Raw genomic sequence first — 56,870 nt, 5'->3', positions numbered from 1 at the left:
GAAAAGACAGACTGCATCATACTCATCATAAACAGCTATGCAGTCCGTTCTGGCATTCAAGGTCTAACAGGCCCTAGGCCTATACTGCATTTTTACTATTTATAGCTTTTTATAACGTTACAAAGGCGCTCCTACCGTTGTGATTAAAGTAGATAGCGATTGTTCGTTTTCTCCGACATGTGTTGTCGTAAAATAGCATATTTATTATGAGACTTGGCAGTGCCACCGTATGCAGAGGAGGAGGCATGAGCACGTTGGCACTTTTTTGTGCTGTGACGGCCGCATCCCAGAGCAGGAACGTATAAAAGGAGTTTATTAACGCGTTATTAGAGCAGTAGGAGGCTTGCGTCATTGCAATGAAGCCAGTCTTATTTTTTTAGTCTCACCTAGTATAGTTCATAATTATTCCTGTATTAATTTATTTTTATTTTTAATTATTAAGGAGTGATTGTGGTTAATAAAAATCACACAGATGTTTTATATTATATTTCTTTGATAATCAGGAGAAAACCGCGACTGCAAAAAAGAATATAGGTTTTGCCGGAAACCCTGAACAGCACTGGTTGAGTGTGTTATGTCAACCGACCAGCGAAAGTTCGTATGATATATTTTAACCCGTTTTGATGGCAATATAATTCGCTGATATGGAAACCAAATTCGCTTTACTATTAAATACAGATTACCGACCCTTAAATAAAAATCTCGATAAACCTTGAGAAGACATAACTGACAGGGAGAAATCTGATCATGGCTCCACATCCCCTTACCTCACCGGATATTTTCCAGCATGTCCGCATGATTATGGGCATGGTGGTCGGCTTGAGCGTAACGCGACTTCTGACGGGTCTCGTCCGTATTATTCAACACCCAAGCCAGACGAGCATTTATCCTGTACATATTGGTTGGGTGCTCACGTTGCTTCTGATGCTGATGCATTTCTGGTGGTGGGAGTTGTGGCTGATTGAACTCCCTGTATGGAGATTCGAGACCTATTTGTTTCTAATTCTTTATGCGATCATCTTATTTTTCCTGAGCGCTTTTCTATTTCCTGACTCTATTAGTGATTATACAGGATATGAAGATTTTTTTATTTCAAGGCGAAAATGGTTTTTCTCGTTTTTTGCCCTGACTGTTGTTTTTGATTTAATTGACACTCTCATTAAAGGACCCGCGCATTATGCCTTGTTTTCTATAGAATACTGGTTCCGTGTCCCAGTTTATCTTGTTTTGTGTGGGATAGCGATTATGTCCACCAACCGACGCTTCCATATGGCATTTGTCAGTATGGGGCTTCTTTATGAAGTGTCGTGGATTATCCGGCATTTTGAGACATTATCTTGATATCAGAGCTATTTAAATAGTGTCATTTTTCCAATTTATTTTCATAAAACAGACGGGGCGAAAAAAGTGCTGCGTGCGGCTCTAAAGGGACGGAGAATCATCACGGACCGTATCAGCACAGAACTGGACACGGTTCGTGATTTCTATTTTGGATCAATGTATCAGTTCACAGTGTCCCGCTAGTCGAAAAAAAGCGCTTTGTGCTATTAGGGGATGTAACTTACTGTTAAACCCCCTTCGTGCGCGAAGAAACAGCTCTGGCTCTGGTCTGTGCCTATGTGCTTGCTGGTGAAATCAAGCGGAGCGCACATTACGCAGAGGCTTTTCACACCTATGAAGCTCGTGTTCATCCTTATGTCCCACGCTTCGCAAAAGGGATGAATTCCGTTTTCGCGCGTCTTATTCATGCCTGAATCCGGATAGTGATTTCACTGCCGAATATGATCGAGAAAGTCCTTGCAAGTAATTGTGTCCAGAAACACCTCGGACTGTGCTGGGTGAAACACGAGAAGAAAATCACAGAAGACTTTGTATTTCGGAATTATAAGTGAGGGAGGTCTCTTTAGAAAAATAGCTCTCCCGCACAGCAGTTGTGTATCTATCTCTATAGGCAATCTATTAAGATCAGGATGTCCAAGGGTTTTCTGACTTTCTTATATCAGTCAACAAACTTGATGATCCGATGCAACAAGTGGGAGAAAAATATTATCGACGATTTCGCTGATTGCTTCATCTGTAAGGGGTTTGAAGGTCATCATCAGGTCATGCCGCACAAGGTCTAGCGGGAGTGAGGCAATACGGGGTGTAAGCCTGCTTTCGTTAATTTCTCCGCGTTCGACGGCCCGTGCCAGAACAGCGCGATACTGGTTCCCTTCAACAATGCGGTTGCGTAATTCCGTAAAACTTGAGCGCTCCGCCACCAGATCTTTTTGCATATCAAAAAAGAGCTGAAGGTCTCCACTGTTTGCACGATCGGACATATGGCGAAGCAGAAGGCAGAGCTCATCGCGGACGTTCCCCATATCGGGAATGACGGGTGCCGCATGAGCAAACCTTTGCGCCAGTGCGGCTGTTGCCAGCGCTGTGCGGTTGGGCCAGCGTCTGTGGAGCACAGGGCGGCTGGTGCCGGCCCGGCGGGCTACATTTTCCATCGTGAGGCCGGCATATCCACTTTCAGACAGTTCAGCCCAGGCTGCTTCTAAAATAGCGTCCTCCAAGGCTGCTCCCCGCCGTCTTACTCTCCCTCGAACGCGCATAACACTCCCCATAAGATACACAAAGAATCTTATTGCCTTTGTTTTGCTGGTATATAAGATACGTGACGAATCTAATGTATGAGGCATAGCATGAGCAAAAGAGGCGTTCCAACCCGAAACCGTCGTGTCCTGATTTCGGGTGCCAGCATTGCCGGGCCAGCTCTTGCTTTCTGGCTGGATCGCTATGGTTTTGACGTGACGGTTATCGAGCGTGCTGCGACTATTCGCACTGGAGGGTATCCGATTGATGTTCGTGGCACGGCGATTGATGTGGTCGAACGGATGGGATTATTGCCACAAATCCGTGCGGCACACATCAACACACGTCTGATGACATTTGTTGATGGAGACGGACGTGAAATTGGCTCTGTGCCTGTCTATGATGCCGTTGGTAGCGATGAAAGAGACGTGGAGTTGCCTCGAGGAACTCTGGCAACATTGTTGTATGACGCGTCCCGGCAAGGAAACGTCCGGTATCGGTTCAATGACTCAATAGACACGCTGCACGACGACGGTGCGGGGGTGGATATTCGGTTCACCAGTGGCATTCGTGAACGCTACGACATTGTTGTTGGGGCAGATGGGCTCCACTCCCGCACGCGGCGTCTTGTCTTTGGGACTGAGGATCTTTTCCGTCATGATCTCGGCTTTGATTTCGCACTCTTCTCATTAGAAAATGATCAGGGTCTCTCACATGGCGGTATTTTCCATGCAGAACCCGGACGTGTGGCGGGATTGTTTGCAGTTCAGGATAGTCAAAGGATGTTCGGGTTTCTGACATTCATGACTGATCAGGGAGCCCCGCGCGCGATCAGGGAGCAACTGGATTTAATACAGGCAACTTATGTCGGTATGCGCTGGGAAGTGCCGCGTCTGTTGAAAGAGATGGAGGTGGCTGACGATCTTTATTTTGACAGTGTCAGTCAGATCCGTATGCCGCACTGGTCCAGAGGATCTGTCGTTTTGCTAGGCGATGCCGCTTTTGCACCGTCTTTCCGGTCCGGGCAGGGAACCAGCCTTGCTCTTGTCGGTGCTTATGTCCTTGCAGGAGAGCTTGCTTCGCATGAAGATACATTGGCTGGACTGGAAGCATATGAACGCGCCCTGAAACCCTTTGTCGAAGCAAATCAGGCGCTGGCAACTGATGGACGAGGGGCGTTTTTCCTGCCGCGCACTCAGGCAGATATCGACATGCGTGACAGGATGCTGGCTGAGATTGCACATAACGGCACTGGTGCGTTTTTTGACAACCGCCGTCCGGTGGCTCATTCCGCAATTAGTTTAGTGAACTATTAGAGGCTGTTACGAGCGTGAGACGCATTTTGCTCGGCCACCCTGAGAATATAATTCATGCAGGCCGAACACTATCGCAAACACATGCTGGAAATTCAGGGACGACCGGAAAAATCCTGCAAGATGGTCCTACCCAAACGGAAGCCTCTGAAAATAGTCCCGTGGATTGTGCCGAAAGGAGGCTTTTGTCTGTGGTGCCAACTGCCTAAAGGACAGAACTCGACAGACAGTGCACTGAAAAGCATGGCTGACGCTATTATCCATGCTCCGGGAAATGTTTTCAGTGTCAGCCAGTCGGCATCTTCTTTCCATGCGGTGCCATGTGACGCAGTGCGAGGACGAAAGAATTTTTTGCTCTCTGAAAAAAGTATTGGAAGGGAAAGTGCCAGACTATTCTTAATATTGTCTATAAAATCATAGTGACTGAGCCGTAAGGGGTGTTTCTCTGGTCTTACAAAACGGCCTGCTCAGTATCCCGCGCCCCTTGTGGTGCATTCTGTATTTAACTCCACGATGGAATAATTGCGCCATGATAGGCTTCAAGCAGTTTTTCCCGCACATTGGGTTGCTGGAAGGCTTTCACGAGCGGCTGTATCCATGGTGCATGGGCGTTGTTCTCATTCACCGCAATAAAATTGATGTAGGGGTTATTTTCCATACTCTCGCGCGCGAGGCGTTCTTTGTTGAGGTCAATCCCTGCTTTATAGGCCCATTCCGTAATCACCACCCCGGCATCCAGATCGGGCAGGGATCGTGCCAGAACAGGATCATCCAGCTCTTTAATTGTCAGAGACTTGGGGTTTTCCGCAATATCCAGCGCCGTGGGCATTCCATCCGGTACGGTTGCAATTTTCAAGAGACCTAAGGATTGCAGGAGCTTGAGGGCTCTGCCTTCATTTGTCGGGTCCGCTGGAACGCCGATTGTTGCGCCTTGCGGCAGGGCAGAAAGGCTTGTCCATTTTTTGGAATAAAACCCGACTGGCGCGAAATATGTATTACCGACCGGGACAATATGGGCACCCAGAGCCGTGTTTTGTGCTTGAAGATAGGGGCCATGCTGGAAAGCATTCGCGTCCAGATCTCCGGCCGCCAGCGCCGCATTGATCGGCGTTCCCTCAGAAAACGGAATAGCCTCAATGGCCAGTCCATCAGTCCGGGCATTTTCCTGAACAATATGCCAGATATCCTCATCCTCACCAGAGAGGATGCCAACCCGTATTGGGCGAGACTGTGCTCTGGCGGTGGATGACAGAATGACGGGTGTCGCAGCCAGAAGCGTCAGGACGGTACGACGGTTAAAACGACGCCCCCGTGCGGTGGAAAGGCGGGGAGAGAATACATTACGCATGGTCGAGAACTTTCGGTAATACCGGAGAAAGAAGATCACTGTGATGGCGGGCTGCGACGTCCGGATGCGATCTTAGGCGGCCCTTTAAGGTGTTTTGGCCAATCTGGGAGAAAAGCGGATTGTCCGGGTCCTGCGTCAGCCCGATGCTGGATTTTGTGAGGGATTCCGGCAAAGGCAGGATGGGGATTGTGGAATCCAGTTGTGCGCCAAGGAAAAATGCGGCCGAGAGCCTGTCATGCCCTGATCGGGGACTGACCACACGATGAATGGCTGCCCTGAAATACCCGCTGGTCGCGACTTCAAGCAGTTCACCGATGTTGACGATAAACGTATCCGGCTGTGGCGGAGCCTTGAGCCATTCCCCGGACGCCAGCTCAACTTCAAGGCCGCCTTCGTTATCCTGTAAGATAAGAGACAGCAGATCACTGTCTTTATGCGGACCGACGCCCTGACCTTCATCATTATTTTGAGAACCCGGATAATGGATCAGCTTTAAAAGGAGATAGGGTGAGTCATTCACAACCGGATGAAAGGCTGTTTTATCCTGTGCCAGAGACAGGGAGAGTGCTTCAAGAAGTTGGCGCAGCACATTGAGGGTTTGCTCCTGCCAGGCCAGAACCGTTTTTTTGAAATCAGGGAGGGCTTCAGGCCATTGATTAGGCCCCTGAAGACGCAGATAGGCGGGCTTATCCTCAAGATCTGTCAGGGCAGCTTTTTCTGAGCCGATATCAATCTGTTCACGCCAGTCCTGCCTGCCGCGCGTTAGCTCCAGTCCCGCACGATTATATCCCCTGAAATGCGGGGAATGAACCATGGCAATCTTCTCTTTCTGCTCCAAAGGCAGAGAAAAGAAGTGCTGCGCCTGCCGGAGCAGGTCAGCATTGAGGGACAAGGGAATTCCATGCCCTTTCAGGTAAAAAAAGCCGTACTCATGGGCAGCAAGCCTCAGTGAGTCCAGAAAAGCGGCGTCGGGCTTTCCTCTTTTGTCCCAGAGCGAAAGATCGATGGTCGGCAGAGAATAAGCAGTCCGCGTCATGCGTTGATCACTTCCAGCTACGGTATTTGCCAGATGTCAGACCGTGGCCGAAACCGGCGTCAGGCTCTGACAGGCTCTATTTAGTGCATGTTAAATCGCGTTATATAAAAAATCCATAAATTATTCGTTGTTTGACTCATAATTCCACATGGAATAATTGTGTTAAAGTTATTTATGGAAAACACTATAATGATACGTGGTTATATTCTGGCACCGATTGTTTTTGGTCTGTCTGCTTCGACCGCTCTGGCTGCGGAGAGCGGAAGCGGACAAAACCCTTCTGATAAAGGCGCGCGTTCTCAGAAGGTGGCTGTTGTCAGAAATACGCTCCGTACAACACAATCAGACCATGAGGCTTCTGATGAACCTGAACAGGTGATTGTTACAGGAACGCGGGATCCCTCTCAAACCGCAGCAAGAAGTGTCAGTCCAATCACCATTATTGGCGGGGATCAGCTCAGAGCAACAGGTATGACGGACATCCGGGAGGCTCTTGTCCAGCTTTCTCCGTCCATCAGCCGGGAAGTTAATGGGTCAGATCAGGGGTCAGTCGTGGATGCTCTGAGTCTGCGTGGTTTGAATGCTGATCAGACGCTGGTGCTGGTCAACGGAAAAAGACGCCATACAACAGCAGCCATTGCTGTCGATGCATCTTCCCAGCAGGGCACGACGCCTGTTGACTTAGACATGTTGCCAATTTCGGCCATTGACCACATTGAAATCCTGCAGGATGGCGCCGCAGCCCAGTATGGATCTGACGCCATTGCAGGCGTTATCAATGTGATCCTGAAATCAAACAGCCATGGTCTGCACATGCAAGCCACCAACGGCGGATATGCTGCCGGAGATGGCTTTACGACAGGGGAAAACCTGAACGCGGGGTTTGCTCTGGGCCAGCGTGGCTATGTGAATATCAGCGCAGAATTCAAGCATCAGGATCGCACCCAGAGGACAGGGATTGACCCCAGAACCGGCCGTAATAATGACCTTGCAACTGGCCAGCCGCAGGTCACACGGGAATCAATCGAGGCGAATTTCGGCTATCATCTGACAGATCAGGTTGAACTCTATGGGTTTGGCACCTTTACACATCGGGATGCTGAACGCTGGGCCTATTTACGCGCGCCAAGCACGGCGGCAGCCGACGGGCTTCAGGGCATGTATCCGAATGGTTTTGAGCCTGTGGAGACTATGCCTGAAAATGATTATGGCTTTACTTTAGGGTTCCGCGGGAAAAAATTATACGGCTTTGACTGGGATCTCAGTTCCACCATTGGCGGAGACCACGATACGCTGGCTGACTATAACTCAGCCAATGCGGATGCCTACAAAGAAACTGGCTATTCACCGTCCCGCTTTTATCTGGGCAATTACTCCAATCAGCAATGGACAAATAACCTCGATATCCGGCGTGGTGTTGATCTGCCGTTTCTTTACAGACCTCTGAATATTGCGTTTGGGGGAGAATATCGCAGAGACACCTATTCGATCGGGGCCGGGGAGCCGTTGTCATATTATCTGAGCGGGGCACAGGGCTACCAGGGAGAAACCCCAGAAAACGCGGTTAATTCCGCCAGACATGTGGCCGCAGCTTATATTGATTTGTCGACACAAATTATCTCGCGCTGGCGGGTGGATATTGCCGGTCGGTTTGAGCATTATAATGACGTCGGGAATGCACGGACCGGCAAAATTTCCAGCCGCTATGATATCAACAAATATATCGGGTTCCGTGGGACAGCCAGCACTGGCTTTCGGGCACCTACTCTTGCTGAGCAGAATTTTGCTGCTTTCATTTCCAGCCCGAACTACGCAACGGGGCAAATTGCCGCGAACTCCGCAGCGGCACGCGCCTTAGGTTCTCCGGGGCTGCGTCCTGAAACATCAACAAATTTCAGCGTCGGGATGATCCTGAACCCGTTGCCACGGCTCCATATCAATGTTGATGCTTACACGATCTCTATCAAACACCGGATTGTTGATGGAGGATATGCTTCAGGGGCACGCGCCATTGAGGCTTACGCGGCTGCCGGGGTGAATACATCCGGGTTTGCCGGAGATGAATCCGCAGTCAGTACAAATTATTTCACGAACGGTGCCAACACGCGCACGACGGGCCTTGATATTACAGCCCGTTACGCCACGGATTTTGGCAGGTTTGGAAAGGTGGACTGGGATGCCGCCGTTAATTTCAATCATACCAAAGTCAAGGATATTGCTCAGACAGGGGAGGGCAATCCTGTCCTGAATGCTCAGCAGATCAGCCTGATGTCGACGGAAAACCCCTCAAACAAGCTTATTTTTGGCGGCCGGTGGACATTGGGGAAATGGGATGTGGCTGTGCATGAAATTCGCTATGGCCACACAACATCGAACCTGACGTTTGTCTCTGGGCCAAATGCCTTTTCTACCACAGAGTTTTACCATCAGATCAACCGCCCGCGCTTTGTGACCAATCTTGAGGTGGGATATCAGGTATTGCCTCAGCTGCATCTGGCATTGGGGGGCAATAATATTGGAAATGCTTACCCGAGCCGGGTGCCGTCTTTCACGGCAGATTATAACAACAACCTCTATGATACGCTTAGTCAGCAGCTTTCAGAAGAAGGCGGATTTTACTATCTGCGTGCGGATTTAAAAATATGAACAGCGTCACGTTTTTAGAGAAATCGCATGGCTGAGAGTCTGACAGAGAGTCTAAGAGTTGACCGGCTGTATAAAGCTTTTGGCGGCAGCCCTGTGCTGGAGGATTTGAGTTTTTCCACACAGGCAGGCGATATTGTCGGGATCATCGGGCGGTCCGGGGCAGGGAAGACAACGCTGCTCCGCTGCCTGCACGGCGCGGAAACCCCGGATGCGGGAGACGTTTTTATTGAAGGTCAAGAAATTGGCAGGCTGAAAGAAAAGGAACTTCTGGCAGTCCGCCGACGTATTGGTATGGTTTTCCAGAATTTTAACCTGCTTAAATCCCGCACGGTGTGGGGCAATATTTCTCTGGCTCTCGAGATTGCTGGCGTTTCCAAATTAGCGCGCATCGCAAGAATTCAGGAACTGATAGGGCTGGTTGGACTGGAAGGGCATGAAAACAAACATCCTTCTCAGCTTTCGGGTGGACAAAAGCAAAGAGTAGGGATTGCGCGGGCACTTGCCACAAATCCGGCGGTCCTGCTGTGCGATGAAGCCACATCGGCTCTGGACCCGGAAACAACATCATCCATTCTGGCTTTGCTGAGCAAGATCAATCAGGAACTTGGCATCACGATTGTGCTGATCACCCATGAAATGGATGTGATCCATCGCCTTGCGCGCCGTGTCATGGTTTTAGAGCAGGGGCGCATTATAGAAGATGCACGCATAGAAGATTTCTCAGGCACAAAAGAGAAGCGTGCCTTAAACCAGTTTTGTGAAGGAGAAGAGCAGAGCGTTCTTTCAGGCCAGCGACTGTCTGTTCTGCAGAGCGAAAAACCGCATGGAGGATTACCGGCACTGCGTGTAACGGTTGCAGAAAGCGCCTTATTCACGTCTCTCATTCCGGCTCTTTATGAGCAGTTTTCTATTACATCACACGTGTTGAGAGTAGATTTGAACGAAAATTATTCTGATACAGGCGCAAGACATCTCATTATTCTCTCTCGGGACGATGAGAACGCCCTGAACTGGCTTGTGCAGAACGTCGAGAAAATGGAAGTGCTTGGCTATGTCCCATCAGGTATTTGATCTGTTCCTGAAGGCGACGCTGGCAACGCTGGAAATGGTTTTTGCTTCTGCTGCCATTGCCGTCATTTTTGGATTACCACTCGCGCTTCTTCTGACTGTAACAGCACCCAACGGTCTATGGCCTTCGCCTGTTATTCGCAAAGGACTGGGCTTTATTATTGATCTGACCAGAGCTGTACCCTTTATTATCCTCCTCGTCCTGCTCATCCCGTTTACCCGTCTTCTGGTTGGAACAGCCCTTGGAACGGGAGCTGCGATTGTGCCTCTTTCAGTCACGGCTATTCCGTACTTTGCACGCATTGCTGAAGTGTCTTTGAAAGACGTGGACCCCGCGCTGATTGAAGCGATACGCTCCATGGGAGCAACGCGCCTAAAAGTCATATGGTCTGTGCTGCTGCCAGAAGCGCTGCCGGGATTGATTTCAGGCCTGACGGTTACGGTGGTCACCCTGATCAGCGCCTCTGCCATGGCTGGTGTTGTTGGAGCTGGCGGATTAGGCGACCTTGCTATCCGCTATGGGTATCAGAGATTCAACACAGGCATGATGCTCTGGATAGTTGGGATACTTGTACTGATCACAATAATTGTGCAAGTTTCTGGCAATTTGGTAGCTGCTAGACTTAGAAAAAATCTATGAGTGTTTTTGCGACGTCTAAGGAATATGTTTTTTAAATAAGAAATATTTATTTAAAAAAGAGTATGCACGTTCCTTTGCAGTCTAATCTGCTCATGGAAAATCTTGAAGATCGCAAAGCATATCAGTTTTCAGGTCAAGAAAATAGAGGTGCCCCGGACTATTACAGTGTACGCTATAAAGTCTGAAATATTAAGGAGCATTTTTGGGTCTGACTGAAGCAGCCCATGAGTATTGTAATACATTACAGCATCCTGAAATGAACCTTCATCGCTGCCGTGCAACCCTCTTCCTGCTATCATCTGAGCTAACTGGCAACATGGTCCGAAAAAGTCTGTTGGCAGGGTTTGAATGGGAAGGTCGTTCTCTCAAACGCTTCAAAATTTTATTTGGATCATAGAAAGAACAGCGTGAAAATTTTCTGGAAACCGGCCGCCTTTGATTGTGCCATATTCATATTGCAGGGCAATTTTTAAAATATCCATTGGCCACCAGTTCAGATTGGCAGACCATGCTTTCTGCTGCCCCCCATCGACGGAGGCTGATTTTAGGCTGGCTTCTGAATAGCGTGCAGAGGCTTCCAGAATTCCTATTCCATTACACAGGTAATTCTGGTTTCTTGCGCAAGTTGGGGAAGAAAAAGCGGCTGTTCTGGATTTCCAGCTACGGGGTTTTCCGACCAGAGTATAGCTAGCCTGAGCATACCAGCCTGAAAAATGCAGCTTTTGCGTCGTGTTTTCCACGGCCTTATTGGCAACAATCTCGTAAGCCTCGCCCTGGAAAAGCAGACGTTTCCATGCGGCCGCGGCTTCCAGCCCAAAGGCGCCGACATCCCGAAGGTTTATTTTGCCGGTATTCAGATATTTGGAGGTGAGCCCAACATTCATTTCTGGATAATCAGAAAATGTCGCAGTGGGCTGCTGTCCGGGACTATGGGCGACCCGGAAAACCCATTCCCCGGAAAATCCAACGTGAAAAAACAGATCTCGCGTGCGGATCGGCACACCCACCAGCCGGAAAACAAGCGCGCGCTGGTTACCGTTTTCGCCCGGGCCAGCCGTCCCGGCGGTGCCGGAGAGCGCCAGATGGTATCTCTTACCGTGAGCTTCTATCTGCACAGCCTGTCGTTCAATACCAGCGGCAATATTGCGGGTGATGGTGGAAATACTGGAGCGTTCAATGAAAGCTGTATCGCCTTGTGCCTGCATGGATTCAAGGCCAAAGCTCGGTTTGAAAATACCAGCGGTAAACACAAAATGTCTGAGGCCGATATAGCTGATCTGGCCTTCAAAAAGGCGCATCTGTCCACCGGGAGCAGGGCCAAAATCCCATATGCCGCCCAGCTCAACCTGATTGTGGATGGTAACGCGGGCACCATTCCGAATACGGCCACCACGCGCCCCAACGCCCGGCACAGGCTGATTTGTCTGCGGAAAACCACCAATGTCTAACTGGTCCGTTGCATAGGGTTTGATGGTGATGCCGTTAAACGTAAATGTCGGGATTGTGCCAGCCACACCTGCGGGTGCGTTAAACAGCGAAATCCCAACACCTGCGCAGGACAGACCCAAGGCTACCAGCCGTGGAACATACGTTCCACGCGGTAGCCTCCTGAAACAAGGCCAGAATTTTTTAGGAACCCGTATCAAAACGCGGCAACACTACCGTCACTCCGCGGGTCGGCGGCTCCCTCGATAAGACCGCACCGGTGGCGAACAAGCGCTCCGGCATGACCCATCATAGAGGAGAGCGGAGAGACGAGTTCTACATCATGCCCTGCCAGCCTGAGCTGCTGAATAAGAGGTTCGGAAAAGTTACTTTCCATTTTCAGCGAGACACTTTCTGCACCCCACGTACGCCCCAGAAGCCAGCGGGGGGCTGTTACAGCCTGTTGCAGCGGAATGCCATAGCGGGCGTAGCGCGTAAAAATGGCGGATTGCGTCTGGGGTTGCCCTTCTCCTCCCATCGTGCCGTACACCATGCATCGCCCGTCATGAAAGCGGGCCATTGCTGGATTAAGAGTGTGAAACGGCTTCCGTCCGGGTTTAAGAGTGTTCCAGCCTTCTTCAGCAAGGCGGAAGGATGATCCACGGTTCTGCCAGAGTATCCCTGTTTCCGGCAGGAACACGCCTGATCCAAATTCAAAATACAGGCTCTGGATCATGCTGACTGCAATGCCGTTTGAATCAATAGCCCCCATCCAGGTTGTATCACCTTGCTGGGAGGGCACGGGCCAGGGCATAGCGTGCTGCATATCAATGCTGGCGGCAAGGCTCTTCATCTGCTCGGCATCATTCAGGAAGCTTTGCGCACATTCAGTCATATACGCAGGGTCTCCGACATGCGCGTTGCGAAAGAGGAAGGCCTTTTTAGTGGCTTCAACCAGCCCATGAATGTGCGCGAAACTCTCAGCCTCTGGTGCGTGAAGCTGATCGAACAGCCTGAGAATGGCCAGTGAGGCAACGCCCTGTGTTGGGGGCGGCGTATTGTAAAGCGTAGCTCCGTGAATGCTGGCCTGAAGGGGGGCGGTCAGTGTCGCTTTGTGCCGAACAAAGTCGTCAGGCGTCAGGGGGCTTCCTGCCTGCTGAAGGTCATGCGCCAGAGCGTGCGCGATGCCTCCTGTATAAAAGCTTTCCAGCCCGTCTTCGGCCAGAGATCGCAAGGTACGCCCGAGAGCAGGGTTACGGCGAATTTCGCCACGCCTCATGAGCGCTTCTTGTCCGGCATAAGCAGCCATAAAAGCCTGATTATGGGCCAGTTCGGCGTTCTTTTCCTTGAGGAGGGAGGCTTCACTGTCTGAGACGGCATAACCTGCTTCGGCGTAATAGATCGCGTCTTTCAGCAGTTCTGACAGAGGCAGACCGGGCTTGATAGCGGCACTCTGGCAAAGGGCTTCCTGCCAGCCGGAAACCGCGCCTGCCATACTGTTGGCAGCAAGTCCGCCACGCCACGGAATATCTGTATGCCCGGCATTCTGGTACAGAGAGAGGGAGGCGTTAGCGGCCGCAGCCCCGCAGGCATCAATCACGCAGATCCGGCCATCCGGGTAGGAAATAAGCCAGAAAGCATCTCCTCCAAGACCAGTCATGTGCGGATATACCGCGGAAAGCGTGGCGGCTGTGGCAACGACGGCTTCCAGCGCGGTGCCGCCTTTTTTCAGAACATCAAGCCCGGCCTGACTGGCGAGATGGTGCGGGGATGTCACCATGCCGCGTGTAGCATGAAATGTATGAAGCATCAGGCGTCCGAAATATGTTTGGCGTGATAATGGCGGGCGATGAGTGTGCAAACAAAAAGTTGAATCTGATGGTAGAGGATCAGCGGCAGGATAATGAAGCCAGCCACGGAGGCAGGAAAGAGAACATTAGCCATAGGCACACCTGAGGCGAGTGACTTTTTGGACCCGCAAAGAATAAGCGAGACTTCATCCGGAGTGGGAAAACGGCAGGCTTTCCCGAGAAACAGGGTGATCAGTAGCACAAGGAGCAGTAGCCCGACATCCGTAGCTATCAGGGCAGCAATGCTCTTAAAATCGAGTTTAGACCAGATACCTTCAACCACAGCATGACTGAAGGCGGTATAAACCACCAGAAGGATGGAAGATCTGTCTGTAATGGAGAGGATCTTTTTGTTGCGATGCGCCCATTTATGCAAAACAGGCTGGAGGAGCTGGCCTGCTACAAAGGGAAGCAGAAGCTGCACGGCGATATCGGTGATGGCCTTAGCAGACCAGACGCCCTGCGTATGCAAAACGCCGGAAACCAGAGCCGGGGTGACAAAAATCCCCACGATATTGGAGAGGGTCGCCGCACAGATGGACGCCGCGACATTTCCGTTAGCAAGAGACGTGAGGGCAATAGAAGACTGAACTGTTGAGGGAAGGCAGCACAGAAACAGCACCCCCAGCCATGTCGTGCTGTCCAGCAAGCCGGGTACCAGCGTATGAAGCATGATACCCAGTAACGGGAAGAGCAGGAACGTGCATGCAAGCACCAGCCCCTGCAACTTCCAGTTGCGCATATTGTGTACAATGGCGCGACGTTCAAGCTTGATACCCTGCATAAAGAACATGACCATGATGCAGGCATCTGTCACATATTCCAGCACACGGGTGGCGTTCCCTTTGCAGGGGAGCACGGTTGCCAGCAGGACAGCGCCAATAAGGGCTGTCAGAAAAGGGTCGAGCTTCCGCATTACGGCGCGCTCTGCATGAAGCGGCGGCGCATGGGGCGAAGGACCGCAAGAGCGAGAAAAGCTGTCAGCAGATCACCACCAATGGCCAGCGTAAACACTATATGCCAGTTGCCACTGGCCTGATGTAGCCAGGCAGCCAGCGGCCCCCCAAAGACGGCTCCTACGCCTTGCGCCATATAGAGCAGCCCATAATTGCGCGAGGCGTCACGGGTGCCAAACGTGTCCGTCAGCGTCGCGGGGAAAAGGGAGAAAATTTCACCCCATCCGAGGAACACAATGCCGGAAAGCAGGACAAAAGCGACGGGGTGGTTTGCCAGAGCAAGCCAGCATGTCAGAGCCAGCGCTTCCAGAGAGAAGGCAAACGCCATTGTCTGCTCACGTCCCAGGTGGTCGGAAACCCAGCCAAACAACGGGCGTGTAACACCATTGGCAATACGATCAAGCGTCATGGCCAGTGGCAGGGCCGCCATCCCCAGAATGGTGAGATGGGCGACCCCAAAATCCGTTCCGATCTGGGCAAGCTGCGAGGTGACCATCAGACCGGATGTTGCCATGGTCGCCATCATGAAAAACATCAGCCAGAAAAGCGGTGTTCTGACCACATAAGAGGTAAGATATCCGCTGGCTTCGGGCGCATCAGGGGTGGTGACGATTTCCGGCACTTTCAGGAAGCAGGCTGCAACAACTCCCACAACCGCCATGATAACGCCGAACACCATCATGGTATTCCGCCAGTCCGTCGCGGCGAGAAGGTGAGAAATGGGGAAGGTGGTCAGCATGGCCCCCATGCCATAGCCTGCGGCTGCGGCTCCGGCAGCCATACCCCGGTTTTTGGGAAACCACTGCATCAGGAGCGAAACAACGCCGACATAAACAATACCTGTGCCAACACCGCCAAGCCCGCCATAGGTCAGGTAGAACATGGTGAGAGTGTGGACCTGTGCCGAGGCGACCCAGCTCAAACCCGTCAGAACAATGCCGGCCATAATCAGGGTACGCGGACTGACGTGCCGCGCAATCCAGCCCTGAATGGGCGAAAACAGGGTTTGCAGCACAATCAGCAGAGAAAAGGTAATCTGCAGGGCTGCGGCGCTCGTGCTGAAATCGGTTTTGAGCACCGGTGTAAAGAGGGTCCAGACATATTGTGGGGAGGAAATGGCTCCCATACAGACCAGACCGGCAATCATCTGCCGCCATTTTGCTGCGATCATTTTCTGTATCCTTTATGGAAAGTGGCGCTCGGTTCAGACATGCGGACTAGTTGCGTGTGCGATGCAGGGTGGGGAGACCAAAAGCGGGGCTGAACTGGACGTTCAGCATTACACCGGCCTGCACGGCGGTGTTCAGGTTGGGCAGAATGGTTTTGCGGCCAAGCTGGTCGGGGTTCCAGATATATTCAAAATAGGGTGTGAACATCACGCCCGGTGCAATATTCAGACCATAGTTTACTTCCACCATGGTTTCCTGTTTTGCCCACCGGGCATGATGGCCGTGCGCTGTCAGGGTATCATTCATGCCCTCAACAAACCGGTGATCCCAGATGAAGCTCTGGCCAACGAGACCAAAATAGTCACGGGGGCGGCTGGCAAATGGCCCCCAGTCAAACAGACCCGCGACAAAGCCATCCTTGATGGCCGCGTTGCCTGATGTCATGAGGTTGGCCGCGCCGAACAGGATAAGCCCACGTGTCCCGTGCTCATCAGGCTTCCAGATCATCTGCTGTGCCTGAAGGTAGAGCTGGGTCCGGCCTCTGCGGTTCATCGCTGTTCCGCCATAAAGCGGGCGGGACTGGCCATGATTGTTGTAAAGAGGGTCAGAATAGCTGGCTGTATCGTAAACAAACCCCAGATCATACGCGCGGGGATAGAGGTCATTGGTAAAGTTTGTGCGGTATCCAGCCTCGGTTGGAATATATTCGCCCTGAGCTTTATCAAAACCCCAGTCCGGGCCGGGCCAGCTATTATGGTTGGTGGTTTTCAGCCAGGGTTCAGCCTCCCAGATGCCTGTCTTGATGTACGTTTTTTCTGTGGGCTTATAAAGGAAACGCGCACCCCATGACGATGTAACGAACGAGGGCATGGAGCCGTTAACGGTCAGGGTTGTCGGCACAGAACACAGGAAAGAGGGGAACATGCAATAGAGTTCTGACCCATCAAACTCGCCGCCTTTAGGCATGGAGCGGCCAGCCAGAATGAAGAGGCGGTTGTTAAAAAGAGCCTGATCCCATGTGAATTCCCGGACCTGAAAACCATTATGATTGCCATAATAGGACACAAAGCCCCAGCTGGACCCCGTAGCGCCCCCGGCACGCCCCTGACCGGCGACGTCATCTGCCAGAAAATGGATTTTTGCCCCCGGAATATGGGCGATCCGCTGCATATCCAGATCGAGCCCAATTCCTGCAAAATTATTGAAAAATGAGCCGTGTTTTATACCGCCAGCCGGAACGCCTGAATATTCGGAAACATTCCAGCCTGTTATATACACGCCATTTTTGGAGAGATATTTTCCCGCATCCATAACAGGCGGTGTGTGCATGGAAAAAAGGTAGGGCTGCGGGGCGGTGGAACGGGCACTTTGTGCGGAAGGTGCTGAAGGAACACCGGCAGGCGTATTGATTGATGGAACATAGGCCGGCACGGACGGATCTGTCATGCTGCGGGCTTGTGCATCATCGGAATTTTTCCCGTGTACAACAATGTTGGAAGAGCCAGTAAGATCATTTTGATCTGCTGCCGCACAGGGAAGGGGGGCCATCAGAAAAGCCATACCGGACAGCAGGACGCCGGAACACAGAAGGCCTGGGGAGTGTTTGAACACGATCATAAGTGAGCCTGCTTTTATGTGCTGATATCAGCCGGGAAAGGCATCTTTTGTTGACTGGATCAGCGTGTTTTCAAGAGAACTGAACTCCTGCTTGTTGTTCAGTGCGACAAAACCAACAGAGGGGGCATCTGGTAAATCTGGCATCACAATGGGGGACGCCAGAGCACTCCTCTGGAGAAAACCGGGTTGCAGGGTGCAGCCGTACCCCGCTTTGACGGCGCCGAGCAGCGCGCTGAGACTGTCGCTGCAAAATGCGATATGCCAGCGGATTTTGTGCCGGTTAAGGGTTTCAAGCGCTATCCGGCGCGTGACGCTCCCTTCTGGAAATACAACCAGAGGTATGGAGTTTTCCTTATCGAGCGTCTCTTCTGGATGCATGTACCATTTCAGGCTCTCCTGCCACAGTAAGTGGCCGTGCGTTTCGTGCGGAGCCTGCATGCCAAACATGAGGTCAATCTCTCCCGTTCCAAGCCGGTCGCGTAATTCATGACTTAACCCGGTGACGAGACTAACCTGCGTCTTATTATTCTTTTTTCTAAAATTTCTTAGTAATAAAGGGAGATCGGAAAGAATAAGATCTTCCGTTAAACCTAATCTTATCTGTGTCTGCGTTTCGAGTTTTTCAGACAACTGAAAAATACGGTCATGAGACTGGAGGGCATCCTGCGCCAGCCGAATAAGCGCGTGCCCGGAGCTTGTAAGTTCGACCACCTTGGTTGAGCGGGACAGAAGGGAAATTCCCAGAGCCTCTTCCAGACGGCTGATATGCAGGCTGATGGTCGACTGGCTGACGCCACGGCGATGCGCTGCGGATGTAAAATGGAGTGTCTCTGCAACAGCCAGAAAAGAACGAAGATGTTGCAGATCTAGATTAGATTTATCGAGCATATAGATAAACATCCGAGTGGAATCGCCATATCCGATTGGTGCGATATAGATATGATTTCGTCAAGGAAAAACGATACATTGTGGAAATGAATGGACTATAAAAAATACTTAATGTGATTTTTGTGTTATTACAGAACTATAAATATCCAATATTAAACTGGTTATAGTCTGACTTTGGATGCAGATATTTCTTTCTTGTATACAAAAAAGAAATTCAAGCCCTTTATAAGTCTTTGTAGGGGTTTAAGGTCTCTGAATGAGAATAAGGCAGAGGCGTAGCCGACTGCCACTTTAGGCAATACATCTCGCAACATACACAACAGAGTCTGCAACCCGGGATAACGGTTGATCAGAACTCTGCACGCCGTTTCTTCAGGGAGGACGCGGTATGCAGAGCAGAAGAGCGGAAGCAGAGGCGTTATATTAAGACGTCTTTCAGAGGATTTGACGGAGGCCTGCCGCCGGTGGGCGGCGTGCTGCCCGCCAGGCCTGACTGAAAATGGCGGCTGCTGCGACACAAAGAGTCAGGAGGGTTACAAGCATAAACGGGACCGGTGTGAGAGAAATTCTCTGATCAAATTTTGAGAGCCATGTCTGCATCAGCATCCACGCCACAGGCCACGCAATGACCGTGGCAAACATGATCGGGCGAAGAAACTGGCCGATAAGAAGGCGCAAAATATCCCCTGAGCACGCGCCCAGAACTTTGCGGATACTGATTTCCTGCATTCTACGCGTGACCGTAAATGCAGATAGACCGTAAAGACCGAGACAGGCAATCGCGACAGCCACAAGGGACCCTATACTGAAAAGCGCACTGTGGTTTGCGTCAGACCGGTAATCCTCAGCCAGAATATCTGACACATCCCGGGCGGAGAACGGCACATCCGGCACGACTTCCTCCCATACTTTGCGCAGGCGGCTCATTTCGATCTGTCCGCTTGCGCCCTGGTAGCGTACAATACCGGCCACATAATCAATTGGCGCTTTTGTGCCAAAAAAGAGCAGAGGACGGATCGGGCTTTGTATCCCTCCAAGGCGAATATCTTCAATAACGCCGATAATGCGATATTTTATGATGTTGTCAGTAGCCTGAGCCTCTTGAATGTCCTGCCCGAGTGCCATTTCGGGCGATGAGAAGCCAAAGCGTTTTGCAGCCAGACGTGAAATGACGACATTCTTTGCGCTGTCTGACGTCGCGTTTGTCTGGGCGTAGTCTTGCCCATGCTCTTCATCAAACATGCGTCCTGCAACAAGACTGGCCCCAAGTGTGTCAAAATATCTCGGCGTTGCATAACCCCACTGGAGGCTGAAAGCGGTGTTCTGACCGGGGCGTTTCCAGTCATCACTGTCTGACATATGGTGGGGGTAGAGGTCCGAGCGTGTTGCAACCGTGACGCCCGGTACCTCGGCAAGCCGTGTGATGATGGCGGCCTGCCGGTTTTTCAGCGTATCATCACTGAGCGCATCAATCACGATAAGCCCGTGGTTTGTCATGCCACGGTCAAGAGCCTGTACGAAGCGGGCCTGCTGGGCCATGACAAGGGTGCAGGTAGCCAGAAGGCTTGCAAACGTGAATTGTAACGTCACCAGTGCATTTCTGACTGTGCGGTCAAGCCGCCCGCCACCGGGCATTCTGCTTGCGGACAGAACATCCACGGGGCGGAAGGCAGAAAGGACAAAGGACGGATAGAGGCCCGCAGCCGCGCCGGAGAGAAGGGCAATACTCCCGGCCACAGGGAGTATAAAAGACCAGTTGTAAGAAATCTGCCACCCGCCGAAGGCATTGACCCATTGCAGAGCAAACTCGGCCAGCGCCAGAGCCAGCAGAGCCGCGCCGCATGTCAGAAAAACAGCTTCCGACATAAACCTGATCACAAGGGAGAGGCGTGATGCCCCAAGCACCTTACGCATAGCCACGTCTTTTGCGCGTAAACCTGCACGGGCTGTTGCCATGTTAATATAATTGACCAGCGCTGTGGCAAGCGCCGCAAGCCCGACCAGAGCCAGAATATCGACAAGCTGACGGCTAGTCCCTCCCTCGCCAATACGGGCGTTATGAAAATGAATATCTTTCAGCGGTATTAAAATTAATCCGCCTGTTCCAAACATAGTCTGGATTCCGCGCGGGGAATACGTGCCCGGATGCCGGGCAGGATACGCCATTAACTCTTGCCGGATACGGGGAACAGCATCGGCATTCTCAATACGGAGATAGATATGCCCCCACGTGCTGCCCCAGTTTTTAAAGGGAAGCGTATAAGGCGATGTTGTGAAAAATTTACTTGGGAAAAGTGTAATAATATTAAAAGTTTCAGTCGAGTTTGAGGGCATGTCGGCCATAATTGCGGAAATAATACCGTCCTCGTGATTATCAATACGAATTTTACGGCCCACAGCGTCCACTGTGCCAAAATATTTCCGGGCGAGGCTTGCAGAAATAATAACCTTTCCCGGCGCGTCCAGTGCTGTGGCTTTGTCACCGGACAGGAGAGGCAGGTCGAAGACTGACAGGAAATCCTGATCCGTCATGGTGACGGTCTCACGCCCCAGTATCTCGCCCGCACGAACGGCCTGCGGAATGCTTAGAAGACGTATGGCGTGGCTGATTTCAGGGAAGTCCTGTTTCAGGAACGGAAAACTGACGAAACTGACGGCATCATTTTCATAAGCCGAATGTCCTGCCGGTTTGAGCAGTTCATCCACCTGATACAGGCTTGCTGCGTGTGGAATATAGGAATCATAAGTCGTTTCGTATCGGACAATGAGCATCATGATGAGAAACACAGCGATGCCGAGTGCAAGCCCGATCAGGTTGATCAGCGTATAAAGCCGGTGGCGCGATAGGGTGCGGAACGTCGGGGTCAGAATTCCGGTCAGCATTGCGGTTCTCCTGTCCCTTACCAGCCAACGCGGTCGAGTGCGGCCAGAGGCGCCTGAAGGGGCTCCCAGTCACGCGTGCGGGCGTGCCGCAACTGAGCTTCGGCATCATAGGAATGAACGTTTGGTATCAGATCCTGTGCCTGCAAATGCCCGATAGCCGCCAGAAGCTGAGCTTGCGCAACAATGGTGTCATGCTGGCTGGTGGCCAGTTCCACCTGTGCGGACCGCAGATTCTGATCCGCATAGAGCACGTCCGTCGTGCTGCGCAGGCCATAGCCATATTCAAGCTGATAGCCTTTTAAGGTTGTCTCACCAGAGCGGACTTCCGCCTGACCGGCTCTTATGGCTTGCAGACCGTTCTCCACAGCATTCCAGTATGTCACCACATCCTGCAGAGCGGAGCGGCGGGCCTGTTCCACGTTCTGGTGGGCCTGTTCATCTTTATCGCGGGCCTGTCTGATCTGGGAATTGTAGAGGCCGCCATTGTAAATAGGCTGAACCAGGGAGACTGTTCCTGTCACCTGCTCCCCATACTCCCGCCCGCGGAAGGGTGCGCCCGGCCCGATGGTGCCAAACGTGCCCTGAACCTGAATTTGCGGCCCCCATTGTGAGCGGGCTGTCTCAACGTCCGCCTGTGTTGCACTTTTTGTCTCGCGCATCTGGGCAAGCTGAGGGTTGGACTGAATGGCGGTTTTCATGGCCTGAGGCATGCTGGACGGCAGGCCGGGCAGGGCTGCTGGCATGACCAGATGAGTGGGGTCTTCCCCAATAACGGCCCGAAACTGTGCCTCGGAGGCTGCAAGAGTGGCGCGGGCCTGCGTCAGAGCCACCTCTGCTGACTGGCGGCGTGTTTCGGCCTGTTCCACGTCCGTTCTGGTCACCTGCTCGGAGGGCGCCCCCCCAAGGTTGTAGCGGGAGGTCGTTAGTTGCACCTGCCTCTGGAGCATGCTCAGATCCGCCTGTCGGATGTCTTTTATCGAACGGTCCCGTAATACGTTCATGTAGGCGGTGATAACATTTGTGAATACCTGCGCTTCCGTCAGACGCAAGGCGTGCCCTGCGGCATGGGAGCGGGCATCCGCGGCCTTAACCTGATTAGCCGTGTGGCCAAAGGAGTAAAGCGTCTGCTTGGCCGCAACATATCCTTCCGCATAGTTTGATGTATAGCTGCCCAGAGCAAACGCGTTGGTATACGGGCCCTGCTGGTAATTGGCATCCATGTTGACAGAGACGGTTGGCCTCCAGCCAGACCGTGCCTGCACCGAGTTTTCAGTAACGGCACGCTGATTAGCCTGCTCTCCAAGAAGGGCCGGGTTGCTGTGGTAGGCGTGTGCCAGAGCCTCCTGAAGGCTCTGGGCGTGCGCGACACAGGGGGAAAGTGCGAAGGCAAAGCATGCAAGAACGCGGGACATAGGCGTTACTCCGCTCTGAGGGCGCGTGCTGGTTCAGCCCGTGCGAGATGCAGGGTCTGACCCAGAACTGTGCAGGTTGCGATCAGTGACGCTCCGGCCACGGCAAAGAGGAAAAGGGCCGGGGAGAGAGAAATACGTTCATCAAATCCGCTCAGCCATTGCCGCATGAGCAACCACGCGGCCGGACAGGCCAGAAGACAGGCCAGCAGAACCGGCTTCAGAAAATCCGCCAGCAACAAGGCCAGCGTCTGCCCGGAGGTGGCTCCCAGTGTTTTACGAATACCAATTTCATGCACCCGGCGTGCGGCCGCAAAGGCCGCCAGACCGTAAAGCCCAAGGCAGGCAATCAGCAATGCGGCAACAGCGCCAAGAGTAAACAGGTGCTCACGTTGTTCGTCTCCGGCGTAAAATTCTTCCATCAGCTTATTTGCCGGGGAAAAATGGCTGGGGATATCAGGCAGGAGTGTCCGCCATGTTCGGTCAAGCCGCTCAGACATCACAACGGGAGCAACACCGGAGAAACGAACAGCCGGGACAGGATCATCAAACGGGGTGCGTTGCAGGGAGGAAAAGAACAGAATTTCCGGAGAGACAGTTTCACGCGGGGAACCGAAACGGATATCGTCAATAACACCAATAATCGTGAAGTGCTTCGCGCCTTCCCTGATAATTTTCCCTAAAGCCTCATCAGGGTTTTTAAAGCCAAAGGACAGAGAGGCCTTGCTGTTGATGATAACATTCCAGTTGCCGTTCCCGCTTTTAAACTCAGCGTTGGAGGGGCCATCATCCTGCCCGTGTGTGGCATCAAACCAGCGTCCGGCCAGCAGGCGGGGCTGGTAGGTTTCTCTGTAACCTGCTGAGACGCGATCTCGCTCCATCTGCACGTCAACCCGTCCCGCAGGACTCTCATAAAAAAAACCTGTGCGGGTGAGAGAATGTGGATTGGGCTGGAGTTCACCTAACGTCACAGAGGTGACGTTAGGGAGGGATTGCAACGTATCCAGCATGTGCCGTTGCACCTCGATATCTTTCGAGTGCATCTGCTGGCCGATCAGCAGGCCAGACTGGATGTAACCCCGGCTGGCATGCCGCAGAAAACTGGTTTGCCGGTCAATCACCAGTGTGCAGATCACGATGCAGATTGCGACGGAAAACTGCGCCACAACCAGCACGTTCCGCAGCATAGTTGCTTTGCGCCCCCCTGCTGGCATGCGGGCGGCAGCCAGAATAGCAGCGGGATTATAGCCTGACAAAATCAATGAGGGATAAAGTCCGGACGCCAGACCGCTCCCAAGGATAACGAGCGGAAGCAGGAGTGCTATAAAATAATAATCAATACGGACGGCTTCCCCTGTCACGCTGGCAATAGCCGGGACACATATCTCACAAAGCGCCAGCCCGCTCAGGCCCGCAATGCAGGAAAAAACCATGGCCTCCCCCATGAACTGGGTAAACAGCATGAAACGGGAAGCACCGAGTGTCTTGCGGAGAGCAACTTCCTTTGCTCTCAGCCCGGCACGGGCGGTGGCGAGGTTAACGGTATTGGCGCATCCAAGAATAAGGGCAAGCAGACCAATCAGACCAATGCCGTCAATAACGTATTGTTCCGCGCTATTGTCGGTATCCTCGACCTGTGAGTCATGAAAATGTGTTTCCTTCAGAGGAATAACGGAGAGCGCGTAGACTCTTTTTCCATTCGCCCCAATGGAAATCTGGTCTTCCGCCGTGCCCGATGCCCGGTGCAGCACAAAATCAGAAAGGCGCGCGTTTACGGCAGAAATATCATCGTGTTTATGGAATTTAAGCAGAATTTCTCCGCAACTACTGCCCCAGAAAAGGAAACAGGAGCGCGTCACCCGGTCTTGCGGAGGGACTGGCAGGAGCATATCCACGTTATCCAGCAGGCCGGGGGAGGGAACGTCACCCAGAACACCTGTCACGATATACGTGTTTTTCTGCCCAATTCGGTTGATTTCTACCGTTTTCCCCAGAACATCAAACTTGCCAAACACCGTCATTGCGGCCTGCCGGGTGAGAACAAGACCATCAGGCCGCGTAAGTGCCGTATCAGGATTGCCCTGCAAAAGCCGGAGCGAGAACATCCGGAAAAATTCGGGATCTGTCATGCGGCCAAAAAAATGTGTGAACTGCCCGTTTTTCTGAACATTCAGATTAGTTGCGGTAAATGTTACACCGTCCTCAATTTCCGAAAAATCCTGTTTTAAAAATGGTAATGCTCTGAAGCTGACATCAGCACTTTCATAAGGCGTTGTGCCCGGCTCGGACCAGTGTTCATCCATACGTGCCAGCCGGTCCGCATCCGCAAAACCAGTATTAAAACTGTATTCAAAGCGCACAACGAGAGCGAGGGTCAGGAAAACCCCAATCCCTAAAGCCAGACCGAAAACATTCAGACCAACATACAGGGGATGACGCCGCGCCTGACGACCGACACTTCTGAGAATGGCTGCAATCATTTCTGTCTCTTTCAGATGGCATTACGCACGGAAATGACAATCTGCCCGTCCAGCATATCAACCCGCCGTCTGGCCAGATCCGCATGGCTGGGGGAGTGTGTGACCATGATGATCGTGGCGCCCTCATCATTCAGGGTCTGGAGAATATCCATCACCTGTGTGCCATTTTCGGTATCAAGGTTGCCGGTTGGTTCGTCAGCCAGAATCAGGCGTGGTTCCCCTACAATGGCGCGGGCAATGGCGGCGCGCTGCTGCTGGCCGCCTGAAAGCTGGGAGGGATAATGTCTGGCGCGGTGGGCAATCCCGACACGGTCCATAGCCTGCGCAACCCGCTGCCGGCGCTCCGGTTTGGGGATATTCCGATAGATAAGGGCCAGCTCGATATTTTCTTCAATCGTCAGTTCATCAATCAGATTGAAACTCTGGAAAATATAGCCAAGATTTTCCCGACGGAAGCGTGCAAGCGCAGTCTCGTTGAGTTTTGTCAGTTCTTCATCGCCAAAACGATAGGAGCCTGCCGTGGGCCGGTCAATTGTGCCCAGAATATTGAGCAGGGTGGATTTGCCGCACCCTGATGGGCCCATAATGGCGAGAAATTCTCCCTGCGCGATGTCCAGTTCGATATCGTGCAGGGCTGTTGTCTCCACTTCGTCAGAGCGATAGAGGCGCTGGATACGGGAGAGATGAATGAGCATGCCTGTAAGTCCTGTCGCTTAGTGGATGGAGAGATGGTTGAAATTTTTATAGGAATTGTAAGAGGAGATGATCACCTGATCCCCCGCATGCAGGCCGCCCGTAATTTCTGCCTGCTCGGGGTTGCGGCGTCCGGAAGTGATTGTCACGCGGTCCGCACTTCCGCCATTCCCCGCGACGACAAACGCTGAAGACCCGCCGCTGGCTTCAAGCCACGCACCATTGGGCAGAACCAGCGCCCTGTGCGTCTCCCCCAGCGTGATGCGGATATCAATGCTTTCGCCGCGCCTCAGGCCCGGTGGCGGGGGCGTGTCAAATGTCAGTTCCGCACGAAACTGACCATTGGTGACCTGAGGGTGGACGCGCGTCACGGTGAGGGGAATTTTCACATCCCCGATATCCGCCTGTGCGCGCTCCCCGGTTGCGACGCGACCCAGATAAAATTCATCAATATCGGCATCAAGACGATACTGGCCTTCACTATCGATCTGCCCGATCCTGTCTCCGGCTTTGAGAGACTGGCCGGGCTGGAGGTCAAAATTGGTCAGGCGACCATCCAGAGGGGCACGAAGGGTCAGAGCGCCAAGGCTGCTTTCAACCACTTCAAGATTGGAGCGGAGGCGCTGGCCTTCCTGATCAATTTCTTTCTCCTGCCGGTCTGCGACCTGAAGATCCTGAGCGCGTGCAGCATCCAGCCGTTTGAGGCGCTGGGCATAATACTCTGCCTCATCACTATAAGACTGGACGTTGGCATCGGATTCAAAGCCCTGCTGCCGGAGCTGTTCACGAATGGAGAGTTCGTGCCGCGCTTTGAGAAGATTGTAGCGGGCTTCAGCAAGCTGGGTTTCTTCAGTGGTGCGGGTTTGCTGCAAAGTGAGGCGCTGTGCACTGACTGCGCCAAGCTGACTGGCAATTGAGGCCTCGCGCGAGGTCACATCCAACTGAAGCTGCGGGTTGCTCAGACCGGCGAGAACATCGTCTTTTTTGACCAGAGCACCATCTTTCGCCACTGCCTCTGTGACCTCGCCTCCTTGCACGGCATTGATGAACGTAACGTGCAGGGGGGCTACGGTGGCTCTTAGCGGCAGATAGTCGAGAAAAGGTGCAGACTGCACCGTGGCAATGGAAATCTGGTCACGCCTGACGGACAAGGAGCCGGAGGCGGGGGCAAGGTACCATCCAGCCCAGATAAGCAGGACAACTGCAACGGGGCTGCCATAGCGCACGGCGCGACGCAGAAAGACCTTTCTCGCGGATGGAACAACCGCGCGGTCCATGCCGGAACCGGACAGGGACTTGGGTTTTTCTGATGTTTCCACGTTGCCTGAAACCGGGTGACGCATACACTGTTTCTCCTCTTAAAAAACAGTGTATCGTAGAATCATAAAATTATATCCTATTGAAAAATAAAGGATATTTTTGTGGTCGTTCATATGTCTGTTCGGAAATGAACGGACTGTCCGGAAGCGGACACCTTTCAGGGAGCTGTCAACAGAATAATGACGACATTTCGGAACGAACTCAGCGAGACCGATACGTCTCACGACGTAGATCTGCCGTGCCTGCTGTTTGTGGATGATGACCGCGATATTCAGGTTGCGGCCCGTCTGCTGTTCCAGCGGCGGGGGATTAAAATATTGTCTGCCTATGATGCGACGGAAGCCCTGACGCTGCTGGCGTCTCATCCTGTTGATCTTGTTCTGCTGGACCTTAACTACAGCAAAGGCGCACGCAGCGGTGCGGAAGGACTGGCTTTACTGAAAGATATGCTGGTACTGCGGCGGGATTTACCTGTGCTTGTCGTTACCGGTCATAGCGGGGTGAGCATAGCGGTTGAGGCCATGCGGACAGGTGCGACCGATTTTGTCATGAAGCCCTGGAATAATGACAGGCTGGTCAGTCTTGTCACGAGTGTTCTCGAAAAACGTGGTCGCAATCATGGTTCTGACGCAGAACCCGTTCTGATCACGGCGTCCGAGGCTATAAAGCGGATCGTAACTGAGGCAGACCGGATTGCCCCAACCCGTGCATGTGTTCTTGTTTCCGGCCCGTCCGGGGTTGGGAAAATGCTTCTTGCACGGCGTATTCACGCTCTTTCTCAAGAGGCGGGGCCTGTAATAAGTTTTAGCGTGGAAGACTGTGACGATTTACCAGAAGAGGGCGGTGTGTGGATATGCCGCGAGATCGAATCGCTCTCTCCAACCCTACAGCGCCGCCTGACAGACCGGCTTGACGGGAGCGCACCGCCGCGCGTGATCGCTCTGACCTCACTGGACCCTGCGGCACTGAGCGCACATCTCCAGCCCAAGCTGATGCTGCATCTGGGCATGGTAAGGCTGGCACTCCCACCCTTGCGGGAGCGACCGGAAGATATTGCTGCTTTAGCCAGCCACTTTCTGCATTATTTTTCCGCGCGCCACGGATTGCCTGAACCCGAATGTGACACGGGCCGCATTGCGGCCCTGCAGGCAGAGACATGGCCCCAGAACGTGCGGGAACTGCGGGCCGCAATAGAACGTGTGGTGATTATGGGAGAATGGCAGGTCTCAGCAAACAAGGCTGCAAACCAGACCTCTGAACCGCAAACCCTGCGCGATACGGAAAAATCACTGGTTGAGGCCGCACTGCGCCGGCACAGTTTTAACGTGACTCAGGCCGCCAGAGAACTGGGTCTGACACGCCCGGCACTCTACCGGCGCATGGCCCGCTATGGGCTTTAAATTCCATACGGCTTCGGCCACCCTGCTCAGGCTGATGGGGCTTGTCGCCGTGTGTCTGCTGCTCACGCCTGTCTGGCAACGGGGGCTTTACGCCACGGCCTCTCTTATGGTGTGCATTGGGGCAGGGTGCATTGTGTCTCTGGTTGCGACGCAGGTTGATCTGGCTCGGCGGATGCAGCGCAGTGAGCCCTCTGTTGTGACCCCGACTGACCGTGAAAAACTGCGCAACCGTGCCCTGCTGGACCATGCGCCCGTGCCGTTGTTGTACCGCAGCGTGGACGGCACATTGCACGCGGCAAACCGCGCGGCACGCAGGCTGTTTAAAACGGAAGATCGCCTGATCAATCCACCGGGTGAATTGCTTGCGGCCCTGCATGAAAAACGTGTGTATTCTGAAGGACGGATGATACGTCTGCACTCTTCCGCCGAGAGCAGGTTGCGGATGTATGCGCTCTCAGTCGGGCAGGGGGCCGGCGTTGGGGGGATTGTTGAGTATCTGGCACTGACGGACGTGGAAGCTGGCCTGCAAGCGGCGGAAGCACAGGCTCTGCGGGATCTGCTTCAGATTTTGAGTCATGAGATTATGAACTCTCTCACGCCTATTGTCTCCCTGTCCGTCACAGCGGAAGAATTGTTTACAGAGGCGGATAAGACCGCATCCTCCCCTCTTATCCGTGAAGCCCTGACCACTCTGCGGAGACGGGCAGAAGGTCTGGATAAATTTATAAGAGGTTACCGCGAACTTGCGCGTCTGCCTCCCCCGGATCTGGCCCCGGTTGCGCTTGAGGTGCTTCTGCGTGAGACGCAAACCCTCTTTCAGGCCCGATGGGGCGCTGGCGTCCCGCTGGACGTTTGCCTTCCCTCCACACGGGTTCTGATCAGAGTGGATAAAGCGCAGATTGAGCAGGCTCTGCTTAACCTTCTCAACAACGCGGCAGAAGCGTGTGCCGGCCTGCCTTCACCCTCGGTCCAGCTTGTTGCTGAGGTTACGGATGGTGCTGCGGCCATCCTTGTCAGGGATAACGGGACGGGCCTTGACCCGTCCTTACATGAAGAGATTTTCCACCCCTTTGTTTCGTTTAAAGAGAATGGAAACGGGGTTGGCCTCAGTCTGGCGCGGCAGATTGTTCTGGGCCATGGCGGTTCCCTGGGGGTCGAGGCTCCAGAGCCTGAAAGCCCCTGGAGCACGACGTTCAGGATCCGTTTGTAAGTCGGGCTGCTTTCTGAAGAGCCGGAATCATGTCTTCTGGTTCTGGCCTGCGGGTATAATCCGGGTTGACCTCGGCATAGAGGATCACACCATCCTGACCGATAACGAAGCGGCCCGGCATTGGCAGCGTCCAGCTCCCGTCACCATTAAAAGAGGGCAGATCGTTCTTAAGGCTTTTGTAGAGTTCCACGAGGTAGTCGGGCAGAGCGAACCGCAGGCCGAACTTGGCTGCAACGTCGTTATGCGTGTCTGACAGAATGGGGAAGTCAAGATGGTTCTGACGGACGGACTTCCGGCTGTTCACGGCCGTCTGCGGTGAGATGGCTATCAGATTTGCACCAAGCCCGCGGAAAGCGGGCCATGCCTGCTGGAGCGCCTGCAGCTCCATGTTGCAATAGGGGCACCACACGCCGCGATAGAAGCTGATGACCAGCGGGCCTTTTTCCAGCAGAGCGGCGGATGAGACCGGATGACCGTCCGGGTCATTCAGGGTGAAGGAAGGAGCCGTATCGCCCGCTTTGAGGGTTTTTTCCGCAACACCGGAGGAAATCAGCTCAGCGGTTGCCCGGTGCATCACCGTAACAACGGAGGCGGGGACATTATAGGGCGGCTTCCCAGCCTCGAAGTCGGCCCTGAACGCGTCGAGTTTTGCCTGAAGGGGCATGATGATGTCCTTGTAAGAGAGGTGATGCACTCCAGATGCCTCTTCCGGCCTCGACAGGGCAGACAGGTTGGGGCGATAAGGGTTATTCCCCGGAGGAATGTGATGGACCGTTATCAGGCGATGGCCACCTTTATACGCGTGGTGGAGACAGGGTCTTTTTCGGCGGCAGCGCGTCAGCTTGGTGTGGGCCAGCCGGCTGTGTCCAAAACCATTGCGCAGCTTGAGGCGCATCTTCAGGTCAGCCTGATTGTCCGTTCTACACATGGCCTGACACCCACCGAAGCAGGACAGAATTTTTATGAACGGGCGCGTAACGCCATTCAGGAAGTCGACGAGGCGGAACTGGCCGCCAGAGGTGCCGGGGCCGGTTTGTCAGGCCGTCTGCGTGTTTCAGCGGCAACGACATTTGCAAGACTGCATATTATTCCAAAACTGCCCCGGTTTATGGCCGCGCATCCTCACCTGAATGTTGAGATTATTCTGGATGACCGGCTGATCGACCTTGTTGCCGAAGGAATTGATGTTTCCATACGCATGGGCACACTGGCAGATTCTACTGCAATCGCCCGGAAAATTGCGACGGGCTCCCGCTCGGTTCTTGCCACTCCGACATACCTTGAGCGGGCAGGGCTCCCACGCACTCCGGCAGATCTGACAAACCATGATGCCATTATCTACAGCCAGTTACCGAGTGTCTGGTCCTTCACCCAGAACGGCGCTGCACTCTCGGTTTCTGTCAGCGGAAGGCTTAAGGTCAGCGCGGCAGAGGGGCTCAGAGCAGCGGTTCTGGCAGATATGGGGCTGAGTATCGCATCGGACTGGATGTTTGCGCCGGAACTTGAAGCAGGCACTGTTGTCCGTGTTCTGGAAGCGTGGTCTCTACCGTCTATTGATTTATGGGCGGTCTTTCCTTCCGGGCGCATGAAGACCGCAAAAGCCAGACTATTTGCCGATTTTGTCGAAAACCTTATGTCGGCTTAGTCTCTGCTCTTTTATGAGAGCCGTGTTTTAACCATAACAAATGGCTTCTTTTCTTACGAATAAGGATAAAAATATGAGGTTTTTTATTTTGTTTATCGGGGTTGTTGTCTCATTAGCCTGCCTGTCACTGGCATGGTCCATTGTAGCGGCCCCTGAACCATCGGGCGGATGCACACTTGGTATCTGTTTCTGAGTTTCTCAGTCTCAGACACAGCATATTGGCATACAGCCAGACTATAAGGGCCGTGTCAGAACGGTAAACCCACACAGCCAGATCAAAAGAGGTCTTTTGCGTACCATGCTCCTTAGGACCAGAGGGACTTCCCGCTATAGCGATGCGGTCCAGTTGCGGCGCACTGTATGACATTACAGAGCGTGTAAGATTAGCCGATAAAAAATGCTACCATTGTATGGTATGGTCTGAGACTGACGATATAAAATGTATGGAAGTCTGGCGGCATGTCTGGTTACGCTTATCTGGCTCAATGGAAAGACGAGATTAACAGCAGCCCGAATGCGATCTATCTGACGCTGGCGGATGCTCTGGCGCTCTCCATTCGTAAAGGCGACCTGAGGGAAGGGGACAGGCTGCCGCCGCAGCGAATGATTGCGGAGTATCTTGGGGCCAATCTCACAACCGTAACCCGTGCATTGACCGAGGCCAGACGGCGCGGCCTGATTGATGCGACAGTGGGGCGAGGCACGTTTGTGCGCGTAGGGGCCGGGGAAAGCCACTGGCGTCACACCGGGCCCGCTGTGGTCGATCTGACCATGAACCTGCCCCCTATCCCTAAAGATCCGTCCTTACAGCGGATGATCCAGAACGATATTACAGCCATCCTCAAACAGCAGGATCTGAACAGCCTGATGTCTTACCGCGTCACGGGCGGGACGCTGGAAGAGCGGCAGCTTGGCGCGAAGTGGATTGCCCCTGTTATCGGCCAGCGGCGAACGGATGAAATTCTTATCTCTCCCGGTGCGCAGAGTGCTCTGGCAGCGGTTGTCAGCACCTATACGCAGCCGGGGGACGTGATTGTTACGGATCGCATCGCATACCCCGGGATACGAACCGTTGCAGCGCAGTTCGGGCTTATTCTGGTCGGGGTCGATAGTGACCGTGAAGGCATGATGCCTGATGATCTGGACCGGGTATGTGCGGAGCATCACCCCAGACTGCTCTATTGTATCCCGACAATCCATAACCCCACCACCGCTACAATGTCCCTGCAGCGGCGGAAAGATATCCTTAAGGTTGCTCAGCGCCACCACCTGCACATTACCGAGGACGACCCTTACAGTCTGCTGATGGAAAATCCGCTGCCAGCCCTGGCGGCGCTGGACCATAGCCGCGTCAGTTACATTGCCACCCTTGCCAAAACGCTTAGCCCCGGCCTGCGGACAGCCTACGTCGCACTCCCCAGTGCGGACATGACCCGGCGTGTAACCGCTGCCATACGGGCAATTGCCCTGACCAATGCCGGACTGCTCAGTGCCCTTACAGCGCGATGGATGCAGACAGGGCAGGCAGAGACAGTCCTGCATGCCATCCAGAAGGAACTGCGGCTGAGGCAATCCATTGCACGCAAGGTGCTGGGGGAAGGCCATTGTATGAATCCGGACGGACCGCATGTCTGGCTAAAGCTGCCAGACTGGTGGGGAAGTGCGGATTTTGTTGCTTATGCCCGCAGGCGTGGCCTTGCTCTTGTGCCGAGCACCGTTTTCACGATCAGTGGAGAACCACCCCAGCGGGCGCGGATTGCTCTGGGAAGTGCGCCGGATGCAGCAAGTCTTGAAGAATCCCTGCACGGCGTTCTCTCCATTTTACAGCATAAACGGTCCCCCGGATTCACGGATATTGTCTGACGCCGTAGCGTCTTCAGAGGCGCGAAAGAGCTTTGATTCTATGGGAATAACCAGCGCATCGAAAAAACAAAAAACGCTTCTGTTCACGAATGTGTGATTAAAAAACATCTGTAAAACAAGAGTTTATCACCACGAGATGGCATTGTATGGATTCATGAATATTTTTGTATGCTGCTGTCTCTGATAAAAACCAGACGATTTTCTGGTTTGATTTAATTGTACCCCTTTAAAGAAACATACAATATTTTATCTTCTCCTGATCCCGTGTCAGGTTTCCCCCGGCGACACGCTCAACCGGCCTCCTTACCGGAGACGGTTGCACACGGGAGAAATATTATGCCGACAGTTGAACACACACCGCATAAAGATGGTGACTGCTTCGTCAATTATGAAAACAAGGTTTTCGAGGACGTCAAAGCCCAGCCCGGCGAAAAAGCCCTTATCACTTTTCATACCGTCGCGAATGAAGGTTCAGTCGGGTTTGTTAATCTGCTTCAGGCCACACGCCTGATCCGCAAGGGTTTTGAAACCTCTGTCCTGCTCTATGGGCCGGGTGTGACCCTTGGTGTGCAGCGCGGCTTTCCGCGTCTGGGAGATGAAGCGTTTCCGGGCCATATGAACTGCAACAAGCAGATTGCAAAAATCCTTGAAGAAGGCGGAAAAGTTTATGCCTGCCGCTTCGCACTTCAGGCACTTTATGGCTACGGCGAACAGAATCTGATCCCCGGCATTACCCCCATTAACCCGCAGGATGTGCTCGATATTATTCTGCTGGCCCGCCGTGACAACGCCTTTATCCTTAACACCTGGACTCTCTGAGAGCGGAAGGGAGGACCGTCGGCATGTCACGTATTGTTCGCGCCGCAGCGATCCAGATCAGCCCCGTCCTTGGAGACGATGGTCTGGGCACAGCACGGAAAGTCTGTCAGGCCATCCGCGATGCCGCGGAAAAAGGCGTGACGCTGGCGGTCTTTCCTGAAACTTTTGTGCCATATTACCCCTATTTTTCCTTTATCCAGCCAGCCTTCCGGTTTGGTGGCGAGCATCTGGAACTCTATGAGCGCGCCGTTATCATCCCCGGCCCGGTGACTGATATGGTCGCGGAAGCCGCACGGGATACCGGCATGGTTGTCGTGCTGGGTGTGAATGAGCGTGATTTTGGTACGCTCTACAACACGCAGATCATTTTTGATGCAACCGGCGAGATCCTGCTCAAGCGCCGCAAGATTACCCCAACCTATCATGAGCGGATGGTCTGGGGGCAGGGCGATGGAGCCGGACTCAAGGTTGTGCAGAGTGCCGCTGGCCGCATCGGTGCACTGGCATGCTGGGAACACTATAATCCGCTCGCCCGCTATGCACTGATGACCCAGCATGAGGAAATCCACTGCGCCCAGTTTCCCGGCTCACTGGTTGGTCAGATTTTTGCTGATCAGATGGACGTCACAATCCGTCACCACGCGCTGGAATCCGGTTGCTTTGTCGTCAACGCCACAGGGTGGCTCACGGACGAGCAGATCAAGGAGATTGCGCGCGACCCGGCACTGGAAGGACCTCTGCGCGGCGGGTGCTTTACAGCCATTGTCTCGCCAGAGGGCAAGTTTCTGGCCCCGCCTCTGACGGAAGGGGAAGGGATGGTCATTGCCGATCTCGACTTCGCGCTGATCACCAAACGCAAACGGATGATGGACAGCGTGGGGCATTACGCCCGGCCGGAACTGCTCAGCCTGCTTCAGGACCGGCGTCCGGCCCGCACTGTCCATTACGCGGGTGAAGAGGGGCCTTTCTCGGCCCCCAACGAGGAGATGGCACCATGACTGTTCCCACACTCGGCACTCTTTCCGGGCGTAAACTGGTGACTGATCTGCAATCTCTCGGCTTGCAGATTGGCGAGGCAACAGGCGGCATCTCCCGCAAGGGCGGTGCAGGTCCTTCAGACCACAAGACAATCACCATTGCCGGCCAGACTGTTATGGTCCCGGTTTATACCTCCGGAGCACGTCGTTCCCCTTTTCAGGCCAGTGCGCCAGACAAAAGCGGGGCCAGCACGTTGCTGCGGGACGGGCAAACGCTCGGGACGATTCATTTCCCGGCTGCCCCACGGTTTTATGGGCTGAAAACCGCCGATGGCATTCCATACTGGAAGATTGCTCTGCTGCACGGGCGGGATACTCTGGCGACCACGGTCCACCAGACCTGTATCCGTTATGCAGACCGGCGCACCTCCTGCCAGTTTTGCGCCATTGGTCAGTCTCTGGAAGCAGACCGGACAATTGCTTACAAAACACCGGCGCAACTCGCGGAAGTCGCGAAAGCCGCCGTTGAACTGGACGGCGTGCGCGATATGGTGCTGACAACCGGCACACCGAACGTAATTGATCGCGGGGCTGCTGTTCTGACTGAGTCCGCCCGCGCCATCCGGGCCGCTGTGGACCTGCCGCTTCAGGTCCAGTGTGAACCGCCACGTGATCATGGCTGGTTCCAGCGGCTGCGGGACGCCGGTGCAGACAGCCTTGGCATGCATCTTGAAGCCGCCACGCAGGCCGTGCGTGAGAAAATTATGCCCGGCAAAGCCACGGTAAGCGTTGATCGCTACATGGAGGCTTTTGCTGCTGCCGTGCCGATCTTTGGCCGTGGGCAGGTCAATACCTACATTCTGGCCGGTCTGGGTGATACAGCCCAGGACATTCTGGCGCTGGGGGAACGGCTGATCGCGCTCGGGGTCTACCCCTTTGTGGTGCCGTTTGTCCCTATTTCCGGAACGCCTCTGGAAAATCATGCAGCACCTTCGGCAGACTTCATGAAATCTGTTCTCGCTCCTCTCGGACGGATGCTGCGGGATGCAAACATGAAATCCACCGATATCCGGGCCGGGTGCGGCCGGTGTGGCGCATGCTCCTCTCTCTCAGCCTATGAACAATGAGCAGGGTACTTGAAGGCGTGGAAGACCGGCCTTTTATCCCCACGGAATATGTTGTGCGCCTTGCCCGCACACCATGGGAACGGGCCGGTTATCACGCGCTCCGCCGTGAAGTCTTCTGCCATGAACAGAAGATTTTTGCAGAAGACGACCGGGACGGGATTGATGAGGACGCCATTCCCATTATTGCAGCCTGCTGTATGGCAGGCATGCCCGACCGGATTGTCGGCGCAGTCCGTATCCATGAAGCGGAACCGGGCCTGTGGCGTGGCTCCCGTCTGGCCGTGCATGCCGAGCATCGTAAACTCGGACGGATCGGTGCTGAACTGATCCGCATGGCCGTCAGCACGGCGCATGGTCTGGGGGCGCAGCGCTTTCTGGCGCAGGTGCAGGAACAAAACGTGCTGTTCTTCCGGCGTCTGCACTGGAAAAGCCTTGGCGTCATAACGCTGCACGGCCTGCCGCATCATGACATGCAGGCGGATCTCGCACGGTATCCCGCACATGGTCAGGACCAGACCTGGCTGCTCCGCCCGCAACCCCGCACCAGACAGGTGGCGTAATGGCAGGGAAATTAGCCCGGTTGTTGCACGCCCTTCAGCAGAGTCACGCTCTTGCCGCCAAGCAGGACATTGCGGAAGCCGTCGCCATTCTCGGCCCGCAGGCGGGAAATGCCATTCGCCTTGGCGATGACTGCGCCGCGATTGAGGATGGGGACGGGTATCTCCTGCTGGCCAGCGAGGGCTTTCAGGACAGCTTCGTCCGCGCCATGCCGTGGTTTGCGGGCTATTGTGGCGTGATGGTCAATGTCAGCGATATTGCCGCCATGGGCGGACGGCCCGTGGCCGTTGTCGATGCCCTGTGGAGCGAGACATCCGAGGCAGCCAGAACCATCCTGACCGGCCTGCATGACGGCGCGCGCACCTATAACGTGCCGGTTTTGGGGGGGCATACCAATATGCGCAGCACCCATAACTCGCTTTCCGTCGCGGTTCTGGGGCGTGCCCGCCATCTGCTGACCAGCTTTGACGCACAGCCGGGTGAAGTCCTGATTGCCGTCATTGATCTGCGTGGCCGCTGGCACGACCCGCATCCGTTCTGGGATGCCAGTTCCGCCCTGTGCGGCACGGACGGCGTGGCCCGGCTGCGGGGGGATCTGGACCTTCTGCCCGGTATAGCTGAAGACGGGCTGAGCCGTGCTGCAAAAGATATCAGCATGGCCGGACTGCTCGGGACAGCTCTGATGCTGGCTGAATGTTCGGGCGTGGGCATGACCATCTCGCTTGATGATATTCCGCGCCCGGAGGATGCACCTATGGAACGCTGGCTATCCGCGTTCCCCAGTTACGGCTACCTGCTGACAGCCCGACCGGAGGACACCGAGGCGCTTATGGCCCGCTTCCGGTCCCGTGGCATTGCGACCGCCGTCATTGGCCAGTGCACCACCACCCAGCGTCTGGAGGTGACATGGGAGGGTGAGACAGAGCCCTTCTGGGATCTGGCCCGTAAGCCGCTTATGGGGTGTGCACCATGAAACTCTCCATTGGTATTCTGACGCATTCGACCAACCCGCGTGGCGGTGTCGTGCATGGTATGTCGCTGGCAGAAGCCCTGTGCGATGCCGGGCATGAGGCCACACTGATTGCACCGGACGAGACGGGCGCAGGCTTTTTTCGCACACCACGCTGCGCTACCCGCTACATCCCTGCGAGGCATGTGCCTGACCTGCCAACACTGGTCGAGCAGCGCATTGGCGAGATAAAAAATGCGCTGCGGCATGAGGCATCTTTTGATGTACTGCATGCTCAGGACCCGATCAGCGCCAACGCTCTGGCTGACTTGGTGGAAGAGGGACGGATACAGGGGTTTGCCCGCACGGTGCATCATCTGGACAGCTTTTCTCATACGGGTGTTGCTGCCCGTCAGACGCGCGGCCTGACGGCTGCGACCGAGCTTTTTACGGTCAGCCAGATCTGGAAAGAGACGCTGTTTGCTGAATACCGGCGTCATGCCCCTGTAGTGGGGAACGGCGTTGATCTGGCCCGCTTCTCTCCGGAAGAGGGACCGCAGGATCATGATCTCCGCGCCCGTTATGGGCTTCCGCAAAATGGCCGCCTCCTGCTCTCGGTCGGCGGGGTGGAGCGTCGTAAAAACACGCTTGTCCTGCTTCAGGCTTTTGATGCATTGCGGACGAATTATCCGGACCTGCATCTGGTGATTGCAGGAGGCGCATCTTTACTTGATCATTCTGCGTATCGCAGCCTTTTTGATGAGCATGTGCAGAGGCAGGGTCTGGCAAATGCCGTGACTGTCACAGGCCCGGTTGCGGACGCCGATATGCCCGCGTTCTATCGGCAGGCTGCGGTTCTGGCCTATCCCTCACAAACAGAAGGCTTTGGCCTGTGCCCGCTTGAGGCTCTGGCCTGCGGGACACCTGTTGTGGTTCCGGCCGCACCCCCTTTTACGGAGCATCTGCGGACACTTGAGGCGTTCTGGTGCCAGCCAGACCAGCCTGAGAGTCTTATCTGCACGCTGCATGACGCCTTAAATGCCCGGAATGCGGCCCGTTTTCAGGTCAGCGGGCCAGTTACAGCCTGTCGGTTTGACTGGCAGAACGTGGCCAGCAAACACCTGCCCGCATACCTGCGTCTGGCGGCATTACAGCACGCTGCTGCTCCAGCTTCAGGAGTTTTCTAACCATGCCCGAAATGATTTTTCGTGTGCGCTGGCCTGATGGACGGGAGACAGACTGTTATTCTCCCTCGCTGGTCATACGAGACTACTTCACGCCCGGTCAGGATTATTCAGTCCGGGAGTTTCTTGCAAAAGCCGACACAGCCCTGACGGAAGCCAGTGAACGCGTGCGCGCGCGGTATGGCTTTGCGTGCAGCCGCGCTCTGGGCCAGCGTGATGCCATTCAGCAGGCGTCTGCGGCTTTCCTCAACCAATCCGGTGCGCAGGTGCGCATCCTGTCTTTTAGTCTCTGAAACGAAGAGAAATCTCATGACACATACTGAGAAAACTATTCCCGTTATCATCGTAGGTGGCGGGCAGGCCGGTCTTTCAATGAGCTGGTATCTCTGCCGCGAGAAGGTAGAGCACATCGTTTTTGAAGCAAAAACTGCATGCCATGCATGGGATGATGAACGCTGGGACAATTTCTGTCTGGTCACACCGAACTGGCAGTGCGCACTCCCCGGCCATCCCTACACGGGAAAAGATCCGCATGGCTTTATGGTGAAGCAGGAAATTATAGAATACGTCGAAGGCTTTGTTGACTCATTCAATCCTCCTTTGCGTGAACACACAGCGGTAACCTCCATTACGCGCCATGAAAATGGAGGATATCGCGTTGTGGCGGGGAATGACGTATGGCACGCGGAGCATGTGGTGATCGCCTCAGGCGCATATCAGGATGCCGTGATTCCGGGTTATGCCAGCGCGATTGATACCAGCATTTATCAGGTGCACTCTCAGGATTACCGGAATGCGGCACAGCTTCCGGACGGTGCTGTGCTGGTGGTGGGCAGCGGCCAGTCCGGTGCGCAGATTGTCGAGGATCTGTTCCTTGAAAAACGCAAGGTTCATCTGAGCGTCGGCTCCGCGCCGCGCGTCTCGCGCTTCTATCGTGGGCGGGATGTTGTGGACTGGCTTGCAGACATGCAGTTTTATGACCTTACGGTGGAGAAGCACCCCTTGCGAGATGGCGCACGGGACAAGACCAACCATTACGTAACGGGCCGGAATGGCGGCCATGACCTTGATCTGCGTCTTTTTGCAAAAGAGGGCGTTGGGCTGCATGGCACGCTGAAGACAATCCGTGACGACGTGGCGCAGTTTGCACCTGATCTGACGGAAAATCTTGATGATGCCGACAAAACCAATGCCGACATCAAAAAATCCATTGATGCCTATATCACCCGTGAAGGTATCAATGCTCCGGAGGAAGCCCCTTACGTGCCGGTCTGGCAGCCTGATGGCAGTAACACGCCGCTGGACCTGAAAGCCGCCGGTATTACGGCAATTATCTGGTGCATTGGGTTTCGGCCAGATTACCGCTGGATTGACGTGCCGGTCTTTAACGGCGCCACCAAGCCAGTCTGGCGACGGGGCGTAACGGATGCGCCGGGGTTCTACTTCCTTGGGCTTCCCTGGCTCCACACGTGGGGATCGGGGCGCTTCTCCGGCATCTCACGGGATGCCGCGTGGCTGGCCAGCCAGATCACCGGCAAAGATGTGCCTGTAGCCTGAGCGAAGGACGCCGCCATGCTGCCATGGACCACATATGACGCGATGTCTGCTGCGGCGACAGATCAGCCAGAAACATTCTGGCTGAAGGCCGCCCGGCGCATTACGTGGGAGCAGGCCCCGCTGAGCGCATGCCGGGCACGGGCGGACGGCTGGCATGACTGGTTTCCTGATGCCACGCTCAACACCTGCCATAATGCGGTGGATCGGCATGTTGAGGCCGGGCGAGGGGAGCAGGCGGCCCTGATCTGGCATTCCTGCGCCACAAAGGAACGCCAGAGCGTCACCTACCGGATGCTTCAGAGCAGGGTAGCCGGATTTGCCGGTGGCCTGCGCTCACTCGGGGTGCGAAAAGGCGACCGGGTGCTGATCGCCATGCCGGGCATGATTGAGACAGTTGTCGCCATGCTGGCCTGCGCACGGATTGGTGCGGTCCATGTGGTCGTCTTTGCTGGTTATGCCGGGCCTGAACTGGCCAGCCGGATTGAGGATGTGACGCCTAAGGTTGTCATTATCGCCAGTTGCAGCTTTCAGCGACAGACTGTGATCCCCTCGGCACCAGTTCTGCATGAAGCCCTTGCTATTGCGGCGCACAGACCGCAGGCCTGCATCATTGTCCAACGTGATGCCTGTCCGGCTGTGCTTCTGCCAATGCGCGATCATGATTTTCACGCGCTGGAACGCGCGGCACCTGTAGCCCCCGTCATGCTCAGGGCGCAGGACCCACTTTATATTCTGCATACATCTGGAACAACCGGACGATCGAAAGGGATTGTCAGGGACAATGGCGGCCACGCCGTAGCGCTCGCTTTGTCCATGGACCTGATTTATGGCTGCAAAGCCGGAGAGACTTTTTTCACCACATCAGACCTTGGGTGGGTGGTGGGTCATTCTTATGGTGTTTATGCTCCGCTGATCAGCGGTTGCACCAGCGTCATTGTGGAAGGCAGTGTGTCTGCCTCCGCCATGCGCATTCTCTGCCATGACCATGAGGTGAGGTGCCTGTTCACCACACCGACGCAGATGCGGCTTATGCGGCAGGAAAGCCGCCATCTCTCATGCGCCAACCTGCCAGCACTGGCCCGCGTCTTTGTGGCCGGAGAGTATGCGGACCCGACATTGCTGGACTGGGCGCGGTCCCACTTCCAGAAACCCGTTGTAAACCACTGGTGGCAGACTGAAACCGGGTGGAGTATCACCGCGCATTTCTTTGGCCTGCCGGAGCAGGAGCCAGCCTCACTTATGAACGAAATCGGACGGCCAGCGCCGGGGTTTCGCCCGGCGATTGTGCGGTCACGGCCTGATGAACCTTGTGGAGAAATTGTTTTATCCCTGCCGCTGCCGCCCGGTTGTCTGGCCGGGATGTGGAAAGACGGGGCTGTCCGTGCGCCGGCAAACTATCTTGATGAAACAGGCCAGTATTACCGGACTTTTGACGAAGGGATGATTGACGACGACCACGTCATTCATATGCGGGGGCGTTCTGATGATGTTATCAAGGTTGCGGGGCGGCGGATTTCAGGCGTTCAGATTGAAAAAATCATTGCCACGGAGGCTGGTGTTCATAGTTGTGCCGTGATCGCGGTTCCTGATGGCCTCAGAGGCGAACGACCGGTCGCTTATGTCGTGCCGGATACTGGTTTTAATATAGCCCCTTCTGCTGAAAAGATTATCCGTCAGGTGCATCAGGCGCTTGGCCGATGGGTCGGCCTCAGGGAGGTTCGTTTTGTGGAACGGCTACCAACCACAGTCTCCGGAAAAATTATCCGGAAGGCCTTGACCCTTACGTCTGAGACAAAAGAGACAAGACAAGGTTCTGCACAAACCGTTCTGTCATAGAATTGCGTCATGTAGGGTGATGAAGTGCGGTTAAAGAGAGACCCGCACGTAGAATTTTTGGAGGAGCAACTGCAACAAGCCTCAGGCACCCCCCTCAGGAATGTCTTAATCACGAGGCAGGAAGGCGAGGGGAGAAATGCCAGTTCTCATTTCTCCGCCTGTCGCAGGCTCAGATGGTCCGTTTTGAAGGGTTTGTCTGGTTCAACATTTACAGAACATGCTCAGACAGAGAGGTGCTGCGCGGGGGCAGGTGCTCCCCCCAGCCGCCTCCCAGCGCTTTATAGAGGGTAATGCTGTTGGACATGGTCTGAAGCTGGGTCGTAATGGCTGCCAGTTCGGCGGTATACCAGCCTCTCTGAGCAATCAGCGTGGCCAGATAGGGGTCATATCCTGCTTTAAACCTCTGCAAAGCCAGTGTGTATTGCCGCTGTGTGGCAGAAACTGACGCCTGCTGGGCTGTAAGCTGCTTGATAAACGTCTCCCGCCCGGCCAGAGCGTCCGCGACTTCCCGAAACGCGGACTGGATCGTGCGTTCGTAGCGCGCCACGTCTTCTCGTTTGCGGGCATGGGCCTGCTTGAGCTGGGCTGTCAGACGGCCCGCGTCAAAAAGTGGCAGGGTAATCTGCGGTGCGACGTTCCATGCGCCCATGCCGCTCTGGAAGAGGCGGGTAATATTGTTGCTTGCGGTACCATTGGCCGCCGTGATCTGGATTTTTGGAAAGAACTCGGCCCGCGCTGCACCAATATCGTCATTGGCAGCACGCAACTCACCTTCCGACGCCGCAATATCCGGCCGCCGGGCAATCATGTCAGACGGCAATCCTTCCGGCACATCCGGGAACGCGACAACGGCGTTCAGAGAAGCTTTGGTGCTCATGGACTGCATGGTTGCCTCCGGGAGCGGAGAACCAACCAGAAGCGTTAGCTGATCAAGAGCCTCTGCGCGCTGGCGTGTGTAGAGTTGCAGATTGGTTTCGGCATCATGCAGAGCAGCTTCGGCTTCCGCGACATCAAGTTGCGTGCCGGTGCCGACATCCGCCGTCTGTTTTACCAGAATATATGTATGCTGCCTGTTGGCCAGAACAGCCTGTGTCACGGCAAGCGCCTGAGTATTGGCCACCCAGTTCAGCATGGCCGTCGCGACACTGGATATAATGCTCAGCCTCATGACCTGCTGATTGAAAGCACTGGCCATATACCGGTCGAACGAGGCTCTGGAGGCGCTCCGGATGCGGCCCCACAGGTCCACTTCATAGGCGGAAACACCAAACCCTACGGCATATTGACGCATGTAAATCGGTTCATCTGTGCGGGAGAGGCTCCAGATATGCGAATTCATTTTCTGGATATTGGCGCCCGCAGTGCCGTTTAGTGTCGGAAAAAGAGCGGCGTTTTCAATATCAAACTGGGAGCTTGCTGCCGCCGTCTGCTGCTGGGCAATACGCAGATCCCTGTTATTTTCCAGCGCACGCGCAATGAGGCTCTGCATGACGGGGTCCCGATAGAAAGACCGCCAGTCTTGCAGGAGAGCGGATGCGTCCTGCCCGGAAGTACCAGTGCTCTGCCCCTGTGGCCAGACGGATGCAACAGGGGCCTCTGGCTTATGATAGTTTGGAATCATGGTGCAGCCGCCCAGAAGTGCAAGCAGCGCCATGCCGTATGCAGAAGAAGACCGCACGATCAGAGCACTTTCAAAGATTTGTCGAGTTGCGGCGCGACTATGCTGCCTGCATGCAAAGCGGACGGGGGATGCACCACAAGCTGGCTGCCATCGGGCAGGCCATCCAGAATTTCCAGATGATCGCCATAGTCCCGGCCGATCTTGACCTTGCGAACCGCAATTTTATTGTCAGCTTCGACAGTTTCAACAGACAGCCCATCAGCCTCATAATTGAGGGCTTCTGAGGGAACCATAATAACGGGGGCCGCCCGTGGCAGGTTAAAATGGATTTCCGCATAGAGCCCGGCTGTCAGGCGATTATCGTGATTATCAATTTCTATCTCGACGGGTAGCATACGACTCCCCTGTTCCAGCGCGTGCCCTGTCCGCGTGACCGTACCCTTAAAAATCTGTCCGGGCCGTTCCGGCACACTCATACTGGCTGGTTCCCCAACCTTGAGTGTCAGAGCCGCATCCTGTGGAACATGCACCCGCACCCGCAGACGATCCGTGCGGGTCACGACAAAGAGCGGACGCGCTGTGCTATCGGCGCTCACCAGATCCCCGGCTTCCACGGCCCTGCCTGTCACTACGCCGTCATAAGGTGCGGTAATGCTCGTGTAGGCCTGACGTTGCGCGGTTTCAGCCAGCACGGCATCAGCGGCTTTCTGTTCCGCCTGCCGGACATTTTGTGTCAGACGGTCCACATCGAAATTCTGTTTGCTGACAGCCCCACCGCCGACAAGTCCGCCGGACCGCCGAGCGGTAATCTGCGCCAGAGCCAGATTGGCGCGAGCCTGCGCCAGTGTGGCCTGCGCCTGCTCAACACGGTGATCGAGTTCCGGCGCACGGATAATCGCCAGAACCTGTCCGGCCTGCACAGGAGTTCCAATATCCACAAACCGCTTGTCGATATAGCCCGAGGCGCGGGCCCCAATGGGTGTTGTCTCAATCCCCACTGTCTCGCCCGGCAGGTCTAGCGACAAAGGTTGTGTCGAAGCACGCGCGATCATGGTCCGCACATCCGGAACCTGCTGGTCGCGTTCTCTGGCCGTTGCCGTGACCGCGTGTGCGCGTTCGACATGGGTATAAACGCCATAACCAACTGCGACGATAACAGCCAGTCCGGCAACAAGGCCGGTGGAAAGCCGCCTGCGTTCGTGGCCAGAGTGAGACATGACAGGATCAGACGACATTCTCATATTCCTCAAGCATGCGGGATTCACGACGGCGCAAACGGCTGTAGAGCCAGGGGACAACAAAAAGCGTGGTGCAGGTGCCAATCATCAGCCCACCAATCACGGCGCGGCCCAGAGGCGCGTTCTGCTCACCGCCGTCTCCGAGGCCCAGCGACATCGGCAGCATGCCGATCACCATCGCAAGGGACGTCATTAAAATTGGTCTCAGACGTTCCCGCCCGGCTTCCATCGCTGCCTCCATGGCGGTCATGCCATGGGCACGACTTTCCTTGGCGAAGGTGACGAGCAGGATGGAATTGGCACTTGCCACGCCCACGCTCATGATCGCCCCCATGAGTGAAGGCACGGAGAAGGTTGTCCCCGTGACGAAAAGCATGAGAACGATGCCGCACATGGCGCCCGGCAGACCCAGTATGACAACCAGCGGGTCCATGAAGGACTGGAAGTTCACGACCATCAGCAGATAGACCGCAATGGCCGCTATCAGCAGACCCAGTTCGAGCCGCGTGAACGAGGTGTTCATGCTGTCAATCTGCCCTGCCACCTCGATGTTGTTGCCGGGTTTCAAATCGCCTTTATGACGCGCGACGATCCGCCCGATATCCCGCGCAATGCTCCCGAGGTCACGATCCTCGGCGCTGGCGTCGATATCCAGAACCGGCTGGATGTTGCTGTGTGAAATCACGTCAGGCGCTACCGTGCGTTCAATGGTCGCCACATTCCGCAAAAGGGTCGGGATTGCGGCCGCCTGTGATGCATTCCCTGCCACCACCAGCTTGCCCAGATCATCAACGGTATTGACCTGATATTGCGGTGTCTGCACGGCAACCGGGTAAAGCGTTCCCATCTGCGGATCGGGCCAGAAGTTCGGCGTGACGGTGTTGGAGGACGCCTGCGAGACCATGACGCTACGGGCTACATCGTTCAGAACGAGATTGAGGTCCTGTGCCCGTTCACGGTCGATCGACACGTTCAGGGCAGGGGCTGCAAGCTGCTGGTGCAGATGCACATCCACCAGACCACGCACATGCCGCATGTCCTTCATGATCTTGCCCATAACCACGCGGTTATTCGCCTGATCGTAGCCTGTGATCCGCACATCAATCTGGGATGTCAGACCAAAATTCAGGATCTGCGTCACCATGTCGGCGGGCTGGAAATAGAACACGACATCAGGGAAACGCTTGGCCAGAACCGTGCGCAGACGGCTGATATACTCCGCTGTCGGACGATGCTTTTCTTTGAGCGCCACCATGATCTGCCCGTCATTCGGGCCGATGGTTGAGCCATCATCAAGGGGCATGGAATAACGGAAGGGGATACCGATATCATCGAGCACAAGCTCGCGCTCATTCTTGGGAACAACTTCGCGAATGGTATCTTCAACCTGATCGAAAATTCGTTCGGTGGTCTCAATCCGCGTGCCTGCAGGTGCGCGAACATGGAGTTTGAACTCGCCGGCATCAATAACCGGGAAGAAGTCTTGCCCCACCTGCGTTGCAAGAAGCACCGCGCCCAGAACAAAGATGCCGCCCAGGGCCGGAACTTTCCACGCGCTGTTCAGAAGGCCAGACAACGTCTTTTCATAACCGTTCCGAAGGCGCTCGAACCGGGCATCAAATTTCGCGCCGAACCGTTCAAAAATCGTGGGGGGCTTTCCAGCTTCTTCACGGCGCTTTTTGGCCTGTTCTTCGGAGCGCAGCAGAAGAGCCGCAAAAATCGGCACCAGAGTCCGGCTGATGACGTAGGAGGCCAGCATCGCATACACAACGGCCAGCGCCATAGGCGTGAACAAGAAGCGTGATGGTCCGGTCAGGAATTCCACAGATACAAACACACAGGAAATAGCCAGTGTGGACACCAGTGTCGGCAGGGCAATGCCCGCAGCACCATCCAGCACGGCTTTGCGCAGTTCAGTCCCGTCATGATGCAGACGGTGGATGTTCTCGATCGTGACTGTCGCATCATCGACCAGAATGCCCACGGCTAGTGCGAGGCCGCCCAGTGTCATGAGATTGAGCGTCTCTCCGGTAGCAGAGAGAATGGCGATGGAAGACAGGATCGCGAGTGGGATGGAGACTGCCACAATCAGCGTGGAACGCCAGCTTGCCAGAAAGGCAAGGATCATGGCGGCTGTCAGCAGACCGGCAATCACGGCTTCAGACGCCACGCCTTTGATGGCAGCTTTCACAAACAGGGACTGATCGAACAGTTCGTCAATCTTCATGCCCGGAGGCGCTGCGGCGCGTGAGATGGGCAGAACCGTGTCTCGCATGGCGTTCACAACCGCCAGTGTGGACGCATTCCCGGCTTTCATGATCCGCAGCAGGACCGAGCGCTGCCCTTCACGGCGCACCACGTTATGCTGCACCTCCCAGCCGTCACGGACCTGCGCGACATCGCGGATGCGGATGATAGCACCGGTATTCGGGTCTTTGCGCAGCGGAATGTTGTTGAGCTGCTTTGAAAAATACGGGATGCCGTTCATCTGGATGTTGTATTGAGACGGCCCGAATTTCACCGTGCCACCCGGAAGTGTCAGGTTCTGGGCGTTGATGGCGTTGGAGACATCCAGCGGGCTGATTTTCATGGCCTGCAACTTGGTCGGATCAATATCGACCATGATCTGGCGGATCTTGCCGCCATGCGGCGGGGGCAGGAGCGTACCGGGAACAGGCGCCATCTGCTGCCGCAGACGATACACGCCATAATCGTACAGTTCGCTTTCCGTCAGCTTGTCAGAAGACAGGGAAAGCTGGAGAACAGCCACGCTGGAGGCGCTGTATTGCATGATAATGGGGGGCTGCACGCCCGGTGGGAGCTGGGCACGGATGGATTGCGTGGCGGCAACGGTCTGCCCGAGAGCGACCCCGATATCCACTCCCGGCTGGAAATACAGCTTTTGAAGCACAAGACCGGGTGTGGTCTGGCTTTCAATCGTCCGCAGATTATTGACGAAAAAGCTGTGAGAAAACTCTGTATAGGTACTAATGCGTTTTTCGGTTTCCGGTGCAGACAGACCATCATAGTACCACACGACGGTAATGACCGGAATGTCGATATTGGGAAAAATATCAGTGGGCGTTCTGAAAATAGCAGAAACACCAAGAAGAAGAACTAAGATCGCCCCTACAATAAATGTATAGGGTTTCCGGAGTGCGAGACCAACAATACCCATAAACTGGCGATTTCCTCTTTTCGCATCAGGATCGTATTAAGTTCTTTTGAAGTTTGTGAGTCGTATCGCCCAGCGTCTGAAAACTTTTGGGGTAAACAACAGACATGATCATAAAAGATCTCTGATCGATACGACTAGATGCTATATTCTGAACATGCTGATGAGTTTTTTTCATCAATAAGGGGACACATAAGGCGCACCATGAGGGCGTTATCGCCCCGAACGAAACCTGAAAATCATCCGTTTTTTAAGCACGCCAGAGTGAGGTGAGCGGTATCTCGACGCAGGAAGGCATTTTGCTTAAAATAATAGAAGCTTAGTGATGAAGAGGGCTCATAGATGTCACGCGAGAACCTGAATGACCTGCTCGCGTTTCTGGCGGTTGCGCGCGAGCGCAGCTTTACACGAGCGGCCGCAAAGCTGGGGGTCTCACAATCTGCGCTGAGCCATACAATCCGGCTTCTGGAGGAACGCCTTGGCCTGCGTTTGCTGACACGCACCACACGTAGCGTCACGCCCACAAATGCTGGGGACTACCTCATTCGCAATATTGGTCCGCATTTTGACCAGATTGAAACCCAGATCGCGGCTCTGGGGCAGTTGCGGGGGCAGCCGAGCGGGATGATCCGCCTGACCGCCCCTGATGATGTAATTGCCTATATTCTTCGCCCAAGGATTGAGGCGTTCCTTAAAAAATATCCGGATGTGAAAATTGAGATCAGTGCGGACCTCAAACTCGTGGATATTGCTGCCGAGCGCTTTGATGCCGGGATCAGGCTCGGGGAGCAGGTGACCAAGGAAATGACCTCGATACCACTCACACCGGATATCCGCTTTGTCGTGGTTGGTACAAAATCGTATTTCAGGAAAAACCCTAAGCCAAAGGTACCGTCTGACCTGCTGAAGCATCGGTGCATCACCATGCGCCTGCCTACTTATGGCGGTATTTATGCGTGGGAATTTGAGAAAAATGGTCGGGATCTTAAAGTTCGTGTCGATGGACCTCTGATCTTCAACAGTATTTTCCCGGTACGGGATGCCTGTCTGGATGGGCTGGGGCTTGCACACATGCCGGAAATAGTTGCAGAAAAATTTATTGCCGATGGGCGGTTGGTCAAAGTGCTTGAAGACTGGTGCCCATACTGGACCGGATATCACCTTTGCTTTCCGCACCACCACCAGAATACGATGCCTTTTGCGCTGTTTGTAGAAGAAATGCGGCAAACCCCGCTGCATGCTTCGCATTCATGAGTAAAATGGAAGAGCGTATGCAGCCTGAAGGGGCTAATCATAAACGTGCTGAGACCCTACATAATGAGCCTGTGTGATTTTTGCGCAGAAGCTGAGTGAAAGAAACATCATGAAAGCGGTTTATCCTCTCGCCTGTGCGGTTTCCATGATTGTATCAGGAAACGCCCTCGCGGCCCCGACGCTGGAACAGTCAGTTCACGCAACAACGCGGGATGCGCGCTTTGTCGCCCGTGACCAGATCCGGCACCCTCTGGAGGAATTACAGTTCTTTGGCCTGCGTCCGGACGCAAATGTTATCGAGATCTGGCCCGGCGGGGGTTACTGGACGCAGATCCTCGCCCCGTATCTGCATGAAAAAGGCGCTTACACTCTGGCCCTCGGACGAGAAGATCAGGCTGGTTCCGCGTTTAGTAAAATGATGGAAGCGCATCCTGAGCTTAAGGGCACCTTTAAGACCACACAGTTTGACGGAGACCATCTCGATTTTGCGCCGCCCAACAGCGCAGATTTCGTTCTGACCTTCCGAAACATCCACAACTGGATGGAAGCCGGGAATGCGCCACAGATGCTTGCGGCCATTCACCGGGTTCTGAAAACTGGCGGAATCTTTGGTGTTGAAGATCACCGCGGACATACCAATGCTCCGCAGGACCCGCATGCGGAGGACGGATACGTCCGTCAGCCTTATGCCATTGCCCTGATTGAAAAGGCAGGATTCCGGCTGGTTGGCTCCTCAGAAATCAATGCCAACCCGCGTGATACAGCCAACTGGCCCAAAGGGGTCTGGACCCTGCCGCCAACCTTCGCTCTCGGGGATAAAGATCGCGCCAAATATGCTGCGATCGGTGAGGGAGACAATTTTGTTCTCAAGTTCGAAAAAACTGACCACTAATAAAGACGGAGCCAGATTATGAGTAACCTTGTTGCAAACAAGATCGTCGTTATCACAGGGGCAAGCAGCGGACTGGGGGCAGAAGCAGCCCGGCATCTTGCAGAACTAGGCGCTACAGTTGTGCTGGGTGCTCGCCGCGAAGAACGGATTAAAACCCTTGCAGATGCTATTACCGCCAAAGGTGGCAAAGCGCTGGCGGTTGAAACGGATGTGACAGACCGGGCGTCTGTTCAGACACTTGTGGATACGGCAGTTAAGACTTATGGCCGGATTGACGTCCTGCTGAACAATGCAGGGGTCATGCCGCTCTCTCCGCTTGAAAAACTGCGGGTTGATGAATGGGACCTGATGATTGATGTGAACATCAAAGGGGTTCTGTATGGTATTGCTGCCGCTCTTCCTCATATGAAGGTCCAGAAAAGCGGCCAGATTATTAATGTCTCTTCTGTGGCCGGGCATCGTGTTCTTGAAAACAGTGCTGTTTATTCCGCCACAAAATTTGCTGTTCGGGCGCTCTCAGAAGGGCTGCGGGCAGAAGTAAAGCCTTATAACCTGCGCACCACCGTGATTTCACCGGGCGCGGTTCAGTCTGAACTGCTCAACGGTATCCATGATGAAGCAACAGCGGAACAACTCCGGAGTGTTGTGCCCGGTTTTGCGATCGGGGCGGACTCTTTTGCCCGATGTGTTGCGTTTGCAATCAGCCAGCCGGAAGATGTTGATATCAACGAAATTCTTTTCCGGCCAACACGTCAGACCGTCTGAGTTTTTCAGGCTCGACGTTCTTAAAAATAACGGGTTATGCCTTCTTGAACAGGCATAACCCGCCTGTTTCATTCTCCAAAAAATCCCTTGCACAGCCTAAGCAACGCAAGAACGGCGCTCTGCCGGTTTCTCTGATTTACGCACGTTCACAAGTCACAAGACTCTAAAGCGCTCATTCATGAGAATGGCTCATGACGATGCTCGTATTATTGGGTCTAGTCCCGCGCCCCCTTGTTTCTTATGGTTAAGAGCGAAGCAGGTCATGCGACATTGGCAACACAAAACTTCGTGCCGTGAACGGTTAATTACTGAACAACTTTGTCTGGCGATGTGCCTGAAATGGCAAATGACCAGCTATGACTATAAAATATCGTAATAACGAGGCGGAATGGACACAACTTCTTACACGGGTCCCGACACAACTTCGGGCGTAAACACGCAGCCCGGATCATGGGGGGCAGTGCTGGCCATGTCTCTTGGAGCCTTTGCGCTCGTTGCCTCGGAATTCATGCCTGTCAGCCTTCTGACGCCAATTGCGGCCGATCTCCATATTACGGAAGGGCAGGCCGGACAGGCCATCTCGGTGTCCGGTGCTTTTGCTGTCCTGACCAGCTTGTTCATTTCCTCACTTGCCAAGGGCCTGAATCGCAAAACGCTGCTACTCACCCTTATCGGCATGATGATTATATCAGGGACTGTTGTCGCTCTTGCGCCCAACTATATCATTTTCATGCTTGGGCGCGCGATGATTGGTGTTGTTATCGGCGGTTTCTGGTCCATGTCCGCGGCCACGGCCATGCGGCTGGTAGAAGAGCATCATGTACCACGGGCACTGGCTATTCTGAATGGTGGAAACGCTCTGGCGACGGTGATTGCCGCTCCGGCTGGCAGCTTTCTCGGCAGCCTGATTGGCTGGCGTGGCGCGTTTTTCTGCGTGGTTCCTGTGGCGGTTCTTGTTCTGGTCTGGCAGCTTATCAGCCTTCCATCCATGCCCAGTGAACGCACGCCGCACTCTGCAAGTGTTTTTGCGTTGCTGAGGCGACCGAGTGTGACATTCGGCATGGCGGCCGTCAGCCTGTTTTTTATGGGTCAGTTTACATTATTCACATATGTCCGGCCGTTTCTTGAGACAGTCGCGCATGTGAATGTCTCCACGCTGTCCTTTATCCTGCTGTTAATGGGACTGTCCGGCTTTATCGGCACTGTGCTGATCGGGGGTCTGCTAAAAACCAGCGTTTATCCTGTTCTGATTTCCATCCCGATCGTGATGGCATTTCTGGCTATGGGCCTGATTGCTTTTGGACAATCGACTATTATGTGCGCTGTCATACTGGCCGCATGGGGGCTGTTTTCAACCTCAGCACCCGTAGGGTGGTGGACCTGGCTGGCCAGAACGCTCCCGCGGGATGCGGAAGCGGGCGGAGGCCTTATGGTCGCGGTCGTCCAGCTTGCCATTACGCTTGGCGCAACCTGTGGCGGCATTCTGTTCGACGGCATAGGATATCAGGCCACGTTTACCGCGAGTGCCTGTGTCCTCGGCATCGCTGCACTTCTGGCTTTTGTGACACAGCGGTTAACCCGCCAGCCATGACTCTTTTGGATATTCAGAGAGACTATCCAGACTAACACGACATTTCCGGACGATATAACAGGAGTATTTATCATGGATATTAAACGCGTTGGGTCACAACCCTCTGCTATCGGTCCGTCTGACTGGTTTACCGGGACCGTGCGCATTGATCCTTTGTTCAATCCGCCGGAGCCTGCACAGGTCACCACGGCTCTTGTCACGTTTGAACCGGGTGCGCGGACAGCCTGGCATACACACCCACTTGGACAAACCCTTATTGTGACGGCTGGATGTGGATGGGTGCAACGTGAAGGCGGCCCTGTTCAGGAAATCCATCCCGGTGATACGGTCTGGTTTGCGCCGGGGGAAAAGCACTGGCATGGCGCGACAGCAACTACAGCCATGAGCCACATTGCCATTCAGGAAAAACTGAATGGATCTCCGGTTGACTGGCTGGAACAGGTGTCTGACGCACAGTATGGCGGGTGAAACAGTGCGGTCTGTCATGCTGAGCGGGCAAGACGTGCAAAAAAGGGAAGGGAGCATTCTGTGGTGCTCCTGCTTGCCGTGCAGGCGCTGGCCTTGATAAAAATTTAAGTGTTCATTATGTCTGCCAAAGAAGACAGGAAAGCTGTGTCAATTTGAGAATATAAAAGGTTTTTTAATTGGGTCTTCGTAAAGATATCTGGCGCGTTGGCATTTCCGACGTGCCTCTGGATGCCATTATTGAAGACGGCTGCGTAAGAGCAGACCCTGTTGCGTGGCTTCCTGCCCTGAAACCTTTCCAGTTTATGGCTGATCCATTCGGATTTTGGAAAGATGATATTCTTTATGTCTTTGTTGAGACATTCGATTATCGTACCAGACACGGCATTATAGAAGTCTTTCTTTATGACACAGGCTTCAGATTACTGGAGCAGCGTGTTGCGCTTTCTGAGCCATGGCATCTGTCTTACCCCTTTGTTTTTGAAGCGGACGGCGCAATCTGGATGCTGCCGGAAGCCTATCACTCAGGAAAGCTGACCCTTTATCGTGCGCAGTCTTTCCCGGATGTGTGGGAGCCTGCTTGCGTTATTGATCTCGGGCCAGATGTGGCGGTGGACGCAACGCCTTTTTACCATGATGGCTTGTGGTGGCTTTTTTATACCCCGGCCAGCAAGCCGCCAAAACCTGTCGGGGAATTGCATCTGGCCTTTGCAGAGCAGTTGCACGGCCCGTGGACACGGCACCCCGGTAATCCTGTGCGCCTCCATTCCGCCAGCACCAGGCCCGGCGGAACACCGCGGGTTCTGAGGGGGCAGGTCATGCTGCCAGTGCAGGACTGCTCATGGACTTATGGCGGCGCTATAAGACCCTTATGGTTTGAGAAACTTACGCCTGAGCATGTTGTGACGCATGCGGGTTCCCGGATCAAAATCCCGGAAGACTTTTCCCCCTATACGGAAGGCATGCATACGCTTTCCGCCGCAGGGGCGGTGACGGTATTTGATGTAAAACGGACAGAACTTTCCGCGCACGGGCTGTCTATTGAACTCATGCGCGAAACCAGAAAAATTCTGCAAAAACTATGCTGACACAGCAAGACGCTTTTTCCATTGGCATTGTCATTCATGATTTTGTCTTTGGCGGGTCCGAGCGGATTGCAATCCGCCTTGCGAATTACTGGGCGCAGCAGGGGCATCCTGTTGTGATATTTGCCGGAGCCAGCGAGGGCGAGATGCAGAATTTGCTGGACCCGGCCGTCCATCTGGTCATTGCGCCTCAGCCACTTTGCCGGTCGGCGTCTTCCATGACGCAGCTTGCGCGCAAGGCGGCGCAGTATTTTCAGAAAAACCCTGTAAAAGCCTGTTTTGTCCCCGGAAATTATCACTGGCCTGTTGCGTATTACCTCGGGAAACTGCCCGTTAAGGTACGCCCCGTTATTCTGACACAGATCAGTTCCCCGATTTATAAACCGGGCCGCGCCGCATGGGCACAGAAAATTTTTAACATGCGCATGCGTATTCTGCTGAAAAAATCTGACAGACTGATTGCGCTCGATTGCACGACAGCCCAGCAAGCTAATAAGTTATTCAGGCGGTCAGTAACGGAGGTTATTCCTTTACCGGCACTCTGCGGCAGCCTGCCGGCTCCGCGCATGCCGGATGCAGCCAGCCTGAATATTCTGGCAGCCGGCAGGCTGACACATGCCAAAGGGTTTGATCTGTTAATTGACGCTTTTGCATCGGTTTCCAGACGATATCCTTCAGCGACACTGACGATCTGTGGGGCAGGGCCGGACCATCAGGCTTTGCAGGACCTCGCCGTTCGTAAAGGTGTGCAGGATAAAGTCAGGCTGACGGGTTATGTTACGGACATTCGCCCTTATCTGGATGAGGCGCGTCTGTTTGTTCTCTCTTCCCGGCGGGAAGGATACGGTGCTGTTATTCTGGAAGCTTTGGCCGCCGGGCGGCAGGTGATCACAACAGACTGCACGCCCGCAGCACGAGACTTTGTCGCGTGTTGCGAGGCTGTGCATGTTGTGCCGGTAGGAGACAGCTCTGCCCTCGCGCAGGCCATGATTGCTGTTTTGGGAAAGCCTGCACCGGATAGCCAGACGCTGGCGGACGCCGTCAAGCCTTTTGCCATTGATTGTGGCGGGCAGGCTTATCTTTTGCTGATGTCCAGCCTGCTTGGTAAGGCCAGAAAACACTAGCGCATGTTTAAAATGCGCTCCGGCACTATGACCGGAGAGGGAGTTGAAATGCGCATTGGGTTTGTTATCCATACCATAGGCCTGATGGGCGGTACGGAACGTACCTGCTGTGCCGTGATAAACGGACTGGTGGAAAAAGCCGATATCACGCTGATAGAAGTCGTGTCTGAAGGGCCGCCTGCGTATTTTCTGGATGATCGTATCCAGCGTGATGTTTTATCAACGAAGCATGTCTCGCTTCTCTGGTCAGCCCCCAGCCTGATACTGCGCCTCTACCGGCTTATAAAATCCAGAAATCTTGAAACACTCGTTGTTGTTGAATCAACGCATGCGCTCTACGCGGTTGCTGCGGCCAGACTGGCGGGAATACGCTGTATTGTCTGGGAACATTTTAACTACACGGTTGATCTGGGCAAAAAAAAGCGGCGATGGGGGCGGGCTATTGCCGCAAAATGGGCGAATGACGTTGTCACACTGACGCATCGGGATCAGGCGCTCTGGCTGCAAAAAGCGCGGCCCAGAGCGCAGGTGCATTGTATTCCCAATATGGCACCTCCTGTGGCCGAAAAACCGTACGATATCACAGCCCGTACCGTGCTGGCACTGGGCCGGTTAAGTCCGCAAAAGGGGTTTGATCGCCTGCTTGAAGCCTGGAGACTGGTCGAGCGTGACCCGCACTCGGAAGGCTGGCGTCTGACGATTGTTGGAGACGGGCCTCAAAAAGCCATGCTGACAGAACAGGCGGCCACACTGGCTCATGCTTCTGTCGGCCCCGCGCAGAAGGACGTTGCAACGCTGTTTGGTCAGGCCGGACTCATGGCCTGTTCCTCCCGGTTTGAGGGTTTACCCATGGTCATGCTGGAGGCCGCGGCGTTTGGCGTGCCGATTGTTGCCTTTGACTGTGAAACTGGTCCTGCCGAAATTCTTGTTCCGGGCAAAACGGGGCTTCTGGTGCCGCAGGGTGATGTCGCGGGGCTGGCGGAAGGGCTTTTAAGCCTGATGGCAGACCCGGAAACACGTCTCGCATTTTCGCGGAATGGAAAAGACCGCATGGCTCTTTTCAGCCGGGACCATGTCCTCTCTCTCTGGTGCAAAATGCTTGGCCTGTAAGGCCTGCGGCTGCCCATTCCCTCGCTTTGCAAACACGTTCTGGTGAGGCGCTTCTAACCACGCAACAGAGTCTTCGGGCAGGCGTTGGCAGAACAGGCTCCTCCAGC

General features: G+C 54.4%; 44 protein-coding genes. 26 read left to right on the top strand and 18 right to left on the bottom strand.

Features of this window, described 5'->3' with window-relative positions; all coding sequences use genetic code 11:
* Nucleotides 1-747: 747 nt before the first annotated feature.
* Nucleotides 748-1,341, top strand: coding sequence for a hypothetical protein (locus JK199_RS06525; RefSeq protein ID WP_212374658.1), 594 nt, complete (start codon nucleotides 748-750; stop codon nucleotides 1,339-1,341).
* A 662-nt stretch (nucleotides 1,342-2,003) separates the two neighbouring features.
* Here JK199_RS06525 and JK199_RS06520 read toward each other — a convergent pair.
* Nucleotides 2,004-2,597 (bottom strand): TetR/AcrR family transcriptional regulator, encoded by a 594-nt coding sequence (locus tag JK199_RS06520; RefSeq protein WP_212374656.1) that lies wholly within the window; start codon nucleotides 2,595-2,597, stop codon nucleotides 2,004-2,006.
* Nucleotides 2,598-2,687: 90 nt separating this feature from the next.
* On the opposite strand from JK199_RS06520, the gene JK199_RS06515 reads away from it, so the two are divergent.
* A complete protein-coding gene (locus JK199_RS06515) occupies nucleotides 2,688-3,893 on the top strand; it encodes an FAD-dependent monooxygenase (protein WP_212374654.1) in 1,206 nt (401 codons plus the stop codon).
* Between the two features lie 499 nt (nucleotides 3,894-4,392).
* Here JK199_RS06515 and JK199_RS06510 read toward each other — a convergent pair whose 3' ends face one another.
* Both JK199_RS06510 and JK199_RS06505 read right to left on the bottom strand, forming a co-directional pair.
* Nucleotides 4,393-5,238 carry a MetQ/NlpA family ABC transporter substrate-binding protein gene (locus tag JK199_RS06510; RefSeq protein WP_212374652.1) on the bottom strand — a complete coding sequence of 282 codons (846 nt, stop codon included), beginning with the start codon at nucleotides 5,236-5,238 and terminating at the stop codon, nucleotides 4,393-4,395.
* Nucleotides 5,231-6,274 (bottom strand): isopenicillin N synthase family dioxygenase, encoded by a 1,044-nt coding sequence (locus JK199_RS06505; protein ID WP_212374650.1) that lies wholly within the window; start codon nucleotides 6,272-6,274, stop codon nucleotides 5,231-5,233. The genes JK199_RS06510 and JK199_RS06505 overlap by 8 nt, the downstream gene beginning before the upstream one ends.
* Before the next feature lie 189 nt (nucleotides 6,275-6,463).
* On the opposite strand from JK199_RS06505, the gene JK199_RS06500 reads away from it, so the two are divergent.
* From JK199_RS06500 to JK199_RS06490, 3 genes are read left to right on the top strand one after another with little or no spacing between them, the layout of a single operon-like run.
* Nucleotides 6,464-8,920, top strand: a complete 2,457-nt coding sequence (locus JK199_RS06500) for a TonB-dependent receptor plug domain-containing protein (protein ID WP_212374648.1) — start codon at nucleotides 6,464-6,466, stop codon at nucleotides 8,918-8,920.
* Between the two features lie 27 nt (nucleotides 8,921-8,947).
* On the top strand, nucleotides 8,948-9,991 hold the full coding sequence (locus tag JK199_RS06495) for a methionine ABC transporter ATP-binding protein (RefSeq protein WP_212374645.1): 1,044 nt from the start codon (nucleotides 8,948-8,950) through the stop codon (nucleotides 9,989-9,991).
* Nucleotides 9,972-10,628: a methionine ABC transporter permease gene (locus JK199_RS06490; RefSeq protein ID WP_212353050.1), complete on the top strand. Its 657-nt coding sequence runs from the start codon at nucleotides 9,972-9,974 to the stop codon at nucleotides 10,626-10,628. Before JK199_RS06495 ends, JK199_RS06490 begins: the two co-directional genes overlap by 20 nt.
* A 374-nt stretch (nucleotides 10,629-11,002) precedes the next feature.
* Here the strand turns inward: JK199_RS06490 and JK199_RS06485 are convergent, their stop codons facing one another.
* The 11 genes from JK199_RS06485 to JK199_RS06435 form a co-directional block, all read right to left on the bottom strand.
* Nucleotides 11,003-12,196, bottom strand: coding sequence for an OprO/OprP family phosphate-selective porin (locus JK199_RS06485; protein WP_244984927.1), 1,194 nt, complete (start codon nucleotides 12,194-12,196; stop codon nucleotides 11,003-11,005).
* A gap of 74 nt (nucleotides 12,197-12,270) precedes the next feature.
* A complete protein-coding gene (locus JK199_RS06480) occupies nucleotides 12,271-13,863 on the bottom strand; it encodes a gamma-glutamyltransferase family protein (RefSeq protein WP_212374643.1) in 1,593 nt (530 codons plus the stop codon).
* Nucleotides 13,863-14,819, bottom strand: a complete 957-nt coding sequence (locus tag JK199_RS06475) for a bile acid:sodium symporter family protein (protein ID WP_212374641.1) — start codon at nucleotides 14,817-14,819, stop codon at nucleotides 13,863-13,865. Before JK199_RS06475 ends, JK199_RS06480 begins: the two co-directional genes overlap by 1 nt.
* Nucleotides 14,819-16,030 (bottom strand): oxalate/formate MFS antiporter, encoded by a 1,212-nt coding sequence (gene oxlT / locus JK199_RS06470; protein ID WP_212374639.1) that lies wholly within the window; start codon nucleotides 16,028-16,030, stop codon nucleotides 14,819-14,821. Before oxlT ends, JK199_RS06475 begins: the two co-directional genes overlap by 1 nt.
* A gap of 46 nt (nucleotides 16,031-16,076) precedes the next feature.
* Nucleotides 16,077-17,474 carry a carbohydrate porin gene (locus JK199_RS06465; protein ID WP_244984926.1) on the bottom strand — a complete coding sequence of 466 codons (1,398 nt, stop codon included), beginning with the start codon at nucleotides 17,472-17,474 and terminating at the stop codon, nucleotides 16,077-16,079.
* Between the two features lie 198 nt (nucleotides 17,475-17,672).
* Nucleotides 17,673-18,533: a LysR family transcriptional regulator gene (locus tag JK199_RS06460; RefSeq protein ID WP_212353065.1), complete on the bottom strand. Its 861-nt coding sequence runs from the start codon at nucleotides 18,531-18,533 to the stop codon at nucleotides 17,673-17,675.
* Nucleotides 18,534-18,968: 435 nt separating this feature from the next.
* The gene (locus tag JK199_RS06455; RefSeq protein ID WP_212374635.1) at nucleotides 18,969-21,416 is read right to left on the bottom strand and encodes an ABC transporter permease; all 2,448 of its coding nucleotides are present in this window, start codon (nucleotides 21,414-21,416) and stop codon (nucleotides 18,969-18,971) included.
* Between the two features lie 17 nt (nucleotides 21,417-21,433).
* Nucleotides 21,434-22,828 (bottom strand): TolC family outer membrane protein, encoded by a 1,395-nt coding sequence (locus JK199_RS06450; protein ID WP_212374633.1) that lies wholly within the window; start codon nucleotides 22,826-22,828, stop codon nucleotides 21,434-21,436.
* Between the two features lie 5 nt (nucleotides 22,829-22,833).
* Nucleotides 22,834-25,305 (bottom strand): ABC transporter permease, encoded by a 2,472-nt coding sequence (locus JK199_RS06445; RefSeq protein WP_212374631.1) that lies wholly within the window; start codon nucleotides 25,303-25,305, stop codon nucleotides 22,834-22,836.
* An 11-nt stretch (nucleotides 25,306-25,316) separates the two neighbouring features.
* Nucleotides 25,317-26,000 carry an ABC transporter ATP-binding protein gene (locus JK199_RS06440; RefSeq protein ID WP_077929868.1) on the bottom strand — a complete coding sequence of 228 codons (684 nt, stop codon included), beginning with the start codon at nucleotides 25,998-26,000 and terminating at the stop codon, nucleotides 25,317-25,319.
* A gap of 18 nt (nucleotides 26,001-26,018) precedes the next feature.
* Nucleotides 26,019-27,341, bottom strand: coding sequence for an efflux RND transporter periplasmic adaptor subunit (locus JK199_RS06435; protein ID WP_244984925.1), 1,323 nt, complete (start codon nucleotides 27,339-27,341; stop codon nucleotides 26,019-26,021).
* A 156-nt stretch (nucleotides 27,342-27,497) separates the two neighbouring features.
* Here JK199_RS06435 and JK199_RS06430 point away from each other — a divergent pair, with 156 nt between their 5' ends.
* Entirely contained in the window at nucleotides 27,498-28,718 is a 1,221-nt protein-coding gene (locus tag JK199_RS06430) for a sigma-54-dependent transcriptional regulator (RefSeq protein WP_212374629.1), read from the top strand.
* Complete coding sequence (locus JK199_RS06425; protein WP_212374627.1) at nucleotides 28,708-29,928, top strand: sensor histidine kinase; 1,221 nt, start codon at nucleotides 28,708-28,710, stop codon at nucleotides 29,926-29,928. Before JK199_RS06430 ends, JK199_RS06425 begins: the two co-directional genes overlap by 11 nt.
* Here the strand turns inward: JK199_RS06425 and JK199_RS06420 are convergent.
* Complete coding sequence (locus JK199_RS06420) at nucleotides 29,912-30,592, bottom strand: peroxiredoxin-like family protein (protein WP_212374625.1); 681 nt, start codon at nucleotides 30,590-30,592, stop codon at nucleotides 29,912-29,914. The genes JK199_RS06425 and JK199_RS06420 overlap by 17 nt on opposite strands.
* Nucleotides 30,593-30,694: 102 nt before the next feature.
* Here JK199_RS06420 and JK199_RS06415 point away from each other — a divergent pair, with 102 nt between their 5' ends.
* The 11 genes from JK199_RS06415 (at nucleotide 30,695) to JK199_RS06365 (ending at nucleotide 42,443) form a co-directional block, all read left to right on the top strand.
* The gene (locus tag JK199_RS06415; RefSeq protein ID WP_212374623.1) at nucleotides 30,695-31,573 is read left to right on the top strand and encodes a LysR family transcriptional regulator; all 879 of its coding nucleotides are present in this window, start codon (nucleotides 30,695-30,697) and stop codon (nucleotides 31,571-31,573) included.
* Between the two features lie 459 nt (nucleotides 31,574-32,032).
* On the top strand, nucleotides 32,033-33,436 hold the full coding sequence (locus tag JK199_RS06410) for an aminotransferase-like domain-containing protein (RefSeq protein ID WP_212374621.1): 1,404 nt from the start codon (nucleotides 32,033-32,035) through the stop codon (nucleotides 33,434-33,436).
* Nucleotides 33,437-33,772: 336 nt separating this feature from the next.
* Complete coding sequence (locus tag JK199_RS06405; protein WP_077929872.1) at nucleotides 33,773-34,255, top strand: MSMEG_0572/Sll0783 family nitrogen starvation response protein; 483 nt, start codon at nucleotides 33,773-33,775, stop codon at nucleotides 34,253-34,255.
* A 23-nt stretch (nucleotides 34,256-34,278) separates the two neighbouring features.
* Nucleotides 34,279-35,253 (top strand): Nit6803 family nitrilase, encoded by a 975-nt coding sequence (locus JK199_RS06400; protein ID WP_212374619.1) that lies wholly within the window; start codon nucleotides 34,279-34,281, stop codon nucleotides 35,251-35,253.
* Nucleotides 35,250-36,359, top strand: coding sequence for an MSMEG_0568 family radical SAM protein (locus JK199_RS06395; protein ID WP_212374618.1), 1,110 nt, complete (start codon nucleotides 35,250-35,252; stop codon nucleotides 36,357-36,359). Before JK199_RS06400 ends, JK199_RS06395 begins: the two co-directional genes overlap by 4 nt.
* Entirely contained in the window at nucleotides 36,356-36,919 is a 564-nt protein-coding gene (locus tag JK199_RS06390; protein ID WP_212374617.1) for an MSMEG_0567/Sll0786 family nitrogen starvation N-acetyltransferase, read from the top strand. Before JK199_RS06395 ends, JK199_RS06390 begins: the two co-directional genes overlap by 4 nt.
* Nucleotides 36,919-37,890, top strand: a complete 972-nt coding sequence (locus tag JK199_RS06385) for a sll0787 family AIR synthase-like protein (RefSeq protein WP_212374615.1) — start codon at nucleotides 36,919-36,921, stop codon at nucleotides 37,888-37,890. Before JK199_RS06390 ends, JK199_RS06385 begins: the two co-directional genes overlap by 1 nt.
* A complete protein-coding gene (locus JK199_RS06380) occupies nucleotides 37,887-39,053 on the top strand; it encodes an MSMEG_0565 family glycosyltransferase (protein WP_212374613.1) in 1,167 nt (388 codons plus the stop codon). The genes JK199_RS06385 and JK199_RS06380 overlap by 4 nt, the downstream gene beginning before the upstream one ends.
* 2 nt (nucleotides 39,054-39,055) lie before the next feature.
* A complete protein-coding gene (locus tag JK199_RS06375) occupies nucleotides 39,056-39,343 on the top strand; it encodes an MSMEG_0570 family nitrogen starvation response protein (protein WP_212374611.1) in 288 nt (95 codons plus the stop codon).
* A gap of 16 nt (nucleotides 39,344-39,359) precedes the next feature.
* Nucleotides 39,360-40,607, top strand: coding sequence for an MSMEG_0569 family flavin-dependent oxidoreductase (locus JK199_RS06370; RefSeq protein WP_212374609.1), 1,248 nt, complete (start codon nucleotides 39,360-39,362; stop codon nucleotides 40,605-40,607).
* Nucleotides 40,608-40,622: 15 nt separating this feature from the next.
* Nucleotides 40,623-42,443 carry an AMP-binding protein gene (locus tag JK199_RS06365; protein WP_212374607.1) on the top strand — a complete coding sequence of 607 codons (1,821 nt, stop codon included), beginning with the start codon at nucleotides 40,623-40,625 and terminating at the stop codon, nucleotides 42,441-42,443.
* Nucleotides 42,444-42,651: 208 nt separating this feature from the next.
* Here JK199_RS06365 and JK199_RS06360 read toward each other — a convergent pair whose 3' ends face one another.
* Genes JK199_RS06360 through JK199_RS06350 form a run of 3 tightly spaced genes read right to left on the bottom strand, consistent with a single transcriptional unit; the run spans nucleotide 42,652 to nucleotide 48,480 of the window.
* Nucleotides 42,652-44,121, bottom strand: coding sequence for an efflux transporter outer membrane subunit (locus JK199_RS06360; protein ID WP_342356294.1), 1,470 nt, complete (start codon nucleotides 44,119-44,121; stop codon nucleotides 42,652-42,654).
* 2 nt (nucleotides 44,122-44,123) lie between these two features.
* Entirely contained in the window at nucleotides 44,124-45,299 is a 1,176-nt protein-coding gene (locus JK199_RS06355) for an efflux RND transporter periplasmic adaptor subunit (protein ID WP_212374605.1), read from the bottom strand.
* The gene (locus JK199_RS06350; RefSeq protein WP_212374602.1) at nucleotides 45,289-48,480 is read right to left on the bottom strand and encodes an efflux RND transporter permease subunit; all 3,192 of its coding nucleotides are present in this window, start codon (nucleotides 48,478-48,480) and stop codon (nucleotides 45,289-45,291) included. The genes JK199_RS06355 and JK199_RS06350 overlap by 11 nt, the downstream gene beginning before the upstream one ends.
* 339 nt (nucleotides 48,481-48,819) lie before the next feature.
* Here JK199_RS06350 and JK199_RS06345 point away from each other — a divergent pair, with 339 nt between their 5' ends.
* The 8 genes from JK199_RS06345 (at nucleotide 48,820) to JK199_RS06310 (ending at nucleotide 56,763) form a co-directional block, all read left to right on the top strand.
* The gene (locus tag JK199_RS06345) at nucleotides 48,820-49,731 is read left to right on the top strand and encodes a LysR family transcriptional regulator (RefSeq protein WP_212374600.1); all 912 of its coding nucleotides are present in this window, start codon (nucleotides 48,820-48,822) and stop codon (nucleotides 49,729-49,731) included.
* Between the two features lie 109 nt (nucleotides 49,732-49,840).
* Complete coding sequence (locus JK199_RS06340) at nucleotides 49,841-50,623, top strand: class I SAM-dependent methyltransferase (RefSeq protein ID WP_212374598.1); 783 nt, start codon at nucleotides 49,841-49,843, stop codon at nucleotides 50,621-50,623.
* Nucleotides 50,624-50,641: 18 nt separating this feature from the next.
* On the top strand, nucleotides 50,642-51,388 hold the full coding sequence (locus JK199_RS06335; RefSeq protein ID WP_212374596.1) for an SDR family oxidoreductase: 747 nt from the start codon (nucleotides 50,642-50,644) through the stop codon (nucleotides 51,386-51,388).
* A 388-nt stretch (nucleotides 51,389-51,776) separates the two neighbouring features.
* Nucleotides 51,777-52,979, top strand: coding sequence for an MFS transporter (locus tag JK199_RS06330; RefSeq protein WP_342356293.1), 1,203 nt, complete (start codon nucleotides 51,777-51,779; stop codon nucleotides 52,977-52,979).
* Nucleotides 52,980-53,051: 72 nt separating this feature from the next.
* Nucleotides 53,052-53,447, top strand: a complete 396-nt coding sequence (locus tag JK199_RS06325) for a (R)-mandelonitrile lyase (protein WP_212374593.1) — start codon at nucleotides 53,052-53,054, stop codon at nucleotides 53,445-53,447.
* Between the two features lie 176 nt (nucleotides 53,448-53,623).
* Nucleotides 53,624-54,532, top strand: a complete 909-nt coding sequence (locus JK199_RS06320) for a glucosamine inositolphosphorylceramide transferase family protein (RefSeq protein WP_212374591.1) — start codon at nucleotides 53,624-53,626, stop codon at nucleotides 54,530-54,532.
* Nucleotides 54,526-55,653 carry a glycosyltransferase gene (locus JK199_RS06315; RefSeq protein ID WP_212374590.1) on the top strand — a complete coding sequence of 376 codons (1,128 nt, stop codon included), beginning with the start codon at nucleotides 54,526-54,528 and terminating at the stop codon, nucleotides 55,651-55,653. Before JK199_RS06320 ends, JK199_RS06315 begins: the two co-directional genes overlap by 7 nt.
* Nucleotides 55,654-55,701: 48 nt before the next feature.
* Nucleotides 55,702-56,763, top strand: coding sequence for a glycosyltransferase family 4 protein (locus JK199_RS06310; RefSeq protein ID WP_212374588.1), 1,062 nt, complete (start codon nucleotides 55,702-55,704; stop codon nucleotides 56,761-56,763).
* The last annotated feature ends 107 nt before the right edge of the window (nucleotides 56,764-56,870 follow it).

The organism is Acetobacter persici (genome assembly GCF_018256955.1).
Taxonomy (GTDB): domain Bacteria; phylum Pseudomonadota; class Alphaproteobacteria; order Acetobacterales; family Acetobacteraceae; genus Acetobacter; species Acetobacter persici.
Note: the sequence above shows the minus strand (reverse complement) of the source record. Positions and strands in the feature narration are given on the sequence as shown.

Bases quoted from the DNA above. Each gene is read 5' to 3' on its own strand.
- JK199_RS06420 (WP_212374625.1), bottom strand. From the start codon at position 30,592: ATGCCCCTTCAGGCAAAACTCGACGCGTTCAGGGCCGACTTCGAGGCT.
- JK199_RS06340 (WP_212374598.1), top strand. From the start codon at position 49,841: ATGAAAGCGGTTTATCCTCTCGCCTGTGCGGTTTCCATGATTGTATCA.
- JK199_RS06510 (WP_212374652.1), bottom strand. From the start codon at position 5,238: ATGCGTAATGTATTCTCTCCCCGCCTTTCCACCGCACGGGGGCGTCGT.
- JK199_RS06400 (WP_212374619.1), top strand. From the start codon at position 34,279: ATGTCACGTATTGTTCGCGCCGCAGCGATCCAGATCAGCCCCGTCCTT.
- JK199_RS06465 (WP_244984926.1), bottom strand. From the start codon at position 17,474: ATGACAGATCCGTCCGTGCCGGCCTATGTTCCATCAATCAATACGCCT.
- JK199_RS06310 (WP_212374588.1), top strand. From the start codon at position 55,702: ATGCGCATTGGGTTTGTTATCCATACCATAGGCCTGATGGGCGGTACG.
- JK199_RS06425 (WP_212374627.1), top strand. From the start codon at position 28,708: ATGGGCTTTAAATTCCATACGGCTTCGGCCACCCTGCTCAGGCTGATG.
- JK199_RS06385 (WP_212374615.1), top strand. From the start codon at position 36,919: ATGGCAGGGAAATTAGCCCGGTTGTTGCACGCCCTTCAGCAGAGTCAC.
- JK199_RS06415 (WP_212374623.1), top strand. From the start codon at position 30,695: ATGGACCGTTATCAGGCGATGGCCACCTTTATACGCGTGGTGGAGACA.
- JK199_RS06370 (WP_212374609.1), top strand. From the start codon at position 39,360: ATGACACATACTGAGAAAACTATTCCCGTTATCATCGTAGGTGGCGGG.
- JK199_RS06440 (WP_077929868.1), bottom strand. From the start codon at position 26,000: ATGCTCATTCATCTCTCCCGTATCCAGCGCCTCTATCGCTCTGACGAA.
- JK199_RS06525 (WP_212374658.1), top strand. From the start codon at position 748: ATGGCTCCACATCCCCTTACCTCACCGGATATTTTCCAGCATGTCCGC.
- JK199_RS06390 (WP_212374617.1), top strand. From the start codon at position 36,356: ATGAGCAGGGTACTTGAAGGCGTGGAAGACCGGCCTTTTATCCCCACG.
- JK199_RS06435 (WP_244984925.1), bottom strand. From the start codon at position 27,341: ATGCGTCACCCGGTTTCAGGCAACGTGGAAACATCAGAAAAACCCAAG.
- JK199_RS06365 (WP_212374607.1), top strand. From the start codon at position 40,623: ATGCTGCCATGGACCACATATGACGCGATGTCTGCTGCGGCGACAGAT.
- JK199_RS06430 (WP_212374629.1), top strand. From the start codon at position 27,498: ATGACGACATTTCGGAACGAACTCAGCGAGACCGATACGTCTCACGAC.
- JK199_RS06410 (WP_212374621.1), top strand. From the start codon at position 32,033: ATGTCTGGTTACGCTTATCTGGCTCAATGGAAAGACGAGATTAACAGC.
- JK199_RS06445 (WP_212374631.1), bottom strand. From the start codon at position 25,305: ATGATTGCAGCCATTCTCAGAAGTGTCGGTCGTCAGGCGCGGCGTCAT.
- JK199_RS06480 (WP_212374643.1), bottom strand. From the start codon at position 13,863: ATGCTTCATACATTTCATGCTACACGCGGCATGGTGACATCCCCGCAC.
- JK199_RS06460 (WP_212353065.1), bottom strand. From the start codon at position 18,533: ATGCTCGATAAATCTAATCTAGATCTGCAACATCTTCGTTCTTTTCTG.
- JK199_RS06495 (WP_212374645.1), top strand. From the start codon at position 8,948: ATGGCTGAGAGTCTGACAGAGAGTCTAAGAGTTGACCGGCTGTATAAA.
- JK199_RS06325 (WP_212374593.1), top strand. From the start codon at position 53,052: ATGGATATTAAACGCGTTGGGTCACAACCCTCTGCTATCGGTCCGTCT.
- JK199_RS06490 (WP_212353050.1), top strand. From the start codon at position 9,972: ATGTCCCATCAGGTATTTGATCTGTTCCTGAAGGCGACGCTGGCAACG.
- oxlT (WP_212374639.1), bottom strand. From the start codon at position 16,030: ATGATCGCAGCAAAATGGCGGCAGATGATTGCCGGTCTGGTCTGTATG.
- JK199_RS06505 (WP_212374650.1), bottom strand. From the start codon at position 6,274: ATGACGCGGACTGCTTATTCTCTGCCGACCATCGATCTTTCGCTCTGG.
- JK199_RS06515 (WP_212374654.1), top strand. From the start codon at position 2,688: ATGAGCAAAAGAGGCGTTCCAACCCGAAACCGTCGTGTCCTGATTTCG.
- JK199_RS06450 (WP_212374633.1), bottom strand. From the start codon at position 22,828: ATGTCCCGCGTTCTTGCATGCTTTGCCTTCGCACTTTCCCCCTGTGTC.
- JK199_RS06395 (WP_212374618.1), top strand. From the start codon at position 35,250: ATGACTGTTCCCACACTCGGCACTCTTTCCGGGCGTAAACTGGTGACT.
- JK199_RS06455 (WP_212374635.1), bottom strand. From the start codon at position 21,416: ATGCTGACCGGAATTCTGACCCCGACGTTCCGCACCCTATCGCGCCAC.
- JK199_RS06330 (WP_342356293.1), top strand. From the start codon at position 51,777: ATGGACACAACTTCTTACACGGGTCCCGACACAACTTCGGGCGTAAAC.
- JK199_RS06475 (WP_212374641.1), bottom strand. From the start codon at position 14,819: ATGCGGAAGCTCGACCCTTTTCTGACAGCCCTTATTGGCGCTGTCCTG.
- JK199_RS06335 (WP_212374596.1), top strand. From the start codon at position 50,642: ATGAGTAACCTTGTTGCAAACAAGATCGTCGTTATCACAGGGGCAAGC.
- JK199_RS06350 (WP_212374602.1), bottom strand. From the start codon at position 48,480: ATGGGTATTGTTGGTCTCGCACTCCGGAAACCCTATACATTTATTGTA.
- JK199_RS06500 (WP_212374648.1), top strand. From the start codon at position 6,464: ATGATACGTGGTTATATTCTGGCACCGATTGTTTTTGGTCTGTCTGCT.
- JK199_RS06345 (WP_212374600.1), top strand. From the start codon at position 48,820: ATGTCACGCGAGAACCTGAATGACCTGCTCGCGTTTCTGGCGGTTGCG.
- JK199_RS06355 (WP_212374605.1), bottom strand. From the start codon at position 45,299: ATGTCGTCTGATCCTGTCATGTCTCACTCTGGCCACGAACGCAGGCGG.
- JK199_RS06380 (WP_212374613.1), top strand. From the start codon at position 37,887: ATGAAACTCTCCATTGGTATTCTGACGCATTCGACCAACCCGCGTGGC.
- JK199_RS06375 (WP_212374611.1), top strand. From the start codon at position 39,056: ATGCCCGAAATGATTTTTCGTGTGCGCTGGCCTGATGGACGGGAGACA.
- JK199_RS06405 (WP_077929872.1), top strand. From the start codon at position 33,773: ATGCCGACAGTTGAACACACACCGCATAAAGATGGTGACTGCTTCGTC.
- JK199_RS06520 (WP_212374656.1), bottom strand. From the start codon at position 2,597: ATGCGCGTTCGAGGGAGAGTAAGACGGCGGGGAGCAGCCTTGGAGGAC.
- JK199_RS06315 (WP_212374590.1), top strand. From the start codon at position 54,526: ATGCTGACACAGCAAGACGCTTTTTCCATTGGCATTGTCATTCATGAT.